Raw genomic sequence first — 57,671 nt, 5'->3', positions numbered from 1 at the left:
CTGCTCGTCGGAGACCGCGTGGATCACCGAGCCGGCGCACAGGAAGAGGAGCGCCTTGAAGAAGGCGTGCGTGAACAGGTGGAAGATACCGATCGAATAGGCTCCAACCCCGAGCGCGACGAACATGTAGCCGAGCTGGGAACAGGTCGAATAGGCGATCACCCGCTTGATGTCGTTCTGCACCAGGCCGACGGTCGCGGCGAAAAACGCCGTCGTTGCTCCGAAGAACACGATCACGGTCAGAGCGGTGTGCGACAGCTCCATGAGCGGCGACAGACGCGCTACCATGAAGACGCCCGCGGTCACCATCGTCGCTGCGTGGATCAGGGCAGAGACCGGTGTCGGGCCCTCCATCGCGTCCGGCAGCCAGGTGTGCAGCAGGAACTGCGCCGACTTGCCCATCGCACCCATGAACAGCAGCAGGCAGACGACGGTCATCGCCGCATGCGGATCGAGATGGTAGCCCAGGAAGGTCATCACCTCGCCGTGTTCCTCGATGAAGGATGGCGCATCGTTAAAGATGGTGGTGAAATCGATGCTCTGGAACAGATAGAAGACACCGAAGATGCCGAGCGCAAAGCCGAAGTCGCCGACACGGTTGACGACGAAGGCCTTCATGGCCGCGGCATTCGCCGCGGGCTTCTGGTACCAGAAGCCGATCAGCAGATAGGAGGCCAGACCGACGCCTTCCCAGCCGAAGAACATCTGCAGCAGATTGTCCGCGGTGACCAGCGACAGCATGGCGAAGGTAAAGAATGACAGATAGGCGAAGAAACGCTGCCGGTGCGGATCATGGTGCATGTAGCCGATGGAATAGACATGGACCACCGCCGACACCGTGGTGACCACGACCAGCATGACCGCCGTCAGCGTATCGACCCGGATCGACCAGGAGACCTTCAGGTCACCGGCATCTATCCAGCGGAACAGATCGACGACCTGCGCCTCCGATCCGCCGAACCAGAAGCCGCAGAATGTGATCCAAGACAGCACCGCCGCCACGATCAGGAGAGAACTGGTAATATACTCGCAGGCCTTGGCACCGAGGGAGCGCCCGAAAAGACCGGCAATCAGAAAGCCGATAAGCGGCAGGAACAGGATTGCGGAATACATCAGCTCCTACCCTTTCATCACGTTGATGTCTTCCACGGCGATGGAACCGCGGTTCCGGTGGAAGACCACCAGGATCGCCAGGCCGATCGCCGCTTCGGACGCGGCCACGGTCAGCACCAGCATGGTGAAGATCTGCCCCATCATGTCGCCAAGAAACGACGAGAAGGCGACAAAGTTGATATTCACCGACAGCAGCAGCAGTTCGATAGACATCAGGATGACAATCACGTTTTTCCTGTTCAGGAAGATCCCGAAGATCCCGATCGTGAACAGGATGGCCGCGACCGACAGATAGTGCGACAGACCGATTTCCATGGGCGCCTCGCCGTGCTCCCCTCGTTTAACCCCAACCGGAGACCGCACGGAGGAGCGTGCCGGTGTCCGGGCTTTCCCAGATCAACCTGCTTTCACGAGTTGCCCCGGAAAAGCAGAAAACTGACCGATTCTAAAGTGCCGGAACATCTCGTCGGTGATCGCTCGACCGCAGGACGCCCCGAAAACGCAATGAGTTCGCGTCAGATACCTTTTCCCGTCTCCACCTTCCGGACCTCGACGGCGGTTTCGCGAGTGCGCGCAACCTGTTCCGGAATGCTTTGACGTTTGACATTCGGCTTGTGGCGCAGTGTCAGGACAATCGCCCCGATCATCGCCACCAGCAGCACCAGGCCCGCGACCTGGAAGAAGTAGATGTATTTCGTATAGAGCACCGACCCGAGCGCCTGGATGTTGCTTGTTTCGGTCAGCGCAGGCATCGGTTCGGCCCCGTGTCCGAGCACCCCCGGCGCAATGACCCAGGCACCGAGCCCCATCAGCAGCTCGACGAGAAGGACAAGACCGATCAGAGCCCCGACCGGCATGTACTGAAGGAACCCCTGCCGAAGTTCGACGAAATCCACGTCCAGCATCATCACCACGAACAGGAACAGAACCGCGACCGCGCCCACATAGACAACGACCAGCAGCAACGCGAGATATTCCGCCCCCAGCAGAATGAACAGGCCTGCGGAGTTCACGAAGGCGAGAATCAGAAACAGAACCGAGGACACCGGGTTGCGGGATGCGATCACCATGAAGGCTGACGCCACCGTGACGCCGGCAAACAGGTAGAAAAAGAGGGCTTTCAGGATCATTTCTAAGACCTGCCTGTCGTGTGGCCTTTCGGCCGGAAGTGCGGTGCCCGGCCGGATTGCCGGGCGGAATTCGAAGTGTCCGGTTAGCTCCTAGCGATAAGGAGCGTCCATTTCAATGTTTCGGGCGATTTCACGTTCCCATCGGTCCCCGTTCGCGAGCAGCTTTTCCTTGTCGTAATAAAGCTCCTCGCGGGTTTCCGTCGCGAATTCGAAATTCGGTCCCTCGACGATCGCATCCACCGGACAGGCTTCCTGGCAGAAACCGCAATAGATGCATTTGACCATGTCGATGTCGTAACGCGTCGTCCGGCGGGTGCCGTCGTTGCGCCGCGGACCGGCCTCGATGGTGATCGCCTGCGCAGGACAGATCGCCTCGCAGAGTTTGCAGGCGATGCAGCGCTCCTCGCCGTTCGGATAACGGCGCAAGGCGTGTTCGCCGCGAAAACGCGGGCTCACCGGTCCCTTTTCGAAGGGATAGTTGATTGTCGGCTTCGGCTTGAAGAAGTAACGCATCGCCAGAATGAATGCCGACACAAACTCCTGCAGAAACAGCGATTTGACGGCTTGATTAAGTCCCATCGCTTTTTTGCCTCTCTTTCCTCAACCGACCAGCGCGCTGGCGGCCCAATACCCGATCACCGGAAAGCCGATCACCGGAACTACAAAAATCACGACGCCCAGAAGCGTCTTGTACCTTGCCGGGACGCCACCGTCGCCTCCGGCCTGTCTGTTTTTCGCTTCCGCCGCCTGAAGGAGCCCCTTGAGGATCTTCCAGTCGAGCCAGCCCACATAAAGGCCGACGGCGGCGGCAATCGCACCTGCCAGCGAAATGCTCACACCGAGCCCGGTGCCCAGCCCATGATCATCAGCACGGCGGCGACGATCACGACCATGCCGAGCGACAGTGGCAGGAACACCTTCCAGCCGAGGCGCATGAGCTGGTCATAGCGGTAACGCGGAACCATCGCCTTCACCATGGCGAACATGAAGAAGCCGAGGAAACATTTCAGCAGGAACCAGACGATGCCCGGAACCCAGGTGAAGGGTGCGAAATCGAACGGCGGCAGCCAGCCGCCCATGAAGAAGATGCTCATGAGCGCGCACATCAGGCAGATGGCGACATACTCGCCCAGCATGAACATCATGTACGGCGTAGAACCGTATTCGACCATGAAGCCGGCAACCAGTTCCGATTCGGCTTCCGCCAGATCGAACGGCGGACGGTTGGTTTCCGCCAGCGCCGAGATGAAGAACACCACGAACATCGGGAACAGCGGCAGCCAGTACCAGTTCAGGAAGGACAGCCACGGCACGCCGAGCAGATTGGCAAGACCCGTTTCCTGGGAAAGCACGATGCCGGACAGGTTCAGCGTGCCCGCGCACAGAAGCACCGTGACGATCACGAAGCCGATGGATACCTCATAGGACACCATCTGCGCCGCCGAACGCAGCGCCGACAGGAAGGGATACTTGGAGTTCGAGGCCCAGCCACCGATGATCACCCCGTAGACCTCAAGCGAGGACACGGCGAAAACGAACAGGACACCCACATTGATGTTGGCGATCACCCAGCCGTCGGCGACCGGAATGACCGCCCAGGCGGCCAGTGCCAGCAGAACCGACACCAGCGGCGCCAGCAGGAACAGGATCTTGTTCGATCCCGCCGGAATGACGGGCTCCTTCAGAACGAATTTCAGAAGGTCGGCAAAACTCTGCAAAAGGCCCCAGGGCCCGACCACATTCGGTCCGCGCCGGATCTGAACGGCCGCCCAGATCTTGCGGTCCGCGTAAAGAACGTATGCAACAATCACCAGGAGCACGACCATCAGCAGGATGCTCTGGAATGCCATCCACAGGAACGGCAGACCGTAGGTCGTCATGAACTCAGCCATATCGGTCCCCTACCCCTTATTCTGCGGCTTCCGCCGCCCGCGTTCTGGCGAGCGCCGAGCACTCCGCCATCACCTTGGACGCGCGAGCGATCGGATTGGTCAGATAAAAGTCCCGGATCGCATTGGCAAATCCGGCGCTGTTCATTTTGGCCTTTGCATTGGCCAGTTTGTCGATATCCGCGGCCTCGCCCGCTTCGACCGCGTCGATGCCCATCATGTGCGGCACGGCTTCGAACAGCTTCGAGCGCAGTTCGTTCAGCGTATCGAACTCCAGGGTCTGGCCGAGGCTTGCGGACAGCGCCCGCAGGATCGCCCAGTCCTCCCGGGCGTCGCCCGGCGGGAAGGCAGCCCGATCGCCCATCTGGACGCGGCCTTCGGTATTGACGTAGATCGCTGATTTTTCCGTATAGGCAGCACCCGGCAGGATCACGTCGGCGCGATGTGCGCCCCGGTCGCCATGCGTGCCCTGATAGACCACAAATGCGCCGGCGGGAACCTCGACTTCATCGACACCCAGCAGGAACAGCACATCGAGCGCACCCGGCTCCAGCATGGCGGCCGTATCCTTGCCGCCCTCGCCCGGAACGAAACCGATATCAAGCGCGCCCACCTGGGCGGCTTCCGTATGCAGAATGTTGAAGCCGTTCCAGCCGTCCCTGATGACGCCGAGAGACTTTGCCGCCGCCGCAATCGCCGCCAGAACTTCGGCGCCGTCCGGCCGGTTGAGCGCGCCCTGACCAACGATGAACATCGGACGTTCGGCCTTGGCCGGCGCATGGTCGGTCAACTGCTTGAGGCTGTCAGGACCGGCACCGAGATAATCGACCGGATAGGTCAGATCGGCGTTTTCGCCGATGAGGCCGATCCGCACATCGCCGCGCGACCAGCGCTTGCGGATGCGCGCATTGAGAACCGGAGCTTCCTGACGGGGATTGGTGCCGATCAGGACGATCGCGTCGGCCTCTTCGATCCCCTGGATCGTGGAATTGAAGATGTAGCTGGCACGGCCATTGTTCGGATGCAGCGGTGATCCCGGGGGGCGGCTGTCGATACTGGCAACGCCGAGCTTGTCCATCAGGCTCTTCAGCGCGAACATTTCCTCGACGCCGGAAAGCTGTCCGGCGAGCGCACCGATACGCTCCGCCTTAGCCGCCTTCACCTTGTCGGCGATGATCCCGAAGGCTTCGGACCAGGACACCGGCTGCAGCTTTCCGTCTTTCCTGGCATAGGGCCGGTCAAGCCGCTGGGTCTTCAGTCCGTCCCAGATGTAACGGGTCTTGTCGGAGATCCACTCTTCGTTGACCTCCTCGTTGAGCCGGGGCATCACGCGCATGACTTCCTTGCCGCGCGTATCGACCCGGATGGCCGAACCGACCGCGTCCATCACGTCGATGCTTTCGGTCTTGGTCAGCTCCCAGGGACGGGCATGGAATTCGTAAGGCTTGTGCGTCAGCGCGCCGACCGGGCACAGATCGGCGACATTGCCCTGCATTTCGGAGGACAGCGCCGCTTCCAGATAGGTGGTGATCTCGGCGTCCTCGCCACGGCCGATCAGGCCCATGTCGGCCACGCCGCAGACTTCCGTGGTGAAGCGGACACAGCGCGTGCAGTGGATGCAGCGGGTCATGATCGTCTTGATCAGCGGACCGATTTCCTTGTTCTCGACCGCACGCTTGTTTTCGTTGAACCTGGATCCGTCGACACCGTAGGCCATCGCCTGGTCCTGCAGGTCGCATTCGCCGCCCTGGTCGCAGATCGGGCAATCCAGCGGATGATTGATGAGCAGAAACTCCATCACCCCTTCGCGGGCCTTCTTGACCATCTCGGATTTCGTTTCCACCACCGGCGGCTCGCCGTTCGGTCCGGGGCGCAGATCCTTCACGCCCATGGCGCAGGAGGCGGTCGGCTTGGGCGGCCCGCCCTTCACTTCCACCAGGCACATGCGGCAGTTGCCGGCAATCGACAGCCGGTCGTGATAGCAAAAGCGCGGAACCTCGGCGCCCGCCTCTTCACAGGCCTGAAGCAGCGTGTAATCCGCCGGAACATCCACTTCATTGCCGTCGATGATCAGTTTTGTCATCACATAGCCTCTTGTGCCGCTTCGAAGGCGGCCAGCAGTTCGGTCACTTCAATGCCGTTGATGGTCATGCCATCCAGGCGGCTCTGGCTGATGGAGGTACCTGCCAGATCGGCGCTGATCACCTGTAGGCCCGCCATATAGACGTTGTCATAGCGTCCACCGGAAAGAGTCATGTCGTCAAAACGGCATCCGGACAGATCCGCATCGCTTGCCTTCAGACAGTGTTTCTCGTGGTGGATGTTCATCGCCTCACTCCGCCGCGACCATCGTCGAGGCCGGTTTCGATCTGGCGACGAATTCGTCGATGCGCTGCTCGATGACCGGTCGGAAGTTCTTGATCAGCCCCTGAATCGGCCATGCAGCCGCATCGCCGAGTGCGCAGATCGTATGCCCTTCGACCTGTTTGGTCACCTTGAAGAGCATGTCGATCTCCTCGTAGGAGGATTCGCCGCGAACCATGCGCTCCATGACACGCCACATCCAGCCGGTGCCCTCCCGGCACGGCGTGCACTGGCCGCAGCTCTCGTGCTTGTAGAAATAGCTCAGCCGCGCGATGGCTTTGATGATGTCCGTGGACTTGTCCATGACGATCACCGCAGCCGTGCCGAGGCCGGACCCCATCCCGCGCAGGGTATCGAAGTCCATCGCGGCATCCTTGATCTGCTCTGCCGTGCAGCAGGGCACGGAGGAACCGCCGGGGATAACCGCAAGAAGATTGTCCCAGCCGCCGCGAATTCCGCCGCAATGCTTGTCGATCATCTCGGAAAAGGGAACGCCCAGCTCTTCCTCGAAGGTCGCCGGCTGATTGACGTGGCCGGAAACGCAGAAGAGCTTCGTGCCGGTGTTGTTCGGTTTGCCGAGCGCGGAGAACCATGCCGCGCCGCGCCGCAGGATGGTCGGCGCAACGGCGATCGACTCCACGTTGTTCACTGTCGTCGGGCAGCCGTAAAGGCCCACATTGGCCGGGAACGGCGGCTTCAGACGCGGCTGGCCCTTCTTGCCTTCCAGGCTCTCCAGCAGCGCGGTTTCCTCACCGCAGATATAGGCGCCGGCACCGTGGTGAACATAGATGTCGAAATCGTAGCCGTTCTTGTTGTTCTTGCCGATCAGCCCTGCATCGTAGGCCTGGTCGATGGCCGCCTGCAGGCGTTCGCGCTCGCGGATGAATTCGCCGCGCACATAGATATAGGCGGCAATCGCCCCCATGGCGAAACCGGCAATCAGGCAGCCCTCGACCAGCGTATGCGGGTCGTGGCGCAGGATCTCGCGGTCCTTGCAGGTACCCGGTTCGGATTCGTCGGCGTTGACCACCAGATAGGCCGGACGGCCATCGGATTCCTTGGGCATGAAGGACCACTTCAGGCCGGTCGGAAAGCCCGCCCCGCCACGGCCGCGCAGGCCGGAGTCCTTCATCTCCTGGACGATCCAGTCGCGCCCCTTGTCGATCAGGGCGCGGGTGTTGTCCCACTGGCCGCGCTTCTTCGCGCCTTCCAGTCCCCAGTCATGCAGACCGTATATGTTGGTGAAGATCCGATCCTGATCTTTCAGCATCTCTTCCCCCTAGTCTTCGCTCTTGGAGGAGGCCACTTCACCGGCATCCACACGCTTGGAAAATTCCGTATCCTCGCCGGAGGCGAGAATTCTGGCCTGTTCGATCCAGCCGTCCCGTTCGATCCGGCCCTTGAACTTCAGCCGGTTGTCGACCCAGGCAATCTCCTGAGGTCCCCAGCTTGCAACCTGGTCGAAATGGAAAAAGCCGAGTTCATTGAGCGTCGCTTCCAGTTTCGGCCCAACGCCCTTGAGCCTTTTCAGATCGTCAGGCTTGCCATCCCGGGCTTGCTTGAGGATTTCCGGAGCCTTTTCCTCACCGGCCGCAGCCTTGTCCCCCGCGGTGGCACCGCTGGTGTCGGCCGACCGGGCGACCTCCACCTCGGTACGCCCCTCCGCATCGGGACGCCCCTTGTTTTCGGCGCGCGCCTCGGGAGTTGAAGCTTTTGTCTCCGGCTCGGCACCGGCCTTTTTCGCCTTCACGGCAGGCTTCGTATCCGGAGCGGCCTTCTTCGGTGCGGATGCAGCCGGATTTTCAACCGGCTCCTTGTCGGCCCTGGCCGCAACTTCCGCCCGAACCCGTGCAACCGCATCCTCTGCCGGCGTCGGAACGCCGTCAAAATCGTTGCCGCCCGCATTGATTGCCGCACCGGCAAACGCATGAGACGCCTTTTCGGCACCGTCAACGATGTGAGCGACGGGAAGTTCGCCCTTGGTGCTGTCATCGATTTCCGACAGTGTCGTCTGACCGCCCTCGGCCATGGCGAAACGGCGACCGTTCTGCGGACCCGGCGTCACTTCCTTTCCCGCTGCGATATCATCGATCAGCTGGTTGAAGCTCTCCGGCGTCAGATCCTCGTAGGTGTCCTTGAAGATCTGAACCATCGGCGCGTTGACGCAGGCGCCCAGGCATTCGACCTCTTCCCACGAGAACATTCCGTCCTCGGAAATCTCGTGCATGTGCTTGGCGATCCGGGACTGGCAGATCTTGATCAGGTCTTCCGAGCCGCGCAGCTGGCAGGGCGTGGTGCCGCATACCTGGATATGAGCCTTCTTGCCGACCGGCTGAAGCTGGAACATGGTGTAGAAGGTCGCCACTTCCAGAACGCGGATATTGGGCATGTCCAGCAGGTTCGCGATGTAGCGAATCGCCGGCTCGCTCACCCAGCCGTCGTTCTGCTCCTGGGCACGCCACAAAAGCGGAATGACCGCGGAGGCCTGGCGGCCGGCCGGATAACGATCGATCAGCTTCTTCGCCCACGCGAGATTCGCCTCGGTGAATTCGAAGCTGTCTGGTTGTTCCGCGGCAAGTCGACGAACTGCCATGGTGCTATCCCCGTTCTTTCAAGGTGACCGGAGCCGGACGGGCGGCTGCCAGGGTCGAATATTTCTGGTGGGCGGCCCGCATCATCAGCGGTCTACCTCACCGAACACGATGTCCATGGACCCCAGCACCGCCGAGACGTCGGCGAGCATATGGCCCCGGCACAGAAAATCCATTGCCTGAAGGTGGGCATACCCCGGCGCCTTGATCTTGCAGCGGTAGGGCTTGTTGGTGCCATCGGCGACCAGATAGACACCGAATTCACCTTTCGGCGCTTCGACGGCCGCGTAAACCTCACCGGCCGGCACATGGAAGCCTTCGGTGTAGAGCTTGAAGTGATGAATGAGCGCTTCCATCGAGCGCTTCATTTCACCACGCTTCGGCGGCACGATCTTGCCGTCGGTTGCGGACACCGGGCCGGTTTCCACCGTCAGCTTTTCCAGACACTGCTTCATGATCCGCACCGACTGGCGCATTTCTTCCATGCGGATCAGGTAACGGTCGTAACAGTCGCCGTTCTTGCCGATCGGAATGTCGAAATCAAGCTCGGAATAACATTCATAGGGCTGCGACTTGCGCAGGTCCCAGGCCGCACCGGAGCCGCGAACCATGACGCCGGAAAAACCCCAGGCCCAGGCATCGTCCAGATCGACCACGCCGATATCGACATTGCGCTGCTTGAAGATGCGGTTGTCGGTCAGAAGACCTTCGATGTCGTCAAGCGTCTGCAGGAAGGGATCGCAGAAATCCCAGATATCGTCGAGCAGGTCGCGCGGCAGGTCCTGGTGAACCCCGCCCGGGCGCACATAGGCCGCATGCATGCGGGCACCGCAGGCGCGCTCGTAAAACACCATCAGCTCTTCGCGCGGCTCGAAGCCCCAGAGCGGCGGCGTCAGCGCGCCCACATCCATTGCCTGGGTGGTCACGTTCAACAGGTGGGACAGGATCCGGCCGATTTCCGAGAAAAGCACACGTACCAGCTGACCGCGTTTCGGCACCTGGATGCCAAGCATCCGCTCCACGGCCAGGGCGAAGGCATGCTCCTGGTTCATCGGCGCCACATAGTCGAGGCGATCGAAATACGGCACCGCCTGCAGATAGGTCTTCTGCTCGATCAGCTTTTCCGTACCGCGATGGAGCAACCCGATATGCGGATCCACACGTGTCACGACCTCACCGTCAAGCTCCAGCACCAGACGCAGAACGCCATGGGCCGCCGGGTGCTGCGGACCGAAGTTGATGTTGAAATTCCGTACCTGAGCCTCAGCCATGTTGAGGATCCTGCTGTTGGGTGAAATACGCTATGACTTCCGGACCTGTCATCTTGCTCGTGTCGTTGGCGAAGGCGTAATTGGCCGGCTGTTCGTCGACGAAGATTTCCGTCGTGAACTTGAATTCCGACGAATCGTCGAAGGCCTGGGCGGAAACACTGGTATGCGAACCGTCGGACATCCGCCAGAACAGCGACGTTCCGCACGCCTTGCAGAACACCCGCTCACCGTAGTCGGAAGACTTGTAGATGCCGAGTGCCTCCCTGCCTTCCAGCTGGACATCGCTGCAGCCGACGGCCATCAGCACGCCACCGGTCCAGCGCCGGCACATGGAACAATGACACACGCCCATTTCGGACTTGTCGGGCACGGCAGCGAACCGCACCGCGCCGCAAAGACATCCGCCTGAAAGCCGCTCAGCCATGCGCGCGCAACCCCCGGCCCATGCAGGAATACGGGAAAGGAACGGCCCCTGGGGCCGCATGGATCGCCACGATCGGGAACTGCCGGATATTCGCGTCCATAATCCTGCCCCTCCCCTAATTCGTCGTTGCTTTTTCGTCGCCCGGCAGCACGTAGTCCGTGCCTTCCCAAGGCGAAAGAAAATCGAAGTTGCGCATTTCCTGATTCAAACGCACGGGCTCATAGACGACACGTTTCTTTTCGTCGTCGTAACGCACTTCCACAAAACCGGTGACCGGAAAGTCCTTGCGCAGCGGATGCCCATCGAAACCGTAGTCGGTCAGGATACGGCGCAGGTCCGGATGGCCGGAGAACAGGATGCCATACATGTCGTAGGCTTCGCGTTCGAACCATTCGGCACCGGGAAACAGCGGCGTCAGGGACGCGACCGGCGTGATTTCGTCCGTGGCAACCTTCACGCGGATGCGCTGGTTCTGAACCGGAGACAGGAAGTGGTAGACCACGTCGAAACGCTTTTCGCGCTCCGGGTAGTCCACGCCGCAGATATCCGTCAGATTGAAGAACTTGCATGAGCTGTTGTCGCGCAGGAACCGGACCGCGTCGAGAATACCCGTCGCTTCCACGGTCAGCGTCAGCTCACCGAATTCGACCTGCCAGGAAACAAGGGTTTCCCCAAGTCCGAGCTCAATATGCTCGGCGAGTTCCTTCAAAGTCTCGTCCATCGCGTTCGACCTCACTCCTGGGGAGCCTCAAGTTCAGGGTGCCGGGCACCCGGTTTCACGAATCGGCCGCCGTGGGCGGCAGACCCTTATCGTTCAATCGTGCCGGTTCGGCGAATCTTCTTCTGCAGCATTAGCACACCGTAAAGAAGCGCCTCGGCCGTCGGAGGGCAGCCCGGCACATATATATCCACCGGGACAACTCGGTCGCAGCCGCGCACCACCGAATAGGAATAGTGGTAGTAGCCACCGCCGTTGGCACAGGAGCCCATGGAAATGACGTAGCGCGGTTCCGGCATCTGGTCATAGACCTTGCGCAGGGCCGGCGCCATCTTGTTGGTCAGTGTTCCGGCAACGATCATGACGTCGGACTGGCGCGGGGAAGCCCGCGGCGCAAAGCCGAAACGCTCCGCATCGTAGCGCGGCATGGACATCTGCATCATTTCGACGGCGCAGCAGGCCAGACCGAAGGTCATCCACATCAGGGATCCGGTACGCGCCCACTGGATCAGATTGTCGGTCGATGTGACGAGAAAGCCCTTGTCGGCGAGCTCGTCGTTGACCTGAAGGAAATAGGGGTCGTCAGCACCGACCGGATTGCCGGTGTTCGGATCGATGATGCCTTTCGGCTTCGGCGCGACAAGCGGCTCGCTCGTGGTCAATCCCATTCCAGCGCTCCCTTTTTCCATTCGTAGATAAAGCCGATGGTCAGGACACCAAGAAAGATCATCATGGACCAGAACCCGAACCAGCCGAGTTCGCCGAACACCGTAGCCCAGGGAAACAGGAAGGCGACTTCGAGGTCGAAGATGATGAACAGGATGGAGACCAGATAAAAGCGCACGTCGAACTTCATGCGCGCATCGTCGAAGGCATTGAATCCGCACTCATAGGCCGACAATTTTTCCGGGTCCGGATTCTTGTAGGCAAGTATGAACGGGGAAATCAGCAGAGCAAGGCCGATCACCAGAGCAATGCCGATGAAGACGACAATCGGGACGTATTCCCGCAACAGTTCTTCCATGTCTTTCGCGTCCTTGCATATGGAGGCGGATCGGGAGGCGATCCGGGTCGGGGGCACGCGGCCCTCTCGTCGCAGTTCCCGACCGGTCACGCTGAGCCCATCGGCCGAATGAAACCAACATGCGAGCGCACGCTTAACTTACGACTTGGTGCAACGCAAGACCCTGATGCGGGCAAACTCTTGCCACAGTTGGACCAATTTCGCGCGCACACTCGACAATTCCTTCATTTCAGCCACTTTGCAGCAGAACAAAAACTTTGCACAGGCCAAAAGGAAAAATGCCGCACCTGCGATACGATTCCGCCCTTTCCCGGATTCGCAATTGAACCACCGGCATGGCGCGGGCGAAGAATATGAAGATGCTAAGGAATCACGGTTTCCCCAGCCTGACGGAATGGCTGGTCGGCGTTTGCATGCCCTGCGGTGCACTGCATCTGCAGCGGCTTCTGAGGAGAAGCTCGCATTCCGCATCAATTTTTTTCAGGAAGATATTGAGATCGTGGTCAAATCCGTGAGTGGCGCGAGTGACGGGACTCGAACCCGCGACCTCCGGCGTGACAGGCCGGCACTCTAACCAACTGAGCTACACCCGCACATTCACGGAATATTGCGCCCTCCCCGTGACCGTCGACATCGACGATTGGAAAGTGGCGCGAGTGACGGGACTCGAACCCGCGACCTCCGGCGTGACAGGCCGGCACTCTAACCAACTGAGCTACACCCGCTTGCGGAACGAACAGTTGACCGTTCCGAAGTGGCGCTGATGTACGGCGGCTGGATTGCGAAGTCAAGCGCCGAGCCTGTTCTAATGTGTCGATTTTTTAAAACTCCGCCGGATACGACACTTCGCGCACGCGAATTCGCGCAGACCCTTGTGGATAAGGTTTCGCCATCAGGGACAATGGAGGAAATCGCCTGGAGAGATTTGTCCGGGCTTCGTCATTTTCCTCAATACCTTAAAGCGTGTTGCATCCAGACGCTTGCATGGAATCGGCAGGCCCCCCGGAACAGCAGCTGGATTGAAAGCGCGAACCGGCGATTTCCCGAAATCGATTTGACGCGACAGGCTCTCGTCTCACAACGCGAAAAGACCCTGACGCAGCAGGCGCCATGGCTGGAAAACTCGGTAGAAAACATTCAGGGAAATGGTGGGCGATGAGAGACTCGAACTCCCGACATCTTCGGTGTAAACGAAGCGCTCTACCAACTGAGCTAATCGCCCTCAACGAGGTGAACCGCCTTTTAGGGGGTCCCATTCGGCTTGGCAAGAGCTAACTGAAAGAAAACCGCTTCATCCGCAAGGGCTGTGGACGGCGGCCGGTACAAAGTTCCTTCGGCCCTCGCAAAGACCCGGAAAGCCCGGTTTCCTGGCTCCAGGGAAAACCCGGTCGTGCTGTCCGTCAGATCCAGCCCAGGGCGACGGAACGCCTGGAAGCCGGCCCATGATGGCGATGGTCTCAAACCACTCTGGAAGCCCCTCCCTGTCGCATACAGGCAGCCTCCCTGCGGTGAGCGGATACGAAGAACCCCGCACCTGGCCTCAGGTACGGGGTCCTTCAAGAAAAACCTGCGTGAAAACTTAGGAGTTCACGGCGTCTTTCAGGCCCTTGCCGGCCTTGAACTTCGGCGTCTTAGAAGCCGGGATCTGAATCGTTTCGCCGGTCCGCGGGTTCCGGCCTTCAGTGGCAGCGCGAGCGGAAACGGCAAAATTACCAAAACCGATGATACGGACTTCATCGCCTGTTTTCAGCGTTTCAGTGACCACGTTGAAAGTCGCGTCAACTGCTTCGCCTGCCTGCGCCTTGGTGAGGCCGGTCTTTTCTGCAACAGCTGCGATCAGATCGTTCTTATTCATAGCAGATACCTTTCTAAGAAACGGCAGATTGCCGACAATTCCTGTCAGCGCCGTTGCGCGAAATTCGGGCGAATTGACTCGAAACGCAAGTGGTTTTTTCGCAGAAAACCGCCATTTTGACCAATTATTCAAAAGAAAAGCCCCGGATTTCCCGGGGCTTGACTTTTTTCACCCTTCGAAGAGGCCGTCAGTGGGCAAAGAGCCCGGCCTTTTCCTCTTCCGACTCACTTGCCTTGGTGGCGGCTTCCGCGGCGGTTTCATCCCATTCGATCGGCTCCGGGATCCGGACGAGAGCGTTTTTCAGCACCTCTTCCATGCTGGAAACCGGAATGATCTCGAGGGAGTTCTTCACCGAATCCGGAATATCGGCCAAGTCCTTGGCGTTGTCTTCCGGGATCATCACCAGCTTGATACCACCCCGCAGGGCAGCCAGAAGCTTCTCCTTCAGACCACCGATCGGAAGGATCCGGCCACGAAGGGTGATTTCACCCGTCATTGCCACATCCCGGCGAACCGGAATACCGGTCAAGGTTGAGATGACCGCGGTTGCCATGGCGATACCGGCAGACGGACCGTCCTTCGGCGTCGCACCTTCCGGAACGTGAACGTGAATGTCCTTCTTGTCGAAGGTCGGCGGTTCGATGCCGTAGGCGACCGCCCGGGAGCGGACATAGGATGCCGCCGCCGAAATCGATTCCTTCATCACGTCCTTCAGGTTGCCGGTCACGGTCATCTTGCCCTTGCCCGGCATCATCACGCCTTCGATGGTCAGCAGTTCGCCGCCGACTTCCGTCCAGGCAAGACCCGTAACGACACCGACCTGATCTTCCAGCTCGACTTCACCATACCGGTACCGCGGCACACCGAGATATTTCTCGACCACTTCCTCGGTAACGACGACGCTTTCCTTGTCGCTCATCAGGATGTCCTTGACCGCCTTACGGGCAAGGGTAGCCATTTCGCGCTCAAGGTTACGCACACCGGCTTCGCGGGTGTAGCGCCGGACGATGAGATGCAGCGCGTCGTCCTCGATGGAGAACTCCCCTTCACGCAGGCCGTGATCCTTTTCCGCTTTCGGGATGAGGTGACGGCGGCAGATCTCCACCTTTTCCTCTTCCGTGTAACCGGCAATCCGGATCACTTCCATACGGTCCATCAGCGGACCGGGAATGTTCAGCGTGTTGGCCGTCGTCACGAACATCACATCCGAAAGGTCGTATTCGACCTCCAGATAGTGGTCCATGAAGGACGAGTTCTGTTCCGGATCGAGCACCTCCAGAAGGGCGGAAGACGGGTCACCACGGAAGTCCATGCCCATCTTGTCGATTTCATCGAGCAGGAAGAGCGGGTTGGACTTCTTCGCCTTTTTCATGGACTGGATGACCTTGCCGGGCATCGAGCCGATGTAGGTCCGGCGGTGTCCGCGGATTTCCGCTTCATCGCGCACGCCGCCGAGCGACATGCGGACGAACTCACGGCCGGTCGCCTTGGCGATCGACTTGCCGAGGGAGGTCTTGCCGACACCGGGAGGACCGACCAAGCACAGGATCGGGCCGCGCAGCTTGTTGGCCCGGCTCTGAACCGCAAGATATTCGACAATCCGTTCCTTGACCTTGTCGAGGCCGTAATGGTCGGTATCCAGGACCTTTTCCGCGAACGCCAAGTCGTGCTTGACCTTGGATTTCTTGTTCCAAGGAATACCGATCATCCAGTCGAGGTAGTTGCGCACGACGGTCGCCTCGGCGGACATCGGGCTCATCTGCTTCAGCTTCTTGATCTCGGCAGCCGCCCGTTCGCGCGCTTCCTTGCTCAGCTTGGTCTTCTTGATCTTTTCTTCAAGTTCCGCGATTTCATCACGGCCGTCCTCGCTGTCGCCCAGTTCCTTCTGAATGGCCTTCATCTGCTCGTTCAGATAGTATTCGCGCTGGGTCTTTTCCATCTGCCGCTTGACGCGGGAGCGGATGCGCTTTTCCACCTGCAGAACGGAGATTTCACTCTCCATCATGCCCAGAACGCGCTCAAGCCGCTCGGAGACGGACACGACGCCCAGGATTTCCTGCTTTTCGGGAATCTTGATTGCCAGATGGGAGGCAATCGTGTCCGCCAGCTTGGAATAGTCGTCGATCTGGTTGACCGCGCCGAGCACTTCCGGCGAAACCTTCTTGTTCAGCTTCACATAGTTCTCGAACTCGGAGATCACCGAACGCGCAAGCGCTTCGACCTCGATATCCTCGCCTTCGCGCTCGGGAAGAACGGTGGCGGAGGCTTCGAAATAGTCGGTACGGTCGCTGTACTCGCCGATCTGGGCACGCGCGCCCCCTTCGACCAGCACCTTCACCGTGTTGTCGGGGAGCTTGAGCAGCTGCAGCACGGTTGCCAGCGTGCCGACGTTGTAGATCTGGTCCGGGTTCGGATCATCATCCGCCGCATTCACCTGCGTCGCCAGGAGAATATGCTTGTCGGTGGTCATCACCTCTTCCAGCGCCTTGATCGATTTTTCGCGTCCGACGAACAGCGGCACGATCATGTGCGGAAAGACGACGATGTCCCGAAGCGGCAATACGGGATAGACAGCGGTGCTGTCCGGATCTGTGGCGCGGATTTCTGCGTCGCTCATTATTTTTTCCTTTCTCGGCGTGTTCTGGCCCCACTCGGTAAAAGGCAGCCTGAACACTGGAATACGGCTTTCGGCTATTGCTTCCGATTGGCCGGATCACGGCACCCCGACTGGGCGCACCGCTAATCCGCACGAGCCGTCCTTTCAGGCTATTAGGTGGACACCTGACATGCCGGTGTCAAGGTCGCGCGACCCGATGGGGAAGTCTTGTCTGTTGACGACTCGATGCGCCGGTGGATAAGCGGCCGAACGGCACAAACAGGCGAAAAAAGCAAAATGCCGCCCTTATCGAGCGGCATTTATTCACGCTTTTACCGCGTCCCGAAACCTCAGGCGCTGGTTGCAGAGGTCTCTTCGCGATCCTCGTAGATGTAGAGCGGGCGCGCTTCGCCATTGACCACTTCCGGCGAGATCACGACTTCCTTCACACCCTTGAGACCAGGCAGCTCGTACATGGTATCCAGCAGGATCGACTCCAGGATGGACCGCAGCCCGCGAGCCCCCGTCTTGCGGTGGATCGCCTTGCGGGCAATCGCCTTGAGCGCTTCCTCGTGGAAGGACAGTTCCACCTGCTCCATTTCGAAGAGCCGCTGATACTGCTTGACCAGAGCGTTTTTCGGCTCGGTCAGGATGGTCACCAGAGCATCCTCGTCCAGGTCTTCCAGAGTTGCTATCACCGGCAGACGGCCGACGAATTCCGGAATGAGACCGAATTTCAGCAGATCTTCCGGTTCAAGTTCCGAGAACAGTTCGCCGATGCGGCGGTCTTCCGGAGCATGGACCTTGGCCTGGAAGCCGATGGAGGTCTGGGTGCCGCGGTCGGAGATGATCTTGTCGAGACCCGCGAAGGCGCCGCCGCAGATGAACAGGATGTTGGTCGTATCCACCTGCAGGAACTCCTGCTGCGGATGCTTGCGGCCGCCCTGGGGCGGAACGGAAGCGACCGTGCCTTCCATGATCTTCAGCAGGGCCTGCTGAACGCCTTCACCGGAAACGTCCCGGGTGATCGACGGATTGTCGGCCTTGCGGCTGATCTTGTCGACTTCATCGATATAGACGATGCCGCGCTGAGCCCGCTCGACATTGTAATCGGCCGACTGCAGCAGCTTCAGGATGATGTTTTCAACGTCCTCGCCCACATAACCGGCCTCGGTCAGTGTGGTGGCATCCGCCATGGTGAAAGGCACATCCAGGATCCGGGCAAGCGTCTGAGCCAGAAGCGTCTTGCCGCAGCCGGTCGGTCCGACCAGCAGGATATTGGATTTCGCCAGTTCCACATCGTTGTTCTTGGATGCGTGGTTCAGGCGCTTGTAGTGGTTGTGGACGGCAACCGAGAGAACCTTCTTCGCACTGCCCTGCCCGATGACGTAATCATCCAGAACATCGCGAATTTCCTGAGGGGTCGGGATCCCGTCCCGTGATTTCACCAGCGAGGACTTGTTTTCCTCACGAATGATATCCATGCACAGCTCGACACATTCATCGCAAATGAAAACAGTCGGGCCGGCGATCAGCTTGCGCACTTCATGCTGGCTCTTGCCGCAGAAGGAACAGTAGAGCGTATTCTTTGAATCGCTGCCGCTGGCCTTGGTCATATAATCAACCTCGCGTTTACGGGGAGTGTCTCCCCTTATCTTTCCGGTTGCGGCCGAATTATGACTGAACCGGTTTCAAAGAGATACATCGGCATCCCTTCATAATCTGATGTCACCATGCTTCACCATTAAAAATCAATATAGGTTTAAGGCGAAGATGAAAACCCGGCATCAATCAGGGTTTTTCCGGTCTTAACGCAGGGATTTCCAAGCCATGCTTAAGACCGGGTAAGCCAGATCACTTCTCAGTCTCGTCCCCGAGCGTGGTACGATCGGTGATCACCTTGTCCACGATACCGAATTCCTTGGCCCTTTCGGCAGTCATGAAGTTGTCGCGCTCGAGCGCTTCTTCAACCTGATCGAGGGACTGGCCGGTATGCTTCACGTAGATGTCATTGAGCCGGCGCTTCATTGCAAGAATTTCCTGTGCATGAAGCATGATGTCGGCTGCCTGACCGCGAAAACCGCCGGAAGGCTGGTGAACCATCACCCGCGCGTTCGGCAGAATGAATCGCATGTCCTTGTGGCCGGCGGCCAGCAGGAGCGACCCCATCGAGGCGGCCTGACCGATACACAGAGTCGACACCGCCGGGCGGATGAACTGCATCGTGTCATAGATCGCCAGGCCGGACGTAACCAGTCCGCCGGGGGAATTGATATAGATCGCGATTTCCTTGCTCGGGTTCTCAGCTTCCAGATAAAGAAGCTGGGCACAGATCAGGGTAGCCACGTGATCTTCGACCGGACCGGTCAGGAAGATGATGCGCTCCTTGAGCAATCGCGAATAGATATCGAAGGCCCGCTCGCCGCGGTTTGTCTGTTCGACAACCATCGGCACGAGCGTGTTCATGTAGATATCGACAGGATCCTTCATACCTCATCCATAAAGCTTGAGATGAAACCCGGCAGTCAGCCGGGCCGGATTCAGGCCCCAGAGCGCATCGATCGGGGGCCTGACTCGAAAAAAGCGACACCCCGTATATATGGGATGTCGCCCTCAACGCAAAGTCATGACAGATGCGGCATGAAAGCAAAGTTAAAACTGCCGCCGCATCTGGGGATTAGTGGGAACAAGCTCAGGCTTCTTCCTCTTCCTCCGCAACCAGCTTCTCCAGCTCTTCCTTGGTCACCGTCTTGTCGGTCACCTTGGCAAGCTCAAGCATGAAGTCGACGACTTTTTCCTCGTAGATCGGAGCGCGCAGGCTGGCCAGCGCCTGCTGGTTGTTCTTGTAGAACTCGAACACCTGCTGTTCCTGACCCGGGAACTGACGCACACGGTCGTAGAGCGCGCGCTGCAATTCCTCTTCTGTAACCTGAATGTTGTTCTTTTCGCCGATTTCGGAAAGAACCAGACCGAGACGGACACGGCGCTCGGCGATCTTGCGGTATTCCGCCTTCGCCTCTTCTTCCGTGGTGTCTTCGTCCTCGAAGGTCTTCTCGTTGCGCTTCATGTCCTCTTCGACCTGTTTCCAGACAACGTCGAATTCGGACTCAAGCAGCTTTTCCGGAAGCTCGAAGGAATAATGCTCGTCCAGCTTGTCGAGAAGCTGTCGCTTGACGCGCTGGCGGGTCATCTGGCCGAACTGGCCCTCGATCTGGCCGCGGACGATTTCCTTCAGCTTGTCGAGGGATTCCAGACCGAGGCCCTTGGCGAATTCGTCATCAAGGGTCACTTCGCCGGGAGCGGCCACTTCCTTGACCACCACGTCGAATGCGGCGGTCTTACCGGCAAGGTGCTCGGCCGGATAATCTTCCGGGAAGGTGACTTCAACCACCTTCTCGTCACCGGCCTTGAGGCCGATCAGCTGCTCTTCGAAACCCGGAATGAACTGACCGGAGCCCAGCACCAGCATGCCGTTCTCGTCGGCACCGCCCTCGAAGGCTTCCCCGTCGATCTTGCCCAGATAGGACATGGTGACACGGTCGCCGTTTTCGGCGGCACCGTCCTTGGGCTCGAACGGCGTGTTGTTCTTGGCGATCTCGGCGACCTGGGTATCCACTTCCTCGTCGGCGATCTCGACGACCGGACGCTCGATCTCGATTCCGGAGAAATCGACGATCTCGAAATCCGGAAGAACGTCATAGGTCATCTTGAAGGACAGGTCGGCATCGCCCGCCAGGATCTTTTCCGCATCTTCGTCGGGCAGATCGATTTCCGGTGTCAGAGCCGGGCGCTCGGAGCGCTCCTCGACGGCTTTCTGGGTCGTTTCCTGGATGGTGTTCGACAGGATCTCTGCCATCGCCTGACGGCCATACATCCTTTTCAGGTGCGCAACCGGCACCTTGCCCGGACGGAAGCCCTTGATGTTGGCTTTGGACTTCATGTCGTCCATGTATTCATCGAGCTTGGCGGCGAGATCGCCGGCCGGAATGTCGATCTTGAGCTCTCGCTTCAGGCCCTCGGCGAGGGTTTCGGTTACCTGCATGGGTTTTGTCGTCCTCGATCCTGAGCGGCAATCCGCTCCGGAGGTTTTGTTTTTAAAATTCCGTGTGCCGCACTGCCTGCACTCCCCTTTTGCCGGAAGCGTTCAAACGGCGATGCATCGCCCCGGACAAGGTCCGAGACGCACGATGGAAGCGCGATAAAGGTTGGGGTGGAAAGTGTCAAGGGGAGAGCCGGAATTTGGACCTTGAAACCTGCAACAAACCGGTTCCGGTCCGGTCGCTCGATCACCGGCCGCGATCGTGCAGACGCGCCTTCCGCTTCCCTGTCAATCGCCCCCGGCGGGCCCAGGGGCGGCCGCTCGACAAACTATGGTGCGGATGAAGGGACTTGAACCCCCACGCCTTGCGGCACCAGAACCTAAATCTGGCGTGTCTACCAATTCCACCACATCCGCATCATCCGGGGATTTTGCCTCCCCGATCAAAGCGGGGCCTCTATAACACCGAAGATTTTCCCGTCAAAGCAAAAGCTGCCGCTGCTTTCAGCTCCCGGGCATTTTGTCCACAAGCGCACGGATTGCGGCTTTGAGAGCTGGCGCCAGATCCTCGGCAATCAGCCCCGGCCCGGCTTCCCGGCCCGCCTCGCCGTGCAGCCACACCGCCTGGCAGGCCGCCTCGAACCCTGTCACGCCCTGCGCCAGGAGACCGGTGGCGATCCCTGCGAGAACATCGCCGGACCCGGCCGTCGCCAGAAACGGTGGTGCATTGTCATTGATCGCGGCACGGCCGTCCGGGGCGGCAATCACCGTGTCGGGCCCTTTCAGGACAACAACGGCGCCGGAACGCTCCGCCGCCTGGCGCGCGCGCGCCAGCTTGTCGCCGGCGATCTCCGGAAACAGCCGGGCGAATTCCCCCTCATGCGGCGTCATCAGGACCGGTTCGGGATTGTCCCTGACCAGGGCGAACAGCGCATCCGCATCACTCGAAAAACTCGTCAGCGCGTCCGCGTCCAGCACCGTAGCCCGTTTCTGTTCAAGAATGGCCGTGACCGAGGCGCGGGTATTCTCGCCGCCCCCGTGACCGGGGCCGATCAGGGCCGCGTTCAGACGCCTGTCGGACAGCAGCGCCTCCACGGCCTGCGGCCCGGCAACCTTTCTCAGCATCACCGCAGTCAGATGGCAGGCGTTGACCATCATCGCATCCGGCGGCGAGGCCAAAGTCACCAGCCCGGCCCCTGCCCGCAGCGCCGCTCCGGCCGAAAGCCGCGCCGCCCCGGTGGCCGACATCGGTCCGCCGAACACCACGACATGCCCCCTGGTGTATTTGTGCCCGAGCGGATCGGGCTGCGGCCAGGCGGCGGCCCACAACGCGGGTATATTGTGAAAGGTGGCCGCTCCGATCCGCTCCAGGACATCTGCCCTGATACCGATATCGGCAACCGTCACGGCCCCGCACAGGGCCCGACCGGGATTGAGAAGATGGCCCGGCTTGCGGCGAAAAAAGGTCACGGTCGCCCGCGCCCGGACAGCACCGCCGAGATCCGCGCCGGTGGCACCATTCACTCCGGACGGAAGATCGACGGCCAGCACCGGCCGGCAGGACCGGTTGACGGCCTGCGCGAGGGTCAGCGCCGGTCCGCTCAACGGCCGGTCGAGCCCGGCTCCAAAAAGAGCGTCCACGATCAGCTCGGCGCGCGACAGCTCATCGCCAAGGTCCGTCACGCCCCCCTCCTCCTGCGGAACCACCGAATACGGCAGATCCATGCGCCGAAAGGCTTCGAGCGCGTCGCCCTTGAGCACTTCAGGCGGCTTGAGAAGGCGCACCTCGACGGTGTGGCCCGACGCTGCGAGGCAGCGGGCGGCAATGAAGCCGTCACCGCCATTGTTGCCGGGACCGCAGAGAACGGAAATTCGTGCGGTGTCCGTGAGCATATTCGCGGCGCCCCTTGCGACCGCCTGCCCCGCCCGTTCCATCAGCTCGATACCCGGCACCCCGCCGGAGATGGTCATTCGGTCCGCCTGCCCCATTTCTTCCGGGGTCAGCAGGACCGCGGAGGAAATCATGTTGTCCCGGTTCATTTCCAAAAGCCTCCAGATGCTCGCTACGCGACCTGCGCAGGATCGCCGTTTTTATGGAGCTTGTGGAGTGACATTGAGCCGCCATCGCCAAACATGTCCATTTTTTAGGCTATTTGCATATTGTTTAATCATTCGATCGGTGCTTCAAACGAAACACCTCGGATGCACCGGTTGATTTTGCCGCTTTTAGTGGCGGAATTCCCTGCCCCGAGAAAAACTGCAAGGGATTGCTCCGGATTGGCACACATCGTGCTTTATACCCGGCAACGGTCCCCGGAGACCCGTTGGCACACCCTGTATCGTAACGAACGCGAACAGGATGTTCCGACATTTGTGATCAGTCAGCCCGCATTCATCATGAGGTCATATGAATGTTGGTTGATCCAGGGTCTGCCCGACGCCAAGCCTTCCGAAGGAAGGTCCGCCGAATAAAACCGGCCTGATTAGTGGAGAGAGACAAAAGGTGATGAAAAAGATCGAGGCGATCATCAAACCCTTCAAACTGGACGAGGTCAAAGAGGCCCTGCAGGAGGTCGGCCTCCAGGGCATCACCGTGACGGAAGCAAAAGGCTTCGGCCGGCAGAAGGGCCATACGGAGCTGTATCGCGGCGCCGAATATGTCGTTGACTTCCTGCCGAAGGTGAAGGTCGAGATCGTGCTTGGCGACGACATGGTCGAAAAAGCCGTTGACGCGATCCGTTCCGCGGCGCAAACCGGCCGCATTGGCGACGGCAAGATCTTTGTTTCCAATATCGAAGAAGCTGTACGCATCCGGACGGGCGAGTCCGGCATCGACGCTATCTGACCAACCCGTTCCGGCAACCGCCGGCGATCCCAATTCCGGTCTTCTGCCAGGGTGCATTCTTCAAGAACGCCCAGCCGGACCGGAACCTAACCCAACTGTTCACACGAAAAATCAAAGGGATGGACACTATGACCACTGCCGCTGAAGTCCTGAAGGAGATTCAGGACAAGGACGTGAAATTCGTTGACCTGCGCTTCACCGATCCAAAAGGCAAGATGCAGCACGTCACCATGGACGTCGCGCTTGTTGACGAAGACATGTTCGCTGAAGGCGTTGCCTTCGACGGCTCGTCCATCGCCGGCTGGAAGGCCATCAACGAGTCCGACATGATGCTGATCCTCGATCCGGAATCCGCGCATATCGATCCGTTCTTCGCCCAGTCCACACTGGCGATCTTCTGCGACATCGTCGACCCGATCACCGGCGAAGGCTACAACCGCGATCCGCGCATGACCGCCAAGAAGGCGGAAGCCTACGTGAAATCCGGCGGCTTCGGCGACACGATCTACATCGGTCCGGAAGCAGAATTCTTCATGTTCGACGATGTCCGCTTCACCGCCGACCCGTACAACACGGGCTTCGTTCTCGACGGCGCCGAACTCCCGTCGAACATGGGCTCCGAATATGAAACCGGCAATCTCGGCCACCGTCCGCGCACAAAGGGCGGCTACTTCCCGGTTCCGCCGATCGACAGCGCTCAGGACATCCGCTCCGAAATGCTGTCCGTCATGGCCGAAATGGGCGTGCCGACCGAAAAGCATCACCACGAAGTGGCCGCTGCCCAGCACGAACTCGGCATGAAATTCGACCACCTGACCCGTTGCGCCGACAACATGCAGGTCTACAAATACGTTGTGCATCAGGTTGCCCACGCCTACGGCAAGACCGCAACCTTCATGCCCAAGCCGGTATTCGGCGACAACGGCACCGGCATGCACTGCCACCTGTCCATCTGGAACAAGGGCGAGCCGACCTTCGCCGGCAACCAGTATGCCGATCTTTCCGAGACCTGCCTGTACTTCATCGGCGGCATCCTGAAGCACGCCAAGGCCCTGAACGCCTTCACCAACCCGTCGACCAACTCCTACAAGCGTCTGGTCCCGGGTTATGAAGCACCGGTTCTGCTGGCCTATTCCTCGCGCAACCGCTCTGCCTCCTGCCGTATTCCCTTCACGGCATCTCCGAAGGCAAAACGTGTCGAGGTCCGTTTCCCGGATCCGACCGCGAACCCGTACCTGTGCTTCTCCGCGCTGCTGATGGCTGGCCTTGACGGCATCAAGAACAAGCTGCACCCGGGCGATGCCATGGACAAGAACCTCTACGACCTTCCGCCGGAAGAACTCTCCGAGATCCCGACGGTTTGCGGTTCGCTCCGCGAAGCCCTGGAAGCAGTCGATGAGGACCGCGAGTTCCTGAAAGCCGGCGGCGTGTTCGACGACGACCAGATCGACGCCTACATCGAACTGAAGATGGAAGAAGTCGACCGTTACGACATGACGCCGCATCCGGTCGAATTCGACATGTACTACTCCGTCTAAGGGCTTCTGCTCTTTCGGACACGAAAACCCCGGCTTCGCGGCCGGGGTTTTTTGTTGTTCCGCTGGTCATCCACACCGTCCCGCCCGCATCCTTTCCAACGGCCACCGGCACCTGCGACAGAAGATCGAATTGCAGCGGCCGGACACGAAAAAGCCTCCCGTAGGAGGCCATTCGTTCTCGTGAGACTGCCTGCCGCTCAACGGCAGACCCGGCGGTGACCGACGACCACATACTGGCGATAGTAGGGGTTCCAGCGGCGGACCGGCTTGTTGTGGCAACGCACGGGAGCGTGGTAGCGCGGCTGGGCCTGGGAAGCGATGATCGCGCCGGCAGCAAGACCGATGATGGCCCCTGCAGCAACGGCTCCGGCACGACGGTTCCCGGCGTGGGCATCGTTCGGGGTCAGGGTAACGGCGGCGGTTGCTACGGTGGCAACGGTCACGGCGGCGATGGCGAACTTGCGAAACATGTCTTGTCCTCTCGATTGATCTTCAGGGGCTGCGTCTTGCTGATGAAAAGATCTTGCCGCATGGAGAAAATTTCTTCTGTGACCGCAATCACGTAATTTTTGTTCTTCCCGAAAGCAGAAGAACGAACTGCAGCGTCCGGACACGAAAAAGCCTCCCGTAGGAGGCCATTCGTTCTCGTGAGACTGCCTGCCGCTCAACGGCAGACCCGGCGGTGACCGACGACCACATACTGGCGATAGTAGGGGCTCCAGCGGCGGACCGGCTTGTTGTGGCAGCGCACGGGAGCGTGGTAGCGCGGCTGGGCCTGGGAAGCGATGATCGCGCCGGCGGCAAGACCGATGATGGCCCCTGCGGCAACGGCTCCGGCACGACGGTTCCCGGCGTGGGCATCGTTCGGGGTCAGGGTAACGGCGGCGGTTGCAACGGTGGCAACGGTCACGGCGGCGATGGCGAACTTGCGAAACATGTCTTGTCCTCTCGATTGATCTTCAGGGGTTGCGTCTTGCTGATGAAAAGACCTTGCCCCGTGGAGAAAATTTCTTCTGTGACCGCAATCACGTAATTTTTGTTCTTCCCGAAAGGCGCATCCGCATTCTGGATGCCCGCAGTTTCGGTCGACGGTTGCTTTCCGCATCTTTCAGGTTTTCCGGCCGCCGCGATTTACAACGTCCGCCGCACGCGCTAGAGCACGTCCGAACAGCCGAGAGGCGCCACACAAGAAATCACGTACGGACAGGCAGGCATGAGCGGGTTCAAATCGGACTTTTTGAACGTTCTTTCAGAACGCGGTTTCATTCACCAGATATCCGATCCGGACGGACTCGACGCGCTCTGCGCCAAGGAAACCGTCACCGCCTATATCGGCTTTGACTGCACGGCACCGAGCCTTCATGCCGGATCCCTTGTTCCGATCATGATGCTGCACTGGTTCCAGAAAACCGGACACCGGCCGCTTGCCCTCATGGGCGGTGGCACGACACGGGTCGGTGATCCTTCCGGCAAGGATGAATCGCGCAGGATCCTCACCGAGGACATCATCGAGCAGAACAAGGCCGGTATCCGCAAGGTCTTCGAGAAGCTGCTCGTCTTTGGTGACGGACCGACCGACGCCATCATGCTGGACAATGCGGAGTGGCTGCTGAAGCTGAACTATGTAGACTTTCTGCGCGACATCGGCCGGCATTTTTCCGTCAACCAGATGATCCAGCGCGATTCCGTCCGCCTGCGCCTGGAACGCGAGCAGCATCTGTCCTTCCTGGAATTCAACTACATGCTGCTCCAGGGATACGATTATCTCGAGCTCTACCGGCGCACCGGCTGCCGCCTGCAGATGGGCGGGTCCGACCAGTGGGGCAACATCCTGTCCGGAACGGATCTTGTCCGCCGCATCGAGGACATGGAAGCCTTCGCCTTGACCTCACCGCTCCTGACCACCTCTTCCGGTGCCAAGATGGGCAAGACCGCCGCCGGCGCCGTCTGGCTCAACGAGGAGCAACTGTCCGCCTATGACTACTGGCAATACTGGCGCAACACCGAAGACGCGGACGTCGAGCGGTTCCTGAAACTCTTCACTGTCCTTCCCATGGATGAGATCGCCCGTCTTGCGGCCCTGGAAGGCTCCGAGATCAACGAGGCCAAGAAGATTCTCGCGACAGAGGCAACCGCGCTGATCCATGGCCGCGAGAAGGCTGAAGCGGCGGCGGAAACCGCCCGCAGGGCGTTCGAGGAGGGGGCAACCGCCGAAGGCCTTCCGACCGTGGAGATCGCCAGATCCGAGCTTGAAACAGGCCTGGGCGTTCTGTCCGCATTCGTGACCGCCGGTCTGTGTGCCTCCAACGGCGACGTGCGCAGGAACATCAAGGGCGGCGCCGTCCGGATCAACGACCGCGGCGAATCGGACGACAAGCGCCAGCTGTCCCTTGCCGATGTCAGCGAGGACGGGGTGGTCAAGCTGTCGCTCGGCAAGAAGAAGCACGTATTGCTGAAGCCGGTCTGATCAGATTGCAGGTCGCCGGGCGGCACGGACGGGTCGCCCGAAGAATACCCTGATCGCGCGAACTGAAGCGCGCCAGCGCCCTCCCCAATGACCGGATGGCAACTTCCGGACAGGCCCTGCCGGGTCCTTCAGGTCAGTTCGACTGGAATTCGAACATCTTGCGGAAGATGCCCGGCGCAATGGCTGAGATCGGATTGACCGAGAGAACCGGTTCCGACAAGGATCCGGACAGCCGGTAGGTAACCCCGATCAGCCCTTCTCCCGAACCGCCGCCAAGCGCATACCCCAGCAGCGGGATCTTGGCGAAGAAATTGTTGAGCGCATAGATCGGCACGAAGGTGCCCGTGAGGTTCAGCGTCTGCCGGGCGAGATCCACAGTGCCGCTGACGGTCCCCCCCAATGCATTCCCCTGCAGCGCCCCCCGGCTGATGGTCAGGGTGTCCGCTTCACGGGTAAAATTGATGTTGAGCGTATCGAAGCTTGCAGAGCCGCCGGCGTCACTCACCGCCCCCTCCGGCCCGTCCGTCCCGTTGCCGCGCCGGTTGATATCGTCGCGCTCGCGAATCCGCCGGATCGCCGGATCTTCGGTGATGCGCAGCGAATTCACGTTGAAATCGCCCACCCAGCTGTCCTCGTCGGCCATGGCCACATTGAGCGTTCCGGTTCCCCCGCGCATCCGCTCGTAGACATCGAGGAATCTGAGTGTCGCGCCCGTGTTCGCGAAGCGGCCGTTGGCCAGCTGCGATCCCTGCTGGTCGTTCACGGTGAATTCGAAATTGGCACGGCCATTGACCAGACCGCGCAGATCGGCGGAAACGAGGCCTTTTGCGCCCGTGTCGATCTTCCCGGAGAAATTCTCGATGGTCTGATTGTTGAAGCCCGTCACCCGGTCGATTGTTGCCGCGATCCTGGCCCCGCTTGAAAAGTCGCCGGCCCCCTTGCTCCCGCCCGGGCTGCGTATGCTGCGGATCAGCCCCCGTCCGTCGAAGGACGGCCCGGCGAAGATGATGTCGTAGCGCCCGTCACCGGCCCGCTGGATATCGACTTCGATATCGTCGCCGGGCCGCAGCCGGAATGTATCGAACGACGCCTGGCTCAACTCGCCGTCCGCACTCAGACGCATGGCGCCGCGAATATCGACCCCCTCGGACACAAGCTTGAAATTCTGGATACGCCGCTCTTCCCCGGTCTCGATCATCCTGAAGGACGCGGTTGCCGGGACCCCCTTGGCCTTTCGCCAGCCGAGAGCGGTCAGCCGCACATCCGTCTGCCTCAGGTCGATGACGAAATCCTGCCCCTCCCCGACACTGGCAACATTGAGCGTCATGCCCCCGTCAAGGAATGCGGTCAGGTCGATCCCCTTGTCCTTCAGCTGCTTGGCGGACACGGAGACGACCACATCCTGCCTGGCGGCAATGCCGGAATCGCCAATCGGCACCACCAGATCGATATCCGCCTTGAACCCGTCGAGGACACCCTTGCCGGCAATGGCGACCTGGTCCTTGTTCGCCTCGACCGAGACGTCCGCGTCCGCCACCGTATGCCCCATGATCGGATTCGGGTCCGTGAAGTCCTGAAGAGTTCCGGACGCATGCCAGTCCACGTCAGCCAGATCGATCTGGTTTTGCAGCGGAAATTGTGCTTCGACAGTCACCTGACCGGAACCGGTGATCCCGTCATTCGTGAGATCGGCACGCTCCAGTATCCGGAAGGGTGCACTGTTCACCATTGCGCCGAGGTCGTCGGCTTCACCTTCCATCAGCGCGGAAACATGCGCCATCTTGCCGTCCCGAAGCGGCAGGTCGTGGATTTCAAACACGCCCGAGGGTACCTCGACCGGTCCGCCCTTCGAAGAAACCGCCGTTCCGCCTGTTGCGGCAACCCGCAGCATTTCATTCTCAATCGTCAGCGTCCCCTCAAGGCCGCTGATTTCGGGCACGTCCCCGACCGGAGTGACGGCAGCGCCGGAAAACGTCATGTCCAGACGCATGTCGTCGCCCGACCAGCCCGCATCCGGATCGCGCGGATCGAAGGCAGGCGGCCGCAGCGCGCCGGTGTAGGACACGTTTTCGATAAGCCCCGCCTTGATCCGGTCGATCACCCAGCTCCGAGCGGGCGGCACAAGCGTGATCGGCCAAACCTGTTTCGCCAGCGCGACCGGGATCTTCTCTCCATTGGCAGCAAGTGCCAGATAGGGCCCCTCCGGCGTCACCTGGAGCTTCGCCACGCCATGAATCACGGCTTTGCCGGATCGGGCCGTGAACCGGTCGATATCCAGCAACCGGTCACGCGGGTCGAAGCGTCCGCGCACCTGAACACCTTCCAGCATATGCGGGTCTTCCGTCACATCCGCCGACCCGAACTGAGGATATTTGCTGTCCAGGTTCACCCCCCACACGGGCGTTCCGTCCAGGTCGGGTTCAAGGGAGCCGGTGAAGAAAATCCGGGTGTTGCCGCGAATCACGTGCGAGGTCGTGATTTCGATGGGCTTCTGCCCCGCCGTGAACAGCAGCGACAGTGCCGCGTCGTCGAAGGCGACAAGGGTCTTGCCAAGCTGGAACCAGCCGTTGCGCATGCGGGCGACCGCGTTTGCCGAATAGAACCTGCCCTCACCGTCAAGACTGGCTTCCAGTTTGGCGGAAGCCGGCAGGCGCAGGCCTTTGCCATGTTTTGCCCCCGCTTCCGGTCCCAGAAGCTCGGCCAGCGTGATTCCGTTGACGACGACCCCGATATTCTTGAAACCGGCGCCCTGCGGAGCGCTTCGGGCCAGTTCCAGACGCCAGTTTGAAATATTTCCCGAAACGCGGGCATAGGCGCGGATGATCCGTGTATCGCTGCGGAAGATGTCCGCATCGATTCCCCTGAAGCTGCGGGCCGCCGGTCCGGCAAGTTCAAACGACCCGTCCGCGATCCGCACGGACTGCAGGCCTCGGCGGGCGAACTGGTCATCCACCACATCGCTGATCCGGTCGACCGCTTCCATCAACGGACCGATTTCCGGCACCCGCGCGGGTCCGCCGCTCAGGGCCAGTTTGACGGTGGGTTTTTCCAGCACGAGCGACGAAAAATGCACCTTGCCGGAGAAAAGCGCATCGATGTTGATCGGGGCGGTCAGTCTCGGCAGGCGAATGCTGACCGGAGACGGCCCCTCGATGTCCGCCGTCGCATCCTGGATGATGACCTCAAGGCCACCGGGTGCTGTGAAATCGACGCTCGCACGAACGACCGAAAGCGTCACGGGACCGCGCGTGCCCTGCATCGCCAGAAGACTGCCCAGAAACGGGATACGAACCGGCCCCGAGGCGAACACTATCGCCAGCCAGCCCAGACCGCCGACCAGAGCAGCCACCACGAAAATGCGCACGAGCCTGCGCCCGGTCTTTCGCGGTGGAGCCGTCCGAGATTCTTTCGGGGTGCCGTTCTTGGGCAAGTTAAGTCAGTCCATTCTTCCGCCGGAAAGCGCCAAACGCGAATCGGCGTGTTATCGGGGACAAAACGCCTGCTTCGGTCCGTGCCGCATTGAACGAGTCGCGAGACACTTTATGGTACAGCGAATGCATCTGCAAAAGCGACAGTTGCTGCTCGCCAGACTGCCGGTTCCCGGCATTAACCCACAAACTGTGACAGAAGGAAGGCGTGATGACCGCTCTGACCATTGGAGATACGGCACCGGACTTCGATCTGGAAAGCGATGGAGGCGGGCGCGTCTCCTTGAGTGCCCTTAAGGGAAAGCCGGTGGTGGTGTATTTTTATCCGAAGGACAATACGCCCGGCTGCACGACAGAGGCCATCGCCTTCACCGGGCTGATGCCTGAATTTGCAAAGGCAGGTGTCACCGTCATCGGCATCTCGCCGGATACGGCGAAAAAGCACGACAATTTCATCGCCAAACACGATCTCGCCGTGCGCCTCGGTGCCGACACGCAGACCAGCACCGCGCAAGCCTACGGCGTGTGGGTCGAAAAATCGATGTATGGCAAGAAATACATGGGTGTGGAGCGCTCCACATTTCTTGTGGATTCCGAGGGACGGATCGCCGGGATCTGGCGCAAGGTGAAAGTGCCCGGCCATGCGGAAGCCGTGCTCGACGCTGTCCGGGCGCTTTGAGGCCACGCGCCCGAACCATGGCACGCCCGACTTCATCCCTGCCACCCAGCCTCGTTGCCGGGGCCCGGTCCATTGTATCCTCCGAGGATACGGACGAGAAGGTCAGACTGGCCTATGCGCTGTCCAAAGCCTGGTTTCAGCGTGAGCTGGCGCTCGGGTCGCCAACCAGGGACGGCACCATGCCCGACCGGCCCGGCCGGCCGGACAGGCCTGTGCTGCTGGCTCCGCGCGACATGCCCAAACGCAGCCTGACGGGCAGGTCCGGCCGCCTGGCCCTGATCCATTCCCTCGCCCATATCGAACTCAACGCGGTCGACCTCACCTGGGATCTCATCGGGCGCTTCGCCCAGGTGCGCCTGCCCCGCTCCTATTATGACGACTGGGTCCGGGTGGGCCTGGAAGAAGCGAAGCATTTTTCCATGCTCCAGGACCGGCTGTCGAAACTGGATGCCACCTATGGTGACCTTCCCGCCCATGACGGTCTTTGGGAAGCGGCGCAGAATACCGGCAATGATCTGGCCGCGCGTCTTGCCATCATCCCTCTGGTCCTGGAGGCCCGCGGCCTAGACATCACCCCGCCCATGATCGAAAAGGCGCGCGGGATCGGCGATGAGGACACCGCCAGATGCCTGGAAGTGATCTATCGCGATGAAAAGAACCATGTCGCCTTCGGCGCCAAATGGTTCCGCTTCCTCTGCGATCGCCAGGGAATCAGACCAGAACCCGCATTCCACGCATTCGTCCGCAAGCATTTCCGGGGGGCGCTCAAGCCGCCCTTCAATGACCGGGCACGTTCGGAAGCCGGGCTAACACCCGGTTTTTACAAACCTCTCGCCCGTCTGACCGGCTGATTTCAGTGCGGAGAAGACGATTTATTAACCTTACCAAACTCTAATCAGACTCAGTTCTTGTGCAGACTTCAGGCAGTGACTGAGTAACCATGCGACAACGCCAAACAACCACGCAGCCCTACCGGGCGCCCTGGACGGCTCCCCTTCATCCGGCGCCGGATACAGGCACCGGAACGGCAACCTTCAGTGTCCGCCCCGCGCACCTGGTTTGCGGCGCCCTGGCCTGCGTGGCGGCAACCCTGGCGGTTGCCGGAACCATTGGCTATTTCCTCCTGCGCCACGACATGATGGCCGAGGCCAGCTCGGAACGGACCGAACTGGTTCTGGAATATCAGGATCATATCGACCGGTTGCGGGCGGAAATCGAAACCCTCACCAGCCGACAGATGGTCGACAGGGAAACTGTCGAGATCAAGGTCATGGATGTCCTGCGCCGCCAGCAGGACCTCAACCAGCGACATGAGATCGTCGCCAATCTGGTGGCCCGCGCGGAAAGCAACGGCATCTATCTCAGTGCCGACAAGCCGCTGCCGCCGCAAAAGCCGGCCCTGGATGCCCCCGGCATCGCCGTTATCGAAAAAGAAGACAAATCCGCCATCGGCGGCGAAAGCCAGCTGATCGATGAGCCGGTGAAGGCCCTTGGCCTGCGCGACGGGTCTTCGAAGGAATTCGATCCCCTGACGATCCTGCAGCAGCCGGTCCCGGCAACGCCTGAAGCGAACGCGGCCGTAAAAAAAAACTCTGAGAAACAAGCTGCTCTCGATGCGGTAAGAGCCCATATTTCCGAAATGGACGAGGAGAGCACCGTTGCCGTGGATGCCATCACCATCGCCACGGAAGGCCGCATAGAAGATATTCTCGCAATCACCCGCGCAGTCACCCCCTCGGTCAATGCGGCCCTGCGCAAGAAAACATCCATCGGCGGCCCCTTTCAGCCGATCACCGACGAGAATTTCCCCAATCGGCTGCAGAGGGCCAACAAGGCTCTTGACGCATTGCGCCGGGTCAAGTTCACCACCTTGCGGCTGCCCATAAAACGTCCCGTCAAGAACAGTTCCGTTTCCAGCAGCTACGGTCCGCGGGTGGACCCTTTCCTGGGACGCCTGGCAATGCACACCGGCATCGACTTCAAGGCCCCCTATGGCGCGCGCGTCTTTGCCACCGCCCCCGGCACGGTGATCGGCGCAGGCCGTCACGGCGGCTACGGCAATATGGTCGAAATCCGTCACGCCAACGGCTTTGTCACCCGCTACGCCCATCTGAGCCGTGTTCGGGTGACGAAAGGCGACCATGTCCTGGCGGGCGACCTGATCGGCAATGTCGGCTCAACCGGCCGGTCCACCGGGGCCCATCTGCATTATGAAATCCGCAGGGGTGACAAACCGAGCAACCCGGCAGCGTTCCTGGCCGCCGGCGACAAGCTGGCTGCGCTCGCGCTGTAGCCGATTCCGAAAAAAAGGCGGCTCCGATCCGGAACCGCCTGTCTTTGTTTCGTCACGAGACGCGCTTATTCGATATCTTCAACCGCGACCGGTTCCCCGCCGAAGACCCTCTGGGCAAGAGCGGCTTCCATGAACTTGTCGAGATCGCCGTCCAGAACATCGCCCGGAGACGTGCTTTCAACTCCGGTCCTGAGGTCCTTCACAAGCTGATAGGGCTGCAGGACATAGGATCGGATCTGGTGACCCCAACCGATGTCCGACTTGGACGCGGCCTCCGCATTTGCCGCCTCTTCCCGCTTTTTCAGTTCCGCCTCGTAGAGACGGGCCTTCAGCATGGACCAGGCGGTCGCACGGTTCTTGTGCTGGGAACGTTCGGACTGGCACTGAACCACGATCCCGGTGGGCTGGTGCGTGATGCGCACGGCCGAATCGGTGGTGTTCACGTGCTGACCACCAGCGCCGGAAGCGCGGTAGGTGTCGATCCGGCAGTCGCTTTCGTTGATATCGATGTCGATGGAATCGTCGATCACCGGATAGACCCAGGCGCTGGAAAAGCTGGTGTGACGACGCGCATTGCTGTCATAGGGTGAAATCCGCACCAGGCGGTGAACACCGGATTCGGTCTTCAGCCAGCCATAGGCGTTTTCCCCCTTGATCAGGAGCGTTGCAGATTTGATGCCCGCTTCCTCGCCATCGTGATATTCCAGCAGCTCCACCTTGTAGCCGCGCTTCTCCGCCCAGCGGCGATACATGCGCAGCAGCATCGACGCCCAGTCCTGGCTTTCCGTACCGCCCGCTCCGGAATTGATTTCCAGATAGGCGTCATTGGCATCGGCTTCCCCGGACAGAAGCGACTTGAGCTCCAGCTCGTGAACCTTGTCCTTCAGGCTGCGCAGTGCCTGCTCCGCCTCCGCGACAACGGAGGCATCGTCTTCCATTTCACCGAGCTCGATCAGCTCGATATTGTCGGACAGATCCTGTTCCAGGGCCTTGACGCCATTGATGCCGTCATCAAGCTGCTGACGCTCGCGCATCAGCTTCTGGGCCTTGGAGGGTTCGTTCCACAGTTCCGGATTTTCGGAAAGGGCGTTCAGTTCCTCCAGTCGGACGACAGCCTGATCCCAGTCAAAGATGCCTCCTCAGCAGGCTTATGGCCTGCTTGATTTCGTCGACGATCGCTTCCATTTCGGCGCGCATCGGATACCTCGCTTGATTGACATGAAGCAGCCCGGCCTCCAGGGGACACCGGGCCCGGATCGGCGGAACGTTCAAACGGACTCGCTTGAACGTCCGGCAGCCGATCGAATCTGGATTGATGGAGCCCCCGCATCCGCCAGGACACGGGAGGCTCTGGAATTGGAGCGGGACATTACCCGCACGGGTTGACGCTGTAAACCACGCAAAAGGCTCAAGCATCATCCTGCCCCGGTCAGGCCAGTCCGGGTCAGTAAAGACCGCCTGTTCCAATGAGAACGGCGCCGGCCGCTTCGGGCGAAACCGCATGCGGCACGCCCATGTTTTCCTCGAACCCGATGACGGAATAGCTGTCCGGCGGTGCCATGCCGGGCTTGAAGGCTTCCAGAATCGAGCCAGGCGTCCCGGCGGCCGTGCGCATGCCGGTGCGACGGTTGATCGGGATAAGCTGCAGACCCTTGGGAACCCGGAACTCGACCGGAGGCTTGTCCGCCAGCGCCTTCTTGACGAAGTCCGTGAAGATCGGCGCAGCCACATGCCCGCCGGTCGCACCGCGTCCCATCGGCTTGGGATTGTCGTAGCCGACGAAGACGCCTACGGCGAGATCCGGCGTGAAGCCCATGAACCAGGCATCCTTCTCGTCATTGGTGGTGCCGGTCTTGCCGGCGACCGGACGGCCGACAGCACGGACCGATGTGGCCGTGCCACGCTGCACCACACCTTCCATCATGGACGTGATCTGATAGGCGGTCATGGGATCGAGCACCTGCTCGCGGTCATCGATCAGCGTCGGTTCTTCCTGGCCTTCCCAGACATCCTGGGTACAGCCGTCGCAGATGCGGCTGTCATGCTTGTAGATGGTACGGCCATACCGGTCCTGGATCCTGTCGATCAGGGTCGGGCGAACCTTTTTCCCGCCGTTTGCGATGGTCGCATAGGCGGTGGTCAGCCGCAGAACCGTGGTCTCGCCGGCGCCGAGCGACATGGACAGAACCGGCAGCATGTTGTCGTAGATGCCGAAGCGCTTGGCATATTCGGCCACCAGCGGCATGCCCATGTCCTGTGCCAGACGAACGGTCATGACGTTTCTGGACAGTTCGACACCCGTGCGCAGGGTCGACGGGCCGTAGAACTTGCCGCCGTAGTTCTGCGGCCGCCAGGTTCCCAGACCCGGCCCCTGGTTGATCTCCAGCGGAGCATCCATCACCACCGAGGACGGTGTGTAGCCGTTGTCGAGAGCCGCGGCGTAAAGGAACGGCTTGAAGGACGAGCCGGGCTGGCGGTAAGCCTGCGTGGCCCGGTTGAACTCGCTCTGGGCGTAGCTGAAACCGCCGACCATCGCCAGAACGCGGCCGGTATAGGGGTCCATCGCCACCAGCGCACCGGAGACCTTCGGGATCTGGCGCAGTTCGAACGTACCGGGAGCGACGGCGCTTTCCTGGACGTAGACCACATCGCCCGGCGCAAGCACGTCGGAGACCGCGCCGGGAGCGCGGCCCTTGATACGGGCCCATTTCATCGTCTCCAGGAAGAGCGGACCGGTCTTGCGTTCGTCGGAAAGCTCACCGCTCACGAGTTTCTGCGGCTGGATGCCGACAAGCGCCTGATCGCTGCCGCTTTCCAGAACCACCGCGAGCTTCCATTCCGGCAGATCGCTCAGGGCTTCGATCTTCGCCAGATCGACACCCCAGTCTGCACCGAGCGTGATCCGCTCGATCGGACCGTTCCAGCTGCCGCGCTCATGGTCGAACTTGATCAGCCCGTCCATGAGCGACTTGCGCGCCATCTGCTGGAGTTCCGGGTCGAGCGTCGAGCGGACGGAAAGCCCCCCCTGATAAAGGCGCTTGTCACCGAAGATATCGGCAACCTCGCGGCGGACCTCTTCGGTGAAATACTCGGCGGCGAACAGCTGGGATCCGTGTTCACGCGGCTTGACGACAATCGGCTTTTCCTTGGCTTCGTCGCCCTCTTCCGCGGTGATGTAGCCGTCTGCGATCATCCGGTCGAGCACATAATTGCGGCGCGCGATGGCCGCTGCGGTCTTGCGGTACGGATGGTAGTTGCTGGGCCCCTTGGGAAGGGCGGCCAGATAGGCCATCTCGTCGAGTGTCAGCTCGTGCACCGACTTGTCGAAATAGATCAGCGAGGCCGCCGCGACACCATAGGCGCCGAAGCCGAAATAGATCTCGTTGAGATACAGTTCGAGTATCTCGTCCTTCGTATAGGCCTGCTCGATCCTAAGAGAGAGAACGGCTTCCTTGACCTTGCGCTCATAGGCCGCCGAGCGCCGCTGCTTTTCCTCGCTCACCAGATCGGACAGAAGGAAGTTCTTGGCCACCTGCTGCGTGATCGTGGAGGCACCCTCGGGCCGCCTCCCGGAACCATAGTTCTGGATGAAGCGCACGGCGGCACGCGCGATGCCTTCGGGATCGACGCCGATATGCGTGTAGAAATTCTTGTCCTCGGCAGCGATGAAGGCCTGCTTCACCCGGTCCGGAATGGCCTGGATCGGCAGGAACATGCGCCGCTCGGTCGCATATTCCGCCATCAGGCTGCCGTCGGCAGCATGGACGCGGGTCATGACGGGCGGTTCGTAATTCTGCAGGGCGGTAAAATCGGGCAGCCCCTCGGTGAGATGCTGCAGATACATCCACACGCCAGCCGCCACGAGCAGTCCGAGGACCGCACCTATGCCGAACAGATAACCAAAAAACTTCACCAAAAATTTCATACCGCGGGCTCGTCTTTCCCCGTCTTCAAGCGCGTACTGCGTTTTAACATGGATACATCACTTCGGCACCAAAGGCCGATCGAATACACTTAGCAGCCTTCCTCGTGCACCAATATGGCGATGCTGAGGCATTTGTCAGTCCCCGGTTTCAATTTGCCTGGTGACACAGGACTTTTTTACTGTGACGCCGCCTCCTGCTGGCGCGCCAGCCGGGGCCGGAAAAATCCGTGAACAGCCTCGGTAATCGCACCGGCCATGCGCTCGCGCCATTCATCGGAAACCAGCAGTTTCTCGTCATGCTCATTCGAAAGATAGCCCAGCTCAATCAGCACGGACGGCACATCATGCGCCTTCAACACCCTGAAACCCGCGGATCTGTGCGGATTGTTGATGAGACGGACGGCGCTCTTGAGTTCACTCACAAGCGTTCTGGCGAAATAGACCGAAAAGGAACGGGTTTCCCGGCGCGCCAGGTCCAGCAGGATGTCGGTCACCTCGGCCGGCCCCGAATCCAGATCCACTCCGGCGATCACGTCCGACATGTTTTCCGTCTCGGCGAGTTCCTCCGAAAGCTGGTCGGAAGCCTTGTCCGACAGCGTGTAGACCGTCGACCCGCGCGCCAGTTTCTTTCCGCGCCGCACCGAATCGGCATGTATGGAGATGAACAGGTCAGCCGCTATTTCATGACCGATTTCGACCCTGCGCCCGAGCGGAATGAACGTGTCGTCATCCCGGGTCAGATGCACATCATAGAGGCCGCTGGCTTCCAGCTTTTCCTGCAGGAGCTTCGCAAATTCCAGCACGATCACTTTTTCGGGCGTCCCGGCAACGCCCACGGCACCGCTGTCGATCCCGCCATGACCGGGGTCGAGCACGATGAGCGGCTTGTGGCCGGTCTTCGGCGCGGTCAGCTTGTCACTCTTGGCTGAGACCTTCACGGAAGTCGTCGGGCGTTCGGACCGGGACGTCTCGACAAAGGCGGCGAAATCCTGCGGCGATGAGCGCACCAGATCCACCACAAGCCGCGCCGGCTGATCGTCGACAGCAGGAAGGAAGAAGGTCTTGTCGACACTGACCGGTCCGGTCAGATCCATGACGATCCGCGATTTTCCCAGCGCGAACAGTCCGAAACGCCAGTCGCTGATCAGTCCCCGCCCGGTCTCCCCGGCCTCCGGCGGAATGGAAAACGAAACCTCCGGAAGATCGAGGATAAGCCGATACGGATTTGCCAGACCGGAAATGACGGGTGTGACCTGCGTGTTCATGTCCAGAACGAATCGAGTCCGGCCCTCGTCACCGGCAACTCTGGCCCCGGTCACGACAGGTTTGACGGTTTCGGCGACCCCCGGCCCGGCCTGGAAAGCGAATGCGAGGGCGCATAACACCAGAAGGGCACGTGTCAGTCCGACGAACCGGCAAGTGGCATAAAACAGCCCGCCAACCTGCGGTTTCATCCCGATTTTGAATTTCATCATAGCGGCCATGGTGCCTGCAAATCATTCGCCTTGGGGCTCTTGCGCTCCGTCATACGCCATCTCCCGGAGAAGGAAAATGCTTCCCCTCTGTCACACTGCTTGCAAAGCGGAGCGGCGGATCGTAAAAGTACTTTACGGATTTAGGTTCGAATCCGATACCTTCCCGGGTGACGAAATGGGATGTCTATCCACAACGTCATCGTATTCCAAGGCCTTTAAACGACAGAACAGAGGCCGTTCTGCCGGATTTTCAAGCGCCTGGACTGCAGAGGACAGGGTATCGGACTCTCTTCGACACCGTTCCGCCTCGTAGCATCATGCCTGTTTCCATTGGCTGACTATCGGCGAGGCCAGCGGCGGGCATGGAGAGCGAATCCCTTCCGGAACCGGATGTAGATGTAGCGGCGAAGCCAACCTGCATGCCGGTGTATGACACAACGACTTTAACTCCTGGGCCTGCGTTGCCCCGAAGGACCCGCGTGATGCACATGATGATCGACACAAAGCAAGTCCCCGCTTATGCGGCCGCTTGCGTTGATCATACGACCGCGCCGGGCGCAGACGCCCTTCCTCATCTTATCAAAACAAATACGGCAGCCATCCTCCTTTCGGGCGATGCGCGTTTTGGATATGCGCCAAGCAGCGCTGCCGTGGAGACGTTCAATAATGGCAAACAAAATGCTGATCGACGCGGGCCACCCGGAAGAAACCCGGGTCGTCGTCGTGCGTGGCAATCGGGTTGAAGAATTCGACTTTGAAGCAGCGAACAGAAAGCAACTTCGCGGAAATATCTATTTAGCGAAAGTAACGCGGGTCGAACCCTCGCTTCAGGCGGCGTTCGTCGAATATGGTGGCAATCGCCACGGGTTTCTCGCGTTCAGTGAAATTCATCCCGACTACTACCAGATTCCGGTCGCGGACCGGGAGGCGTTGCTCGCCGCCGAAGCGGCCGACCGTCAGCGCGATGACGCGGATGCCGAGGAAAAGCCGAAGCGCCGCCGCCGTACCCGTGCGGCGAGAAACGAAACGGCCGAAACCGTCGCCAGCGAAAAAGTCGAGACCGGGGACGCTGCGGCGGATGACGGCGACGAGTCCGGTGAGGATGTTGTCACCAGGGCACCCGAAGATGACGACGCCCAGGACGCCGGCAACGGTGACCAGGAAACTGTCGACAAGGACGAGGAAGAAGAAGCTCCCGTCAGGGCGCGTGGGCGCGGCCGTGGCCGCCGCCGCAAGTCCGACGAAGACGAGGACGAATCCGACAGTGACGAGGACGCGGTCGAATCGGTCGGTGCCGAAGACGCCATGGAAGAAGTTCCCGAGCGTCGCGCGCCGCTTCGCAAGCAGTACAAGATCCAGGAAGTCATCAAGCGCCGCCAGGTCATCCTGGTTCAGGTGGTCAAGGAAGAGCGCGGCAACAAGGGCGCCGCTCTGACGACCTATCTGTCGCTGGCCGGCCGCTATTCCGTCCTGATGCCGAACACCGCACGCGGCGGCGGCATCTCCCGCAAGATCACCCAGCCGACCGACCGCAAGCGTCTGAAGGAGATCGCCTCCGAACTGGAAGTGCCGGAAGGCATGGGCGTCATCCTCAGGACCGCAGGCGCCAGCCGCACCAAGGCGGAAATCAAACGCGATTTCGAATATCTTATGCGGCTGTGGGAGAATGTGCGCGAGCTGACCCTGAAATCCAGCGCGCCAAGCCTCGTCTACGAGGAAGGCAGCCTGGTCAAACGCTCGATACGCGACCTTTACAACAAGGATATCAGCGAGGTTCTGGTCGCCGGTGACGAAAGTTATCGCGAAGCCAAGGACTTCATGCGCATGCTCATGCCGAGCCATGCCAAGAACGTCCAGCCCTACCGCGACCCCTCGCCGCTGTTCATCCGCTTTGGCGTGGAACCCCAGCTCGACGCGATGTTCTCGCCCCAGGTGACCCTGAAATCCGGCGGTTACATCGTCATCAACCAGACGGAAGCCCTGGTTTCCATCGACGTGAACTCGGGCAAGTCGACCCGTGAACACAACATCGAGGACACGGCCCTTCAGACCAACCTTGAAGCCGCGGAAGAAGTCACCCGGCAGCTGCGCCTGCGCGATCTGGCCGGTCTTGTCGTGATCGACTTCATCGACATGGAAGAGTCGAAGAACAACAGGTCCGTCGAGCGCAAGCTGAAGGATTGTCTGAAGAACGACCGGGCCCGCATTCAGGTCGGCCGGATCTCCCATTTCGGTCTTCTGGAAATGTCGCGCCAGCGCATCCGCACCGGCGTTCTGGAAAGCTCCACGACCCCCTGCCCGCATTGTCAGGGTACGGGCATGATCAGGTCCGTGGAATCTGTTGCGCTTCATGTGCTGCGGTCGATCGAGGACAACCTGCTGAAGGGCGCCTCCCACAATCTGATCATCCGCACCACCACGCAGGTCGCGCTCTATATCCTGAACCAGAAGCGCGCCAATCTTGTCGATCTGGAAACGCGCTTTGCGATCGAGATCGAAGTGCATGCGGACGAATCGATCAACGGCCAGCTTTATGTTCTGGAGCGTGGCGCCCTGGTGGACCGGGACCGTTTCCCGGCCCCCTCGCCGATCGTGCACCCCGACACCGTCGAGATTGTCGACGAGCCCGTCGAGCAGCCGGATGAGCCTGAAGAAGAACAGGCTCTCGAGGACGAAGGCGGAGACCGCCGCCGCAAGCGCCGCCGCAAGCGCCGGCGGAGCGGGGCGGATGCCCAGTCCGACGACAGCAACCAGACCGGCACCGACACCCGCCAGGCCTCTGATGACACCGCCGAGGCGGAAGGCGAAGACGGCCAGCCGCAGGAAGCGCGCTCCGGCGAGGAAGACGGCGGTGATGACGAGCCGCGCCGCAAGCGCCGCCGGGGCCGCCGCGGCGGACGCCGGGGTCGCAAGAATGGCGAAGGCGGAGACGTCAACGGTGAAGATGAAGCGGATGCAAACGCCGGAAGTTCTGCTGACGCGGCCAATGGCGACGCCAGTGAGAGTGTAGACGCCGCTGCGCCGCAGGAAGCCCCTGCTTCCGGTGAGCCGGTTGCGCCCGAGGCTCAGGCAGAGGAAACGACCGGGGAAGCAGCTCCTGACGCGGCCACTCCGGAAGCAGCCTCCAGCGAGGCTGAAACGGCGGATGTTGCGGTTTCCGAGACGGCCTCCGAGCCGGCGGAAACGACTGACGCGCCCGAAGAAGACCATATCGTTGTCGAGACACCGACGTCCGAACAACCGGTCGCCAGTGAAGCTGCAGCGGAACCGGAAGCAGATGAACCGGCAAAGGAAGCGCCCTCCGCCCCGTCAGCTCCGGCAGAACCTGTCGTCACCAGCGAAACATCCGGTGACAACAAGGAAAGCAAGCCGAAGCGCGCCGGATGGTGGCGCGGACGGTCGTTCTTCTAAGATCGATAGCTTTCCGATCGGATGCGATTGGAAGTCCGGAAACTGACCGATCTTCAAGCTTCAGGCCGCCCTGCGTTCAACCGGACACAGGGCGGCCTGACTGTTTGAAGCAGCACTTTCGCAGAATTTCGCAGGAGCTTCCTGAACCTCCCGGCTATTTCAGGAATGCGGCCAGACGGCTCAGCGCCTCTTTCATGTCATCATGGGTTCCGGCGAAGGAAAAGCGCAGAAACTCATGTCCGTGGACCGGGTCAAAATCCACACCCGGCGTCGCCGCCACACCGGCCTCATGCAACATGGTGCGCGCGAATTCCAGGCTGTTCGAACTGAACCGGCTGATGTCGGCGTAGATGTAGAAAGCACCGTCCACCGGCAGAAGCCTGTCCAGGCCCATGTCCGGAAGCCCTTTCAGAAGCAATGCGCGATTGGCCGCATAGCCGGCCTTGACGCCTTCAAGTTCCTGCACGCAATCCAGCGCCGCAGTCGCCGCGATCTGGGACAGCTCCGGCGGCGAGATGTAGAGGCTCTGGGCGATGCGCTCCACAGGCCTGACCAGCTGCTCGGGAAGGATCATCCAGCCGATACGCCAGCCGGTCATGCAATAATATTTCGAGAAGCTGTTGATGACGATCACGTTCCGGGAAAACTCGAGCGCCGTCTTCTGCTCCCCGGCATAATCGAGGCCATGGTAGATCTCGTCGGAAATGAACCAGATACCCTGGCTCTCGCAGTAGCCGACGAGATCTTCCAGCGCGTCCGCGCCCATCATGGTGCCCGTGGGATTGGCGGGACTGGCGACAAGAACCCCTTTCACGGGGCCATCCTTTTGAACCTCATCCAGATGGGCGGGGGTCAGGCACCAGCGGGTGTCTTCTCCGACCTCCACCTCGACGGGCACAAGGCCGAGCGCCTTCAGGATATTCCGGTAGGCAGGATACCCCGGAGCGGTCAGGACCACCCGGTCTCCCGGATCGAAAGCGCCCAGGAAGGCCAGGTTGAAGCCAGCCGATGATCCCGTGGTCGCCATGATCCGGTCAATGGGCACCTCGACGCCGTAGGTCCTCTTGTAGTGGCGGGCAAGCGCATGGCGCAGCGGCTTGACGCCAAGAGCTTCCGTATAACCGAGCCTGCCGTGCCTGAGGGCCTCATCGGCCGCCGCCAGCGCCGCCTTCGGCGCCGGCGCCGAGGGCTGACCCACTTCCATATGCACGATCCTGCGGCCGTCGGCCTCAAGGCGCGCGGCCTCGGACAGAACGTCCATGGCGATGAAAGGGGCAACGTCGCTGCGGCGCGAGGGCACAAAGGCGGAGGATGTCATGGCGACCTGTCTGTTCCGGCGGTGTACGGCCCCGGATCACGGCCCGGAGCGTCAGGGGCATTTTCTTCGCAGCCAGAAGGCGGCGGAGCGTTCGCGGCTCTCGTATCGCGGATTTTCCGAAAGGATGCAATCTGACCGGAGCGGACCTGCGCGCTTGAAGGGGCGGTTCCCCGGCTGAGATGGTGCCGGCTGGACAATTCCTTGCGATCCTCCCGGAATTGTCATTCACTTTTCTTGACCGGGCCCGACTCGCTCCATACCTTCTCCACACATTCGTGCGCCAGAGCAGAATTGCATGGCGAGGATCAGTGTGGATTTCGAAATGCAGTCATCGTTTCCGGAGGTATGCGACTTGCCGCGTCCAGCGCCCCTTTCCGTCCGGCCCGAAAAACGCTCCGGGGCACGGCTGATACGCAAGGCCGTTTCCCTTGCGTGTTCGGCGGCTCTTCTCCTGCCCCTGGCCGCTGCCCCGGCACAGGCGCAGCGCGGCAGCCTGCCACTCGTCCGGGACGCGGAAACCGAAGCGCTGCTGAAGGATTACGCCAAACCGATCTTCAAGGTGGCCGGCATCGCCAATTCCGAACCACAGATCATTCTGGTCAACGAGAAGACCTTCAACGCCTTCGTGCCCGATTCACGCCGCATGTTCATCAACATCGGCGTCTTGCTGGAAGCCGAGACGCCCGGCGAGGTCATTGGCGTCATCGCCCATGAAACCGGGCATATCGCCGGACGACACCTCGTCCGTCTGCGCTCGGCCGCAGCCAACGCCCAGATCGTGGCGGTCATCGGCATGATTCTGGGAGCAGGCGCCGCCGCGGCCGGCGCGGCCGCCGGATCCGGCCAGGCCGCCTCGGGGGGCGCCGCCGCCATGCTCGGATCCGGCTCGATGGGACAGAGATCGCTGCTCGCCTATCAGCGCGGCGAGGAAGCGACCGCGGACCGGGCCGCACTCAAGTATCTCGACGCAACCGGCCAGAGCGCCCGCGGCATGCTGAAAAATTTCCAGCGCATGTCGGAACAGCAGATGTTCTCGCGCAAGTTCGCCGATCCATACGCCCAGAGCCATCCGATGGCCCAGGAGCGATATAACGGACTTTTGAACGAGGCCCAGAAGTCAAAATACTTCAACCAGCCGGAAGACTATGTGCTGCAATACCGGCACGATCAGGTCCGTGCGAAACTGTTCGCCTTCACCAGCCACCCGTCGGCCACCTTGCGCGCCTATCCGCGCAGCGACAAGAGCCCCGCGGCGCAATATGCGCGGGCGATCGCGGCCATGAAAAGCCGGGGCAAGGGCGCGGTGAAGGAAATCGATGCGCTGATCCGCACCCAGCCGAACAATCCCTATTACTACGAACTCAAGGGCCAGGCGCTTCTGGAAGGCGGCGACCCGAAGGGCGCAATCGCGCCGTTCCGCAAGGCCCTGTCGTTCAAACCAAACGAACCGCAGTTTCTCGTCTGGCTTGGATATGCGCTGGTCGGCGCCAACGAGCCCTCCTATCTTCCCGAGGCAGAACGGGTCCTGAAACAGGCCATTCACAGAGACCCGAACTCGGGCGTGGCCTACAGCCAGCTGGCGATTGCCCACGGGCGCCAGGGCGAGCGCGCGGAAGCCGATCTGGCAACGGCAAAGGGTCTGATGGTGAGCGGAGATTTCCAGGCGGCGCAACGCTACGCGGCCCGTGCTCAAAAAAGTTTGAAGCGTGGAACGCCTGCGTGGCTTCAAGCCGACGACATTGTAGCGTACAAACCACCTGATCTGCCGAGAAGCCGCTGACACTTGTGACACGCACCGGTGACAGGGCCGAAGGGCCGGAACCTTTTTGCATGGAGCATCCCGCTTCCCCGGAACGCGGACCTAATGCTCCGGAAATTTAGAATCGATCGGCCTCTTTGCTCTCATGTGACCTCGCATGAGAGCGGGTTGATCCAAGGAGTCACGAATGACCTATATCACCCGTTTCGGTCGGCAAATCTGTCCCTCCGTCCTGCTGCGCCTCCTTTCCGCCGCCGCACTGGTCTTCTCGCTGGCCGCAGGCTCCGCCGCAGCCCAGGACATGGATCGCGGCGAAATTGAAAAGATCGTGCGGGAATATCTTCTCCAGAATCCGGAAATTGTCGCCGAAGCCCTGACCGAACTGGACCGCAAGGAAAAGGAAGCCGCGGAAACCGCCCGGCTGCAGGCGCTCAGCGACAGCGCTGACGTGCTCTTCGACTCTTCCCGTCAGGTCGTTCTCGGCAATCCGGAAGGATCCATGACCCTCGTGGAATTCTTCGATTACAACTGCGGCTACTGCAAGCGCGCTCACAGCGACATGGCCCGCCTGATCGAACAGTATCCCGACCTGAAAGTCGTTCTGAAGGAATTCCCCGTCCTCGGCCAGGGCTCGGTGGAAGCCGCCCAGGTCGCCATCGCGGTCAATACCCTGGCGCCTGAAAAATACGCCGAATTCCACGAGGCACTGCTTCTCGGCCGCAGCCAGGCAAATCGCGCGAGCGCGATTGCGGCCGCAACCGCAACCGGCATCGCGGAAGACGATCTCCTGGCGGCCATGGAAACCGATGAAGCCGGCCAGACCATCGAGGAAGTCTATTCCATCGCCAACCGCCTCGGTCTCACCGGAACGCCCTCCTATGTGGTCGGCAACGAGGTGGTCATGGGCGCTGTCGGCTTCGACCAGCTTCGCGAGAAACTGGACGCGGTGCAAAATTGCGGCGAGACCACCTGCTGACCTCCTGTCCGGCACGCTCAAGGTTGTTGGAAACGGGGTCTCCGTCTCATCGATGGGAAATCGGGGGTTTTCCTGACCCGATTCAATCCCTATAAGAAGCGTGGCTCGTGTCCGGGATGGTCGCGGGCCACAAACCTTTGTCCGCTTTGATCGGCGGCGCAAATGGCGCAGGTGCAACCCGGTATCGGGCGGAAAAACGTCGGGCTCCCGGTCCGGATGGTCCCGCGGGACGCCATCCACCGGATGGAACGATCTTCCCTGTCGATCACGCACATGCGCTTCTTGCGGACCGAGTACGAGAGCCAAACGATATGCGTAATGATAACAAGAAGTTCGACACGGCCATGATCCGGGATCTCGCCATCCTTCTGGATGAAACCAATCTGTCGGAAATCGAACTGGAACAAGGCGATACGCGTATTCGCGTCGCCCGTCAGATATCGATCAATGCCCCTGTCAGCATGGCGCCTCCCGCCGCCGCACCTGCAGCAGCGGCCCCCGCAGCCGCTCCTGCGGCCGCCCCGGCTGCCGAAGCCCCGGCGTCTCTCGGAACGGTCACCTCTCCCATGGTGGGCACGGCGTATCTTTCTCCCGAACCCGGCGCGGCCCCCTTCATTCAGGTCGGCGACAAGGTCACGGAGGGCCAGTCGATCCTGATCATCGAAGCCATGAAGACCATGAACCACATTCCCTCCACCAGATCGGGAACCGTCAAGCAGATCCTGGTGGATGACGCCCAGCCGGTGGAATTCGGCGAACCGCTCATTATCGTCGAATAAGGAGCCGTCGTGGCCATGTTCTCCAAGATCCTCATCGCCAATCGCGGCGAAATTGCCCTGCGCATCCTTCGTGCCTGCAAGGAGCTCGGCATTTCGACGGTGGCGGTTCATTCCACCGCGGACGCCGACGCCATGCATGTGCGCCTTGCCGACGAAAGCGTCTGCATCGGCCCGCCCGCGGCGCGCGACAGTTATCTGAACATTCCGCAGCTTCTGGCGGCCTGCGAGATCACCGGCGCCGACGCGGTTCATCCCGGCTATGGCTTCCTGTCCGAAAACGCCCGTTTCGCGGAAATTCTCGAAGCCCACAATATCGAATTCATCGGTCCGACCGCCGAACACATCCGCATCATGGGCGACAAGATCCAGGCCAAGAAGACCGCCATCGACCTGGGTATCCCGGTCGTTCCCGGTTCCGACGGTGCCGTGACCCCGCAGGACGACGCCCATGCGATCGCCCGGGAAATCGGCTATCCGGTGCTGGTCAAGGCTGCCGCCGGCGGCGGCGGCCGTGGCATGAAGGTCGCAAGAACCGAAGCGGATCTTGATTCGGCGCTGTCCACCGCACGCTCGGAAGCCAAGGCGGCCTTCGGCGACGACGCGCTCTACATGGAAAAATATCTGGGCCAGCCCCGCCACATCGAGATCCAGGTCCTGGGCGACGGCAAGGGCAATGCGGTGCACCTGGGCGAACGAGACTGCTCCCTGCAGCGCCGCCACCAGAAGGTTCTGGAAGAGGCGCCCTCCCCGTCTCTCAACGCCGACCAGCGCAAGGAGATCGGCGAGATCGTCGCCAGCGCCATGCGCAAGCTGAAATATCGCGGTGTCGGCACCATCGAGTTTCTCTACGAAAACGGCGAGTTCTATTTCATCGAGATGAACACCCGCCTTCAGGTGGAACATCCGGTCACCGAGATGATCACCGGCATCGACCTTGTCAACGAACAGATCCGGATCGCCGCCGGCGGCAGTCTGGACATGGTTCAGGAGGACATCCGCTTCGAAGGCCATGCGATCGAATGCCGGATCAATGCGGAAGACCCCGCCACCTTCGCCCCTTCGCCGGGCACCATCACCTATTACCACACCCCCGGCGGACTTGGCGTGCGTGTCGATTCCGGCGTCTATCAGGGCTACAAGATCCCGCCCTATTACGACAGTCTCATCGGCAAGCTGATCGTGCACGGCCGCAACCGCGTCGAATGCATGATGCGCCTGCGCCGCTGCCTCGACGAATTTGTTATCGACGAGATCAAGTCCACTATTCCGCTTTTCCGCGATCTGGTAGACAATCAGGATATAGCAAACGGTCAGTACGATATTCACTGGCTGGAAAAGTATCTGGCCAACAAGTCGAGCTGACCGGTTTTCGGCAAGGGCGTACGCGCCCTGAACGGACTGTGAGGCATCATGGCTGGATACCAGGACGATATCGTGATGGAAATCACCCCGCAGGTGCTGTTGAAAGCCTATGCCTGCGGCCTGTTTCCCATGGCCGAATCCGCCGATGATCCGAGCCTTTTCTGGCTGGAACCGGAACGTCGCGGCATTCTCCCCTTCGCCGATTTTCACCTGCCCCGGCGTCTCAGGCGCACCATCCGCAACGATATGTTCGAGATCCGGGTCAGCACCGACTTTCAGGGGGTCATCGACGGCTGTGCCGAGCCCATGCCCGGGCGCCAGAAGACCTGGATCAACCGCGAGATCCGCCGTCTTTACGGCGAGCTCTTCGAAATGGGCTACTGCCACACGGTGGAAGCCTGGCAGGAGGGCGAGCTCGTCGGCGGCCTGTACGGCGTCAGCCTGAACGGCGCCTTCTTCGGTGAAAGCATGTTCACCTTCAGGACCGACGCGTCGAAAGTCTGCCTGGCCCATCTGGTCGCCAGACTGGTCGTCGGCGGCTACAGCCTGCTCGACACGCAATTCGTGACGGACCATCTGAGCAAATTCGGCACTCGGGAGGTCTCCCAGGCCGATTACAACAAGCTGCTCTCCGAGGCCCTGAAACGCGAGACCGACTTTTACGCCCTGTCACCGCAGGCCTGTGGCCAGGACATCCTCGCCGTGCTCGACGACATCCGGAAGGTTTGAGCTCACGCCGGCGATTTCACCGGTTCCTCTCGCGCGCAGCAGCGCACATGAGACAAGGCTCCGACCGCCGAACCCGTTTCCTGCCGGCATTCGCCGGAATCGGGATCTGCACGCAGCGGTGCGCCTGTCTGGAACGACAAGGCTCCAGGGGTGTCATCAAACTGAAAAGCCCCGCGAATGCAGGGCTTTCTTGCAGGTGTTATCTGGGAGAATCCAGCCGCCGGCGCGAACCGCCTGGCGTCAGTTGCCCGGTGTCCAGGCCTCGTAATCTCCGGTGACCTCGGGCCGGTTTTCCGGGGTCAGGATCGAGCCGTGCGGACGATAGGCAGCCGGAGTGCCGGTATGGTTCGGCTCATGCGGTTTCTGCCAGTGCTTGGCGTGATAGTTTTCGTCAACGGGCGGCGTATCGACCCGATGATGCATCCAGCCGTGCCAGCCCGGAGGAATGGTGGAGGCTTCCGCAAGGCCGTTGTAGATGACCCAGCGCTTCTTGCCCGCCCGTTCCTTGTAGTACTTGTTGCCGAACTCGTCTTCCCCGACGAACTCACCCTTGCGCCACGTGAAGGAGCGGGTGCCCATGGTCTGGCCGTTCCACCAGGTGAACAATTCAAGCAGCAGAGTTTTCATGGCCCTCTAAAGGTCCCTCGATGACAGATTCCCGAACTCCGGTGACCGTAGAACGGGGCGCCGGATTTCGGCGGACTATGGCGGCAACAAACGTCTCTGTCTAGGTTGCGGATCCAGAAATGCGCGAGAAAAAGCGACGCAGACCCGACTCAGTGAATCTTGCCGCCCTTGACCGACGCGAATCCCGCCTCGCGGATGTGCCTTGCCGCCGCCGAATGCTGTTTCGGCTCTTCCGTTTTCCCTCCGGCAAAGACCGGCCCCCGGTCGGCCTTCTTGTCGAAGGCCGCCTCGACGGCCCCTTCCACCTCGGCGCGCTTTCGGGTCGCAATCCTGTGATGGAGACGCGCACCGGCCAGGGACTGCAGCTTGTCCGCCTGGGCGTCCAGGGTCTTCTGGATGCCGTAGATATTGTAGAAGCCGGAATGCTCCAGGGTCATGGGCCGGTCATCGCTCAGGATCCAGTTCAACCGCTTGTAAAGGGTCGACGGCGACACCGGCTTGACCAGCACGTGATGTGCCCCCGCGCGCAACGCCTTGTCCACCAGAGGCCGGGTGCCGTGAGCCGTGATGAAGAGAATCGGCACGTAGCAAAGCGGCTCCATGTGGCGGTGCCGCACGAGTCGCAGGAACTGGTATCCGGACGTCGGCTGCATGCGCCAGTCGGTCAGAATCACGTTGGGCGGTTCGGCCAGGCTGGCTTCCAGTGCTTCGTCGGCCGAATCGAACACCCGCACGCGGGCGACCTTGAAGCTGAGGAGAATCGACCTCAGAATCGTCTGCATGGGCTTGCTGTCTTCCACGACGACCGCGTCGATGTCTTCCATGGAAAGCCCGAAGGCGGCATGATGCTTCATGAAATGCGGGTCCCTGTCCCTGTCACTTCCGCACTAAACCAGCCCAGGCTTAAACCCCGTTGAAATCCTTCCCCGCGATTTTCTTCAAATTTTCATAAAACCCTGTCTATTATCATCCACAGAAACGGTTGCCAGGACCGGCAACACCGCCCTGCCGGGAAAGCAAGCGCTAAATTCCTTTTGATTGCGCCTGTCCCGCCCACTCCCCACTATCCACATTCGCACACAAGATTTTGCGTCCAGACACGAGACCGGCACAAGCTGTTGTCACTCGCGCCTTGACCTTAAGAATTCGTTTACATTAGTTTCTCTATCATTGCGATGTGCGTAGTCGGGAGCCCTTCCGGGTGCTCCGGTCATCCAGAAAGTAAGTATCAGCGTAGCCGCTTCCGGTTTTGCAGCCTTGAACCGGAGGATGGGTTTCTGCGCCGATTTCTGTGTCCTGCATCGCGACAAACCTGTTGAAGAGCACTATATATAGTGGACCAGCAAATCAGATACGCTACATACAGGCTTACAGCCTGACCATGACAGGGCGGCATTCGGCAGTATGAGGCCGGCGGCAACGCCAAGCCGGATGTGATGCGGACTTGAGACCGGTTCGGGCAGAACCGGAATGCGATTACAAGGGGACTTAGAGAATGCGGATCGAGCGGCGCTATACCAAAGACGGTCAATCGCCTTACGCCACCATAGACTTTCGCACGGCCACCAGCGAGATCCGGAATCCGGATGGTTCGGTCGTCTTCCGTCTGGAGAATATCCAGGTCCCGACCCAGTTCTCCCAGGTCGCAGCCGATATTCTGGCGCAGAAATATTTCCGCAAGGCCGGCGTTCCGGCACGGCTGAAGCCGGTCGAGGAGAACACCGTCCCCTCCTGGCTGTGGCGCAAGGAAGCGGATCTGGCCGCTCTTGAAGAGCTTCCCGAGGACGAGCGCTACGGCTCCGAGATCGACGGCCGCCAGGTCTTCGACCGTCTGGCCGGCACCTGGACCTACTGGGGCTGGAAGGGCGGCTATTTCGACGGCGAAGCCGACGCACATGCCTTTTACGACGAACTGCGTTTCATGCTGGCGACCCAGAAGGTGGCGCCGAACTCCCCGCAGTGGTTCAACACCGGCCTGCACTGGGCCTATGGCATCGACGGCCCGAGCCAGGGGCATTTCTATGTCGATTACCAGAGCGGCCGCCTGACCAAGTCCAAGACCGCCTACGAACATCCCCAGCCGCATGCCTGCTTCATCCAGTCCGTCGGCGACGACCTGGTCAACGAGGGCGGCATCATGGACCTGTGGGTTCGTGAAGCCCGTCTGTTCAAATACGGTTCGGGCACCGGCTCCAATTTCTCCCATGTGCGCGCCGAAGGCGAACGGCTGTCCGGCGGCGGCAAGTCCTCCGGCCTGATGAGCTTCCTGAAGATCGGTGACCGGGCGGCCGGGGCGATCAAGTCCGGCGGCACCACCCGCCGCGCGGCCAAGATGGTCGTGGTCGATGTCGACCATCCCGACATCGAGGAATACATCAACTGGAAGGTCAAGGAAGAGCAGAAGGTCGCGGCCCTCGTCACCGGCTCCCGCGTCTGCCAGAAGCATCTGAGCGCCATCATGCGCGCCTGCGTCAATTGCGAGGCCGACAACGGCGAATGTTTCGACCCGGCCAAGAACCCGGCCCTGAAGCGTGAGATCCGCGCCGCCAAGAAGATGATGGTGCCGGAGAACTACATCCAGCGCGTCATCCAGTTCGCCCGGCAGGGCTTCACCAAGATCGAATTCCCGATCTACAACACGGACTGGGATTCGGAAGCCTATCTCACGGTCGCCGGCCAGAATTCCAACAACTCCGTGCGCGTCACCGACGGCTTCCTCAACGCTGTCGTCGAGGACGGCACCTGGGACCTGACCGCCCGCCGCACCGGCGAGACGTTGAAGACCGTCAAGGCGAAGGAACTGTGGGAACAGATCGGCTATGCCGCCTGGGCCTCCGCCGATCCCGGCCTGCAGTATCACACCACCATCAACGACTGGCACACCTGCCTTGCCGACGGGGAAATCCGCGCGTCCAATCCGTGCTCGGAATACATGTTCCTGGACGACACCGCCTGCAACCTGGCCTCGCTGAACCTGATGCAGTTCCGCCGGGAGGACGGCTCCTTCGACATCGACAACTATGAACACGCCGTCCGCCTGTGGACCGTCGTTCTGGAAATCTCGGTGCTGATGGCGCAGTTCCCCTCCAAGGAAATCGCCGAACTGTCCTACAAGTTCCGCACCCTCGGCCTGGGATATGCCAACATCGGCGGCCTGCTGATGACGTCCGGCATTCCCTATGACAGCGACGAAGGCCGCGCCCTGTGCGGCGCCCTGACCGCGGTCATGACCGGTGTCGCCTATGCCACTTCGGCGGAAATGGCCGGCGAGCTCGGCGCCTTCCCGGGCTACAAGAAGAACGCCCGGCACATGCTGAAGGTCATCCGCAACCATCGCCGCGCCGCCTATGGCGAGGCGAACGGCTACGAGGACCTGCACACCAACCCGGTGGCGCTGGACCATGCCTCCTGCCCGGACAAGGCGCTCGTGGAGCGGGCCAAGAAGGCCTGGGACCGCGCGCTGGAACTTGGCGAGCAGAACGGCTTCCGCAACGCCCAGTCCACCGTGATCGCGCCCACCGGCACCATCGGTCTGGTCATGGACTGCGACACCACCGGCATCGAACCGGACTTCGCCCTGGTGAAGTTCAAGAAACTGGCCGGCGGCGGCTATTTCAAGATCATCAACAACGCCGTTCCGGAGGCCCTGCGCAAGCTGGGCTACACCGAGAGCGAGATCGGCGAGATCGAGGCCTATGCGGTCGGCCTCGGCTCCATCGATCAGGCTCCGGGCATCAACCCGGCGGCCCTGAAGGCCAAGGGCTTCACCGACGAGAGCCTGACGCGGCTCAAGGACGGCATGAAGTCGGCCTTCGACATCAAGTTCGTCTTCAACCGCTGGACCCTCGGTGACGAGCAGCTGAAAAGCCTCGGCGTGACCATGGAACAGATGGAGGATCCCGACTTCGACCTCCTCTCCTTCCTCGGCTTCTCCAAGGCCGAAATCGAGGCCGCCAACACCCATGTGTGCGGCGCGATGACCCTGGAAGGCGCCCCCTTCCTCAAGGAAGAGCATTACCCGATCTTCGACTGCGCCAATCCGTGCGGCCGGATCGGCAAGCGCTTCCTGTCGGTGGAAAGCCACATCCGCATGATGGCGGCCGCCCAGCCGTTCATCTCCGGGGCGATCTCCAAGACCATCAACATGCCCAACGATGCCACCGTCGAGGACTGCAAGGAGGCCTATCTCCTGTCCTGGAAGCTGGCCCTGAAAGCCAATGCGCTCTACCGGGACGGTTCCAAGCTCTCCCAGCCGCTCAACTCGCAGCTTCTGGTCGACGATGACGAGGATCTGGAAGACACCGCCGAGGACATCGCCGCAAAGCCCCAGGCAGCGCGGGCCGAGGTCGTCGCCGAGCGGATCGTCGAACGCATCATCGAACGGGCCGTGCGCGAGCGCGAAAAGATGCCGGACCGCCGCAAGGGCTACACCCAGAAGGCGCGCGTCGGCGGCCACAAGGTCTATCTCACCACCGGTGAGTACCAGGACGGCCGCCTCGGCGAGATCTTCATCGACATGCACAAGGAAGGCGCCGCTTTCCGCTCCCTGATGAACAACTTCGCCATCGCCATCTCGCTCGGCCTGCAATACGGCGTGCCGCTGGAGGAATATGTCGACGCCTTCACCTTCACCCGCTTCGAACCGGCGGGCATGGTGCAGGGCAACGAGGCGATCAAGAACGCCACCTCGATCCTCGACTACATCTTCCGCGAGCTGGCCGTGTCCTACCTCGGCCGTCACGACCTGGCCCATGTGCCGCCGGAAGCCATCGGCAACACGGCCATGAGCAAGGGCCCGAACGAGGGCCGCGATCAGGGCGGCGGACAGGTGGTCTCGCACGGCCTCGTGCGCGGCCAGACCGAGCGCTTCCGCCTGGTCGCCAGCGGCGAACCCGCCGGCGAAGCCACCGAGGCGATCTCGGTCCAGACCGCCAACGCCCCGGCCGCCCAGGTCTCCGCCGTCGCCACCGCCTTTGCCCGAGGCTCGGAAGCGGCAGCCGCCGTGGAAATCTCCACCACCCCGGCCCAGCAGCCTTCCTCCGCAGCCCAGCAGATCGCCCAGGCGCGCATGAAGGGCTACGAGGGCGAAAGCTGCTCCGAATGCGGCAACTTCACCATGGTGCGCAACGGCACCTGCCTGAAGTGCGACACCTGCGGCAGCACGAGCGGCTGCAGCTGAGGCGAGGCAGGTGGATGGTGAGAGGACCAAAGTTTTGTTCATAGCACCCAATGTTTTGTACCAACCCGAGGAAATTCCTTGGGTTGGCGCGGAATAGGAGATAGGTGAAATGCGACAATTTCGGTACTCAGCGATGATGGCTAAGAGTGCACGCTGATGCTTACTGTACTGCGTCGCGTAGGATTGGTTGGCTAGGCCAATAAGCGGCTCAAATCGCCCTGAAACAAAGAACCCGCCCATCGGAGATGTGAACCGCGCCGGGTTTGCCGGAGGCTGATTGTAGTTAGTTACGCGGCTCGTTCCTCAGTTTCCATAGCCGCATAGAAATTGGCCTCTGCTTCTGCCGGCGGAATATTCCCGATAGGCTCAAGCAAACGACGGTTGTTAAACCAGTCCACCCATTCGAGTGTTGCGTATTCCACTGCCTCGAAATTACGCCATGGGCCGCGGCGGTGAATGACCTCGGCTCTGAACAAGCCGTTGATCGTCTCGGCCAGGGCATTGTCGTAACTGTCTCCGACGCTGCCGACAGAGGGCTCGATACCAGCTTCTCCCAACCGCTCTGTGTATTTGATCGACAGGTATTGGGCGAACCCTTTCCAAGTGGCACCATAGGTGAAATCGCTGACCCAGAGCATGTTGGGCGCGGGCACACGGAATTGCCGGTTCACCTTGTCCAGCGGGCATAGCGCCTTCTTGTCGGACACCGTGGTCTTGTGCGGCTTACCCCGGATAATGCCTTGAATACCCATGCTCTTCATCAGCCGGGCAACCGTGCAGCGGGCGACGTCAAAATCTTCCCGCTGCAATTGCCGCCAGACCTTCCGCACGCCATAGACCTGCCAGTTCTCTTCGAAAATCCGCCGGATCTCTAGCCGCAATACCTCGTAACGCCGGGCACGGTTTGACAACCGGGCCGGATCAGCCCGCTTCGCCAGGTGCTCATAATACGTGGAGGGGGCAATCGGCAGGACAGTGCAGATCGGCTCGACCCCATGCTCCGCGCGATGCATGTCGATAAATGACACCATCACTTCGACCGGCGGTCGAGCTCCGCCATCGCAAAATAAGCCGATGCCTTGCGGAGGATCTCGTTCGCCTGGCGCAGCTCGCGGTTCTCCCGCTCCAGCGCCTTCATCTTGTCGGCAACATCTGTTGGGACACCCGCCCGCTTGCCGCTGTCGACTTCTGCCTTCTTCACCCACTCATTCAGCGTATGCGCCGAACAGCCGATCTTCGCGGAGATCGACATAATCGCCTGCCAGCGCGAACTGTGCTGGCCCTGGTTGTCCTGCACCAGCCGCACCGCACGCTCGCGGACCTCGGGAGAGTATTTATTGGTTGTCTTGCTCATTGTGGCTTCATCCTACTCAGGAGTTGAAGCCTCCGGCAAACCCGGCGCGGTTCACTCCGCGCCGTTACGTGATGCCATGAACAGTCTCCTTTGTGGCAAAATACCAAGTCAAAGGAGCGGTACAAATCCGTGACAGGTCCAAAATGTACACTATCCATGCGATAGCATCGACGTTCTTCAGTTTCCAATTTTGATAAACTTTAAGGTTGCATTATTCTGCTATTTTTAATTCTATAATGGCCAAGTCAGTTGAAGTGCCCACTTGCTGGATGTTGTGGGGGATGGCATTGAAATTGTCCTGTCGTGTGTATAGAGGTTCAAATGATAATTAATAGATTGAAGAACCAATGGACACGATCATTGGCGATCAGCACGGTGATATTGCCAGCTGGAGCTTTTGGTTGTGACGGCGTTGTAGTGCCGTATGTGCTGGACCATACAGGGGAAAAACAATCGGCAGAACGAGAAAAAAGGCTCATTGAAGAAGCTAGGCGTCAAACGGACAAACAGAGA

The 57,671-nt window shown here is 60.7% G+C and carries 43 protein-coding genes, 4 tRNA genes, 1 pseudogene and 1 other annotated feature (1 of these 49 running past the window's edge); of the genes and pseudogenes, 13 read left to right on the top strand and 35 right to left on the bottom strand.

Annotation, left to right across the window (positions count from 1 at the left end):
- The 25 genes from nuoL to DCO57_RS04995 all read right to left on the bottom strand — a co-directional run.
- Positions 1 to 1,113 carry the 5' portion of an NADH-quinone oxidoreductase subunit L gene (gene nuoL, locus DCO57_RS05115; protein WP_116697797.1) on the bottom strand. 891 nt of this gene lie to the left of the window's left edge, so only the first 1,113 of its 2,004 coding nucleotides appear in the window; its start codon is at positions 1,111 to 1,113; its stop codon lies beyond the left edge, outside the window.
- A 6-nt stretch (positions 1,114 to 1,119) separates the two neighbouring features.
- Positions 1,120 to 1,428 carry an NADH-quinone oxidoreductase subunit NuoK gene (gene nuoK / locus DCO57_RS05110; protein WP_116697796.1) on the bottom strand — a complete coding sequence of 103 codons (309 nt, stop codon included), beginning with the start codon at positions 1,426 to 1,428 and terminating at the stop codon, positions 1,120 to 1,122.
- Positions 1,429 to 1,628: 200 nt separating this feature from the next.
- On the bottom strand, positions 1,629 to 2,243 hold the full coding sequence (locus DCO57_RS05105; RefSeq protein WP_116697795.1) for an NADH-quinone oxidoreductase subunit J: 615 nt from the start codon (positions 2,241 to 2,243) through the stop codon (positions 1,629 to 1,631).
- A gap of 90 nt (positions 2,244 to 2,333) precedes the next feature.
- On the bottom strand, positions 2,334 to 2,822 hold the full coding sequence (gene nuoI, locus DCO57_RS05100; RefSeq protein ID WP_116697794.1) for an NADH-quinone oxidoreductase subunit NuoI: 489 nt from the start codon (positions 2,820 to 2,822) through the stop codon (positions 2,334 to 2,336).
- Positions 2,823 to 2,843: 21 nt separating this feature from the next.
- Positions 2,844 to 3,080: a hypothetical protein gene (locus DCO57_RS05095; RefSeq protein WP_116697793.1), complete on the bottom strand. Its 237-nt coding sequence runs from the start codon at positions 3,078 to 3,080 to the stop codon at positions 2,844 to 2,846.
- A complete protein-coding gene (gene nuoH / locus DCO57_RS05090) occupies positions 3,077 to 4,135 on the bottom strand; it encodes an NADH-quinone oxidoreductase subunit NuoH (RefSeq protein WP_116697792.1) in 1,059 nt (352 codons plus the stop codon). The genes DCO57_RS05095 and nuoH overlap by 4 nt, the downstream gene beginning before the upstream one ends.
- Positions 4,136 to 4,151: 16 nt before the next feature.
- Positions 4,152 to 6,215, bottom strand: a complete 2,064-nt coding sequence (nuoG, locus tag DCO57_RS05085; protein ID WP_116697791.1) for an NADH-quinone oxidoreductase subunit NuoG — start codon at positions 6,213 to 6,215, stop codon at positions 4,152 to 4,154.
- The gene (locus tag DCO57_RS05080; RefSeq protein ID WP_116697790.1) at positions 6,215 to 6,460 is read right to left on the bottom strand and encodes a pentapeptide repeat-containing protein; all 246 of its coding nucleotides are present in this window, start codon (positions 6,458 to 6,460) and stop codon (positions 6,215 to 6,217) included. The genes nuoG and DCO57_RS05080 overlap by 1 nt, the downstream gene beginning before the upstream one ends.
- A gap of 4 nt (positions 6,461 to 6,464) precedes the next feature.
- Positions 6,465 to 7,766, bottom strand: coding sequence for an NADH-quinone oxidoreductase subunit NuoF (gene nuoF / locus DCO57_RS05075; protein ID WP_116697789.1), 1,302 nt, complete (start codon positions 7,764 to 7,766; stop codon positions 6,465 to 6,467).
- A 9-nt stretch (positions 7,767 to 7,775) separates the two neighbouring features.
- On the bottom strand, positions 7,776 to 9,089 hold the full coding sequence (locus DCO57_RS05070) for an NADH-quinone oxidoreductase subunit E (protein WP_116697788.1): 1,314 nt from the start codon (positions 9,087 to 9,089) through the stop codon (positions 7,776 to 7,778).
- Positions 9,090 to 9,173: 84 nt separating this feature from the next.
- Positions 9,174 to 10,358, bottom strand: coding sequence for an NADH-quinone oxidoreductase subunit D (locus tag DCO57_RS05065; protein ID WP_116697787.1), 1,185 nt, complete (start codon positions 10,356 to 10,358; stop codon positions 9,174 to 9,176).
- Positions 10,351 to 10,782: a GFA family protein gene (locus DCO57_RS05060; protein WP_116697786.1), complete on the bottom strand. Its 432-nt coding sequence runs from the start codon at positions 10,780 to 10,782 to the stop codon at positions 10,351 to 10,353. The genes DCO57_RS05065 and DCO57_RS05060 overlap by 8 nt, the downstream gene beginning before the upstream one ends.
- Positions 10,783 to 10,897: 115 nt before the next feature.
- Complete coding sequence (locus DCO57_RS05055; protein ID WP_116697785.1) at positions 10,898 to 11,503, bottom strand: NADH-quinone oxidoreductase subunit C; 606 nt, start codon at positions 11,501 to 11,503, stop codon at positions 10,898 to 10,900.
- Between the two features lie 86 nt (positions 11,504 to 11,589).
- Positions 11,590 to 12,168: an NADH-quinone oxidoreductase subunit B gene (locus tag DCO57_RS05050; RefSeq protein ID WP_116697784.1), complete on the bottom strand. Its 579-nt coding sequence runs from the start codon at positions 12,166 to 12,168 to the stop codon at positions 11,590 to 11,592.
- Complete coding sequence (locus DCO57_RS05045) at positions 12,159 to 12,524, bottom strand: NADH-quinone oxidoreductase subunit A (protein WP_116697783.1); 366 nt, start codon at positions 12,522 to 12,524, stop codon at positions 12,159 to 12,161. The genes DCO57_RS05050 and DCO57_RS05045 overlap by 10 nt, the downstream gene beginning before the upstream one ends.
- 516 nt (positions 12,525 to 13,040) lie before the next feature.
- Positions 13,041 to 13,117: transfer RNA gene (locus tag DCO57_RS05040), tRNA-Asp, on the bottom strand.
- A 55-nt stretch (positions 13,118 to 13,172) separates the two neighbouring features.
- A tRNA-Asp gene (locus tag DCO57_RS05035) sits at positions 13,173 to 13,249 on the bottom strand.
- Between the two features lie 421 nt (positions 13,250 to 13,670).
- Positions 13,671 to 13,746: transfer RNA gene (locus DCO57_RS05030), tRNA-Val, on the bottom strand.
- A gap of 357 nt (positions 13,747 to 14,103) precedes the next feature.
- Complete coding sequence (locus DCO57_RS05025; RefSeq protein WP_116697782.1) at positions 14,104 to 14,379, bottom strand: HU family DNA-binding protein; 276 nt, start codon at positions 14,377 to 14,379, stop codon at positions 14,104 to 14,106.
- Positions 14,380 to 14,566: 187 nt separating this feature from the next.
- Positions 14,567 to 16,996 carry an endopeptidase La gene (lon, locus tag DCO57_RS05020; protein WP_116697781.1) on the bottom strand — a complete coding sequence of 810 codons (2,430 nt, stop codon included), beginning with the start codon at positions 16,994 to 16,996 and terminating at the stop codon, positions 14,567 to 14,569.
- Between the two features lie 329 nt (positions 16,997 to 17,325).
- Positions 17,326 to 18,591 carry an ATP-dependent Clp protease ATP-binding subunit ClpX gene (clpX, locus tag DCO57_RS05015; RefSeq protein WP_116697780.1) on the bottom strand — a complete coding sequence of 422 codons (1,266 nt, stop codon included), beginning with the start codon at positions 18,589 to 18,591 and terminating at the stop codon, positions 17,326 to 17,328.
- A gap of 238 nt (positions 18,592 to 18,829) precedes the next feature.
- Positions 18,830 to 19,465, bottom strand: a complete 636-nt coding sequence (locus DCO57_RS05010) for an ATP-dependent Clp protease proteolytic subunit (protein WP_116697779.1) — start codon at positions 19,463 to 19,465, stop codon at positions 18,830 to 18,832.
- A 202-nt stretch (positions 19,466 to 19,667) separates the two neighbouring features.
- Positions 19,668 to 21,017, bottom strand: coding sequence for a trigger factor (gene tig, locus DCO57_RS05005; protein WP_116697778.1), 1,350 nt, complete (start codon positions 21,015 to 21,017; stop codon positions 19,668 to 19,670).
- A gap of 329 nt (positions 21,018 to 21,346) precedes the next feature.
- A tRNA-Leu gene (locus DCO57_RS05000) sits at positions 21,347 to 21,431 on the bottom strand.
- A gap of 87 nt (positions 21,432 to 21,518) precedes the next feature.
- On the bottom strand, positions 21,519 to 23,054 hold the full coding sequence (locus DCO57_RS04995) for an NAD(P)H-hydrate dehydratase (RefSeq protein WP_244287883.1): 1,536 nt from the start codon (positions 23,052 to 23,054) through the stop codon (positions 21,519 to 21,521).
- Between the two features lie 466 nt (positions 23,055 to 23,520).
- On the opposite strand from DCO57_RS04995, the gene DCO57_RS04985 reads away from it, so the two are divergent.
- Entirely contained in the window at positions 23,521 to 23,859 is a 339-nt protein-coding gene (locus DCO57_RS04985; protein ID WP_006934743.1) for a P-II family nitrogen regulator, read from the top strand.
- A 128-nt stretch (positions 23,860 to 23,987) separates the two neighbouring features.
- Positions 23,988 to 25,397 (top strand): type I glutamate--ammonia ligase, encoded by a 1,410-nt coding sequence (glnA, locus tag DCO57_RS04980; RefSeq protein ID WP_116697776.1) that lies wholly within the window; start codon positions 23,988 to 23,990, stop codon positions 25,395 to 25,397.
- A gap of 197 nt (positions 25,398 to 25,594) precedes the next feature.
- Here the strand turns inward: glnA and DCO57_RS04975 are convergent, their stop codons facing one another.
- Both DCO57_RS04975 and DCO57_RS04970 read right to left on the bottom strand, forming a co-directional pair.
- On the bottom strand, positions 25,595 to 25,867 hold the full coding sequence (locus tag DCO57_RS04975) for a tyrosyl-tRNA synthetase (protein ID WP_116697775.1): 273 nt from the start codon (positions 25,865 to 25,867) through the stop codon (positions 25,595 to 25,597).
- 194 nt (positions 25,868 to 26,061) lie between these two features.
- Positions 26,062 to 26,334, bottom strand: coding sequence for a tyrosyl-tRNA synthetase (locus tag DCO57_RS04970; RefSeq protein ID WP_116697774.1), 273 nt, complete (start codon positions 26,332 to 26,334; stop codon positions 26,062 to 26,064).
- 276 nt (positions 26,335 to 26,610) lie between these two features.
- Between DCO57_RS04970 and tyrS the strand changes: the two genes are divergently transcribed.
- Positions 26,611 to 27,864, top strand: coding sequence for a tyrosine--tRNA ligase (gene tyrS, locus DCO57_RS04965; RefSeq protein WP_116697773.1), 1,254 nt, complete (start codon positions 26,611 to 26,613; stop codon positions 27,862 to 27,864).
- Between the two features lie 133 nt (positions 27,865 to 27,997).
- Here the strand turns inward: tyrS and DCO57_RS04960 are convergent, their stop codons facing one another.
- Entirely contained in the window at positions 27,998 to 31,228 is a 3,231-nt protein-coding gene (locus DCO57_RS04960; protein WP_208977805.1) for an AsmA-like C-terminal domain-containing protein, read from the bottom strand.
- Positions 31,229 to 31,503: 275 nt separating this feature from the next.
- Here DCO57_RS04960 and bcp point away from each other — a divergent pair, with 275 nt between their 5' ends.
- From bcp to DCO57_RS04945, 3 genes are all read left to right on the top strand, one after another.
- The gene (bcp, locus tag DCO57_RS04955; RefSeq protein WP_116697772.1) at positions 31,504 to 31,971 is read left to right on the top strand and encodes a thioredoxin-dependent thiol peroxidase; all 468 of its coding nucleotides are present in this window, start codon (positions 31,504 to 31,506) and stop codon (positions 31,969 to 31,971) included.
- A 17-nt stretch (positions 31,972 to 31,988) separates the two neighbouring features.
- Entirely contained in the window at positions 31,989 to 32,822 is an 834-nt protein-coding gene (locus DCO57_RS04950) for a ferritin-like domain-containing protein (RefSeq protein WP_116697771.1), read from the top strand.
- Between the two features lie 89 nt (positions 32,823 to 32,911).
- On the top strand, positions 32,912 to 34,264 hold the full coding sequence (locus tag DCO57_RS04945) for a M23 family metallopeptidase (RefSeq protein WP_116697770.1): 1,353 nt from the start codon (positions 32,912 to 32,914) through the stop codon (positions 34,262 to 34,264).
- 65 nt (positions 34,265 to 34,329) lie between these two features.
- Here the strand turns inward: DCO57_RS04945 and prfB are convergent.
- The 3 genes from prfB to DCO57_RS04930 form a co-directional block, all read right to left on the bottom strand.
- Positions 34,330 to 35,461 (bottom strand): peptide chain release factor 2 gene (gene prfB / locus DCO57_RS04940; RefSeq protein WP_116697980.1). Its coding sequence is split into 2 segments (ribosomal slippage): positions 34,330 to 35,391 and positions 35,393 to 35,461, totalling 1,131 coding nucleotides; the frame shifts between segments, so codons are not numbered across the junction.
- A 247-nt stretch (positions 35,462 to 35,708) separates the two neighbouring features.
- On the bottom strand, positions 35,709 to 38,180 hold the full coding sequence (locus tag DCO57_RS04935) for a penicillin-binding protein 1A (protein WP_165814655.1): 2,472 nt from the start codon (positions 38,178 to 38,180) through the stop codon (positions 35,709 to 35,711).
- 185 nt (positions 38,181 to 38,365) lie between these two features.
- A complete protein-coding gene (locus DCO57_RS04930; RefSeq protein WP_244287882.1) occupies positions 38,366 to 39,664 on the bottom strand; it encodes an N-acetylmuramoyl-L-alanine amidase in 1,299 nt (432 codons plus the stop codon).
- A 666-nt stretch (positions 39,665 to 40,330) separates the two neighbouring features.
- Between DCO57_RS04930 and DCO57_RS04925 the strand changes: the two genes are divergently transcribed.
- Positions 40,331 to 43,075 (top strand): ribonuclease E/G, encoded by a 2,745-nt coding sequence (locus tag DCO57_RS04925; protein ID WP_116697768.1) that lies wholly within the window; start codon positions 40,331 to 40,333, stop codon positions 43,073 to 43,075.
- Between the two features lie 154 nt (positions 43,076 to 43,229).
- On the opposite strand, the gene DCO57_RS04920 is transcribed toward DCO57_RS04925, so the two are convergent.
- Positions 43,230 to 44,393, bottom strand: coding sequence for an aminotransferase class I/II-fold pyridoxal phosphate-dependent enzyme (locus DCO57_RS04920; RefSeq protein WP_116697767.1), 1,164 nt, complete (start codon positions 44,391 to 44,393; stop codon positions 43,230 to 43,232).
- Positions 44,394 to 44,688: 295 nt separating this feature from the next.
- Here DCO57_RS04920 and DCO57_RS04915 point away from each other — a divergent pair, with 295 nt between their 5' ends.
- From DCO57_RS04915 to aat, 5 genes are all read left to right on the top strand, one after another.
- A complete protein-coding gene (locus tag DCO57_RS04915; protein WP_205756085.1) occupies positions 44,689 to 46,173 on the top strand; it encodes a M48 family metalloprotease in 1,485 nt (494 codons plus the stop codon).
- A gap of 166 nt (positions 46,174 to 46,339) precedes the next feature.
- Complete coding sequence (locus DCO57_RS04910) at positions 46,340 to 47,128, top strand: DsbA family protein (protein WP_116697766.1); 789 nt, start codon at positions 46,340 to 46,342, stop codon at positions 47,126 to 47,128.
- A gap of 311 nt (positions 47,129 to 47,439) precedes the next feature.
- Positions 47,440 to 47,907 carry an acetyl-CoA carboxylase biotin carboxyl carrier protein gene (accB, locus tag DCO57_RS04905; protein ID WP_116697765.1) on the top strand — a complete coding sequence of 156 codons (468 nt, stop codon included), beginning with the start codon at positions 47,440 to 47,442 and terminating at the stop codon, positions 47,905 to 47,907.
- A gap of 15 nt (positions 47,908 to 47,922) precedes the next feature.
- Entirely contained in the window at positions 47,923 to 49,269 is a 1,347-nt protein-coding gene (gene accC, locus DCO57_RS04900) for an acetyl-CoA carboxylase biotin carboxylase subunit (RefSeq protein ID WP_116697764.1), read from the top strand.
- Between the two features lie 48 nt (positions 49,270 to 49,317).
- Positions 49,318 to 49,998, top strand: a complete 681-nt coding sequence (gene aat, locus DCO57_RS04895; RefSeq protein ID WP_116697763.1) for a leucyl/phenylalanyl-tRNA--protein transferase — start codon at positions 49,318 to 49,320, stop codon at positions 49,996 to 49,998.
- A gap of 240 nt (positions 49,999 to 50,238) precedes the next feature.
- Here aat and DCO57_RS04890 read toward each other — a convergent pair whose 3' ends face one another.
- Complete coding sequence (locus tag DCO57_RS04890) at positions 50,239 to 50,625, bottom strand: NADH:ubiquinone oxidoreductase subunit NDUFA12 (RefSeq protein WP_116697762.1); 387 nt, start codon at positions 50,623 to 50,625, stop codon at positions 50,239 to 50,241.
- Positions 50,626 to 50,774: 149 nt separating this feature from the next.
- Complete coding sequence (locus DCO57_RS04885; RefSeq protein ID WP_208977804.1) at positions 50,775 to 51,479, bottom strand: response regulator; 705 nt, start codon at positions 51,477 to 51,479, stop codon at positions 50,775 to 50,777.
- 641 nt (positions 51,480 to 52,120) lie between these two features.
- Here DCO57_RS04885 and DCO57_RS04880 point away from each other — a divergent pair.
- Positions 52,121 to 55,804 carry a vitamin B12-dependent ribonucleotide reductase gene (locus DCO57_RS04880; protein ID WP_116697761.1) on the top strand — a complete coding sequence of 1,228 codons (3,684 nt, stop codon included), beginning with the start codon at positions 52,121 to 52,123 and terminating at the stop codon, positions 55,802 to 55,804.
- Positions 55,805 to 56,091: 287 nt separating this feature from the next.
- Here DCO57_RS04880 and DCO57_RS04875 read toward each other — a convergent pair.
- Positions 56,092 to 57,158, bottom strand: a pseudogene (locus DCO57_RS04875) (IS3 family transposase).
- Positions 56,761 to 56,877: a sequence feature (AL1L pseudoknot), on the bottom strand. (Overlaps the previous pseudogene by 117 nt.)
- Positions 57,159 to 57,671: the final 513 nt, after the last annotated feature.

The sequence above is a fragment of the Labrenzia sp. 011 genome (assembly GCF_003075075.1).
Classification (GTDB): domain Bacteria; phylum Pseudomonadota; class Alphaproteobacteria; order Rhizobiales; family Stappiaceae; genus Roseibium.
Note: the sequence above shows the minus strand (reverse complement) of the source record. Positions and strands in the feature narration are given on the sequence as shown.

Excerpts from the sequence above, each read along its gene's own strand:
- accC (WP_116697764.1), top strand. The coding sequence starts at position 47,923 with ATGTTCTCCAAGATCCTCATCGCCAATCGCGGCGAAATTGCCCTGCGC.
- DCO57_RS04925 (WP_116697768.1), top strand. The coding sequence starts at position 40,331 with ATGGCAAACAAAATGCTGATCGACGCGGGCCACCCGGAAGAAACCCGG.
- lon (WP_116697781.1), bottom strand. The coding sequence starts at position 16,996 with ATGAGCGACGCAGAAATCCGCGCCACAGATCCGGACAGCACCGCTGTC.
- nuoF (WP_116697789.1), bottom strand. The coding sequence starts at position 7,766 with ATGCTGAAAGATCAGGATCGGATCTTCACCAACATATACGGTCTGCAT.
- DCO57_RS04930 (WP_244287882.1), bottom strand. The coding sequence starts at position 39,664 with ATGATGAAATTCAAAATCGGGATGAAACCGCAGGTTGGCGGGCTGTTT.
- accB (WP_116697765.1), top strand. The coding sequence starts at position 47,440 with ATGCGTAATGATAACAAGAAGTTCGACACGGCCATGATCCGGGATCTC.
- DCO57_RS04950 (WP_116697771.1), top strand. The coding sequence starts at position 31,989 with ATGGCACGCCCGACTTCATCCCTGCCACCCAGCCTCGTTGCCGGGGCC.
- DCO57_RS05080 (WP_116697790.1), bottom strand. The coding sequence starts at position 6,460 with ATGAACATCCACCACGAGAAACACTGTCTGAAGGCAAGCGATGCGGAT.
- aat (WP_116697763.1), top strand. The coding sequence starts at position 49,318 with ATGGCTGGATACCAGGACGATATCGTGATGGAAATCACCCCGCAGGTG.
- DCO57_RS04915 (WP_205756085.1), top strand. The coding sequence starts at position 44,689 with ATGGCGAGGATCAGTGTGGATTTCGAAATGCAGTCATCGTTTCCGGAG.
- DCO57_RS05065 (WP_116697787.1), bottom strand. The coding sequence starts at position 10,358 with ATGGCTGAGGCTCAGGTACGGAATTTCAACATCAACTTCGGTCCGCAG.
- bcp (WP_116697772.1), top strand. The coding sequence starts at position 31,504 with ATGACCGCTCTGACCATTGGAGATACGGCACCGGACTTCGATCTGGAA.
- DCO57_RS04945 (WP_116697770.1), top strand. The coding sequence starts at position 32,912 with ATGCGACAACGCCAAACAACCACGCAGCCCTACCGGGCGCCCTGGACG.
- DCO57_RS04985 (WP_006934743.1), top strand. The coding sequence starts at position 23,521 with ATGAAAAAGATCGAGGCGATCATCAAACCCTTCAAACTGGACGAGGTC.
- DCO57_RS04890 (WP_116697762.1), bottom strand. The coding sequence starts at position 50,625 with ATGAAAACTCTGCTGCTTGAATTGTTCACCTGGTGGAACGGCCAGACC.
- DCO57_RS05070 (WP_116697788.1), bottom strand. The coding sequence starts at position 9,089 with ATGGCAGTTCGTCGACTTGCCGCGGAACAACCAGACAGCTTCGAATTC.
- DCO57_RS04880 (WP_116697761.1), top strand. The coding sequence starts at position 52,121 with ATGCGGATCGAGCGGCGCTATACCAAAGACGGTCAATCGCCTTACGCC.
- DCO57_RS04910 (WP_116697766.1), top strand. The coding sequence starts at position 46,340 with ATGACCTATATCACCCGTTTCGGTCGGCAAATCTGTCCCTCCGTCCTG.
- DCO57_RS04995 (WP_244287883.1), bottom strand. The coding sequence starts at position 23,054 with ATGAACCGGGACAACATGATTTCCTCCGCGGTCCTGCTGACCCCGGAA.
- clpX (WP_116697780.1), bottom strand. The coding sequence starts at position 18,591 with ATGACCAAGGCCAGCGGCAGCGATTCAAAGAATACGCTCTACTGTTCC.
- tig (WP_116697778.1), bottom strand. The coding sequence starts at position 21,017 with ATGCAGGTAACCGAAACCCTCGCCGAGGGCCTGAAGCGAGAGCTCAAG.
- DCO57_RS05045 (WP_116697783.1), bottom strand. The coding sequence starts at position 12,524 with ATGGAAGAACTGTTGCGGGAATACGTCCCGATTGTCGTCTTCATCGGC.
- nuoG (WP_116697791.1), bottom strand. The coding sequence starts at position 6,215 with ATGACAAAACTGATCATCGACGGCAATGAAGTGGATGTTCCGGCGGAT.
- DCO57_RS04885 (WP_208977804.1), bottom strand. The coding sequence starts at position 51,479 with ATGAAGCATCATGCCGCCTTCGGGCTTTCCATGGAAGACATCGACGCG.
- nuoK (WP_116697796.1), bottom strand. The coding sequence starts at position 1,428 with ATGGAAATCGGTCTGTCGCACTATCTGTCGGTCGCGGCCATCCTGTTC.
- glnA (WP_116697776.1), top strand. The coding sequence starts at position 23,988 with ATGACCACTGCCGCTGAAGTCCTGAAGGAGATTCAGGACAAGGACGTG.
- nuoI (WP_116697794.1), bottom strand. The coding sequence starts at position 2,822 with ATGGGACTTAATCAAGCCGTCAAATCGCTGTTTCTGCAGGAGTTTGTG.
- DCO57_RS05060 (WP_116697786.1), bottom strand. The coding sequence starts at position 10,782 with ATGGCTGAGCGGCTTTCAGGCGGATGTCTTTGCGGCGCGGTGCGGTTC.
- DCO57_RS04920 (WP_116697767.1), bottom strand. The coding sequence starts at position 44,393 with ATGACATCCTCCGCCTTTGTGCCCTCGCGCCGCAGCGACGTTGCCCCT.
- DCO57_RS05105 (WP_116697795.1), bottom strand. The coding sequence starts at position 2,243 with ATGATCCTGAAAGCCCTCTTTTTCTACCTGTTTGCCGGCGTCACGGTG.
- DCO57_RS05025 (WP_116697782.1), bottom strand. The coding sequence starts at position 14,379 with ATGAATAAGAACGATCTGATCGCAGCTGTTGCAGAAAAGACCGGCCTC.
- DCO57_RS05055 (WP_116697785.1), bottom strand. The coding sequence starts at position 11,503 with ATGGACGAGACTTTGAAGGAACTCGCCGAGCATATTGAGCTCGGACTT.
- nuoH (WP_116697792.1), bottom strand. The coding sequence starts at position 4,135 with ATGGCTGAGTTCATGACGACCTACGGTCTGCCGTTCCTGTGGATGGCA.
- DCO57_RS04975 (WP_116697775.1), bottom strand. The coding sequence starts at position 25,867 with ATGTTTCGCAAGTTCGCCATCGCCGCCGTGACCGTTGCCACCGTAGCA.
- DCO57_RS05010 (WP_116697779.1), bottom strand. The coding sequence starts at position 19,465 with ATGAAGGATCCTGTCGATATCTACATGAACACGCTCGTGCCGATGGTT.
- DCO57_RS04970 (WP_116697774.1), bottom strand. The coding sequence starts at position 26,334 with ATGTTTCGCAAGTTCGCCATCGCCGCCGTGACCGTTGCCACCGTTGCA.
- DCO57_RS05050 (WP_116697784.1), bottom strand. The coding sequence starts at position 12,168 with ATGGGATTGACCACGAGCGAGCCGCTTGTCGCGCCGAAGCCGAAAGGC.
- tyrS (WP_116697773.1), top strand. The coding sequence starts at position 26,611 with ATGAGCGGGTTCAAATCGGACTTTTTGAACGTTCTTTCAGAACGCGGT.